Genomic DNA, 56,599 nt, shown 5'->3' with positions numbered 1-56,599 from the left:
ACGCGCACGGCGAGTCCCGGCACCGGCATCGTGATCGGCAACGATCTCACCAACTTCAACAACGAGACGATCTCTGGCGGCGCGGTCACGGCCTACAACTCGTCGGGCACGCCGGTGAACGTGCAGTTGCGCTGGGGCAAGGTCGACAGCGCGACGCTCGGCACCGGCCACAAGGACACCTGGAACCTGTTCTACCAGACCGACTCGAACGCGACCGGCTCGACCGTGGCGTGGCAGAACGTCGGCACCAACTTCCAGTTCGCCTCCGACGGCTCGCTGGTGTCGCCGACGACCTCCAACATCTCCATCCCCAACGTCGTGGTCGACGGCACCACGCTCGGTACCGTCAGCCTCAACATCTCCTCGGGCGCGCTGACGCAATATGCGAGCACGATCGGCTCGGCGACCATCAACCAGATCAATCAGAACGGCTTCGCCGCCGGTCAGTTGCAGTCGGTCGCCGTAAACAACAGCGGCGTCGTCACCGGCACCTTCTCCAACGGCCAGACCATCAACCTGGCGCAGGTGACGCTGTCGCATTTCAACGGCACCAATTACCTGAAGGCGCTCGACGGCGGCGCCTATGAGGCGACCGATCAGTCCGGCCAGGCCATCATCGGCGCGACCGGCAAGATCTCGGGCGGCTCGCTGGAAGGCTCGAACACCGACATCGCCGACGAGTTCACCAAGCTGATCGTGACCCAGCAGGCCTATTCGGCCAACACCAAGGTGATCACGACGGCCAATTCGATGGTGCAGGATCTTCTGAACGTGCTGCGCTGATCGCGCTGAGACGTGGCAGTTGAATTGACATAAGGCTACCGCACATGGGTTTGAGTTCTGCCCTCGCCACCGCGATGTCCGGCCTGCGTTCGACGCAGGCCGCGCTCTCGATCATCTCGTCGAACGTCGCCAACGCGAACACCCCCGGCTACGTCGCGCAGAACCCGAACCAGATCGAGGTCGCCAGCGGCGGCTTCGGCTCGACGGTGACGACGACCGGCGTCAACCGTCAGCTCGATCTGTTCGTCCAGAACCAGCTCCGCACCGAGACCTCGGGCGGGACCTATGCCAATCAGATGGCCAACATTCTGAGCCAGCTGCAGACCGTGTACGGTACGCCCGGCGGCAGCGGCACGCTCGAGACGGCGCTGAACAATTTCACCACGGCGCTGCAGTCGCTGTCGAACAATCCGAGCAACCAGTCGGCGCAGTCGGTGGCGCTGTCGGCGGCGCAGGGCGTGGCGCTGCAGCTCAACGCGACCACCAAGGGCATCCAGACCCTGCGCAGCAATGTCGAGCAGGACATCGGCAATTCGGTCACGCAGGCCAACGCGGCGATCAAGCAGATTGCGACGCTCAACACGCAGCTGCAGGGCCTCGACAGCTCCGACCCGCTGGCGGCGACCCTGCAGGATCAGCGCGACAACGCGATCAACACGCTCGCCAAATATGTCGATATCCGCGTCGTGTCCGACCCGACCAACGGCACGAGCATATTCACCAATTCGGGCATCCAGCTGGTCGGCGCGGGCCTCAGCTCGGAGTTCACCTTCTCTTCGCCGGGGACGCTCGACGCCACCTCGCTCTACAACAGCGATCCGACCAAGACCGGCGTCGGCCAGCTCAACATCAAGCTGTCGAACGGCGTGTCGCTCGACGTCGTGTCGAACAATCTGCTGAACTCGGGCCAGATCGCAGCCGACCTCAAGCTGCGCGACCAGACCCTGGTGCAGGCCCAGACCCAGGTCGACCAGCTCGCGGCGACGATGGCTTCGGCACTGTCCGACAAGACCACGGCGGGCACCGCGGTGGCTGGGCCGCCGGCGGGCTTCGACGTCTCGACCACCGGACTGCTGGCGGGCAACACAATCAACCTGACCTATACGGATTCGAGCAACGTCCAGCGTCAGATCAAGGTCGTCAACGTCAACGATCCCGCGGCGCTGCCGCTGCAGAATGCGACCGGGGCCAACCCGTCCTATGTCGGCGTCGACTTCTCGCTCGGCATGGCCTCGGTGGTCTCGCAGCTCAACAGCGCGCTCGGGTCGGCGCATCTGCAGTTCTCCAATCCCTCCGGCAGCACGCTGCGGATCACCGACGACGGCAGCAGCCAGGCGACCGTCAAGGCGGCCTCGGCCACCACCACGACGCAGACGCTTGCCAGCGGCAATGCGCAGCTCCCGGTGTTCACCGACGGCGGCGCGCTCTACACCGGCGCGATCACCTCGACCGGCTCGCAGATGACGGGGCTCGCCGGGCGGCTCAACGTCAACCCGGCGCTGCTCAACGATCCGACCAAGCTGTCGACCTATTCGACCTCGCCGCAGACGGCGGCCGGCGACTCGACGCGGCCGGACTTCCTGTTCGCGCAGCTCACCTCGGCGACCTTCAGCTACTCGCCGACCACCGGCCTCGGCTCGGCGGCGCAGCCGTTCCAGGGCACGGTGTCCGGCTATCTGCAGCAATTCGTCAGCCAGCAGGGCAGTGCGTCGACGTTGGCGACCCAGCTCAGCCAGGGCCAGGCCGTCGTGGTCAGCACGCTGAAGGAGAAGTTCCAGGGCACCGCGGGGGTCAACATGGACAGCGAGATGTCCAACCTGATCCAGGTCCAGAACACCTATGCGGCAAACGCCCATATCATGTCGGTCGTGCAAAGCATGATGCAGAGCCTGCTCCAGGCGTTTTAGTGAGGCGCGTGTAAGATGACGATCAGCAGTGTCAATTACGGAAGCTCTCTGCTCGGCCTGTCCGTGCGGAACATCACGAGCCAGCTCGCGGACCTTTCCACGCAGCTCTCGAGCGGCGTCAAGGCGAACAACTACGCCGGCATGGGGCCCGACGAGGGGTTCGCGATCGCGGCGCGGGCGCAGCTGTCGAACATCTCGGCGTTCACGCTGACGATGACCCACGTCAATACCGTGATCGGCGCGGTCAATACCTCGCTGCAATCGCTGTCCAAGATTCATGACCAGGTCCAGAGTGGCGCCTCGGCGACACCGCAGAACCTGACCAGCACTGGCCAGACCACGGGACAATTGACGGCGCTGTCCAACCTGTCGGCGATCACCGGCATCCTCAACACGCAGGTCGGCGACCGCTACATTTTCTCCGGCAGCGCCACCGACCGGCCGGCGATCGCATCGGCCGACGACATCCTGAACGGCACCACAACGCAGGCCGGGCTCAAGCAGGTCATCGCCGAGCGGCAGCAGGCGGATCTCGGGCTCAACGGTCTCGGGCGTCTCAACCTGTCGGCGTCGGCCACCATGCCGATCACGCTGGCGGAGGACGTCGCCGGCTCGCCGTTCGGCTTCAAGCTGAGCGGGGTGACGTCGTCGCTGACCAACGCCACGGTGACCGGACCGTCCGGCTCGCCCGCGGGCATCTCGGTCGATCTCACCGCCGGCAATCCGAATGCGGGCGACCAGATCAGCTTCACCTTCAAGCTGCCCGACGGCACCTCGGAATCGATCAAGCTGACGGCGTCCACCACGACGCCGGCGCCGACCAATACGTTCGCCATCGGTGCCACGCCCGCGGCCACCTCCGCCAATCTCAACGCGGCGCTCAACACGGCGCTGTCGACGCTGGCCAACACTTCGCTGACCGCCGCCTCGGCGGTCGTCGCCGGTGACAACTTCTTCAACACGGCGAGCTCCGTGTCGGGCACCGTGGTCAACAACAAGCTCGCAACACCGGCGCCGATCACCGGAGCGACGCTGCTGTCGGGCGGTGCGGGCTCCGACTCGATCGCGACCAGCTTTGCAACCGGCGACACCATCACCGTCAACGGACAGACGCTGACCTTCGTCGCCTCCGGCGCCAACGGCAACAACCAGATCAATGTCGGCGACAGCGTGCAGACGCTGCTGTCGAAAATCGATACGCTCAGCGGCACGTCGACGCCGTCGACGGTCAGCGGCGGCGTGATCACCTTGCGCACCGACGCCGCCGCCAGCTTCTCTGTGTCGAGTTCGAACGCGGGTGCGTTCGGGGCGCTCGGCTTCTCCGGCACCGTGACGGCGCCGACGCCGCCGTTGCGCGTCTCCGGCTCGCCGCTGGGATCGGCGACCAGCCTCGTCAACGGTTCGGCCAACACCGTCGCCTGGTACACCGGCAACAGCGGTCCCGGCTCGGCGCGGTCGAGCGCGACCATCCGGATCGACACGGCGCAGAGCATTCAGTTCGGCGCCCAGGGCAACGAGTTTGCGATCCGCAACCTCGTGCAGCAGACCGCGGTCTATGCCGCCGTCAACACGCCGCCGGCGGGTGCGAATGCCCCGCAGCAGATCGGCGCGCTCAGCCAGCGCATCGCCGCCAACCTGACGCCGCAGCTCGGCCAGCAGGCGATCTCGGACATCCAGACCGAGTTTGCCAACGCCCAGACCACGATGAAGGACGCCACGGCGCGCCAGACCCAGGCCAAGGCGGCAATGCAGGCCATGGTCGACCAGACCGAGGGCATCTCGCAGCAGGAGGTGGCGAGCCAGATCCTGCAGCTCCAGACCAACCTCCAGGCGTCCTACCAGACGACGGCGATGCTCGCCCAGCTGACGCTGGTGAAATATCTGTAGCGCCCCGGGGACGGCGGTTAGGTTTTCGTTAACCACGTCTCTTTAGCTTTTGTTCAGATCTGGGGCGAGAGCCTCTTTGTCTGGAGGCGGAACGTGAGTGACGGAACCGACGAGCGCATTCATCTGGTGGTCGCGACACCATGCTTCGGCGGCCAGGTGTCGAGCATCTATGCGAGCTCGATCTTCGCCCTGCAGCGCGAGTTGCGCGCCACCTCCAACGTCGGCCTCACCGTCCACATGCGCGACGGTGATGCGCTGATCACCCGGGCGAGGGCCAATCTCGTCACCCTGTTCCTCAATGATCCCACAGCAACCCATCTGCTGTTCGTCGATGCCGACATCGGCTTTACGCCCAGGCAGGTCTTCCGGCTGATCGAGTCCGGCGGCGACATGGTCGCCGGTGTCTATCCGGTCAAGAAGGTCAACTGGAGCAAGGCGCGCCGCGCCATCAACGACAACCGGATGGACGTGCCGGCGGCGTCGCTCGACTACGTGCTGGAGATTGACAATCCGGACCACGTCGCGGTGGTCAACGGCTTTACCCGCGTGCGCTATGCCGGCACCGGCTTCCTGATGATCCGCCGCCGCGTCATCGAGGCGATGATCGCGCATCCGGCCTACGCGCCGCTGCAGTTCTTCCGCGAGCATTCGCAGGATGCGCTGGCCGGCAGCCCGAACCGCTTCGCGCTGTTCGAATGCATGATCGATCCGGCGACCGGCACCTATCTCAGCGAGGATTTCGCGTTCTGCAGGCGATGGACCGATCTCGGCGGCGAGATCTGGGCCGATCTCGACAGCCGGCTCGATCACGTCGGTCCGTCCGTCTTCCATGGCAATGTCGCCTCGCAATTCGCCTCGGCGGTGGCGGTTCCGACCGCTGCTGCGGCTGACGCAGCCTGACGATCCGTACCATGACCCCGGCGGCAACCCGGTCGCAGATCTCCCAGCCATCCCGCATCGACCGGCGCGAGCAGGGCGTCGCGGCCGGACTGCGTGATCTGTTTGCCCTGCTCGGCGATCTCCTGATCGATGGCGGCGACGCCCGCCTGGCGCTCGATCGCCCCTGGGGCCGCAACGTCTATGGCTGCGGGCCGTCGCCCGAACCCGATGTGCTGTGCTTCGCATCGAGCACGGCGTCGCCGATTTCGGAACGCGCCTATGCGCGCGTCGAGCTGGCGCGCGAGCAACTGATGCATGCGGCGATCTCGCTCGGCCTCGACGCCGCGCTCGACCGGCGCACCGAGGAGATGCGCTGCGAACTGCGCGGACATCTCGGCCTTGCCGACGACATCGACATCGTGTTCTCGCCGTCCGGCACCGACTCGCAACTGCATGCGCTGGCGCTGGTGCGGGCGATGCTCGGCGAGAGCGTCACGAGCATCGTCGTCGGCAGCGACCAGACCGGAAGCGGCACTGCCGCGAGCGCCCGGGGACACCATTTCAGCACGCGGACGGCGAACGGCCTGGCGGTGCGGACGAACACGCCGATCGAGGGGCTCTCGGGCGATGCCGTGTTGCTGCCGCTGCTCGACGGCGCATCGATGCAGCCGCGCGGCGATATCGATGCCGAGGTGCTCGACAGCGTCGAGGCGCTGGTGCGGAAGGGCCGTAGCGTTCTGCTGCAGGTCATGGAGTCCTCCAAGCTCGGCTGGCGCGCGCCGGGCATGGGCTGCCTTGACGAGGTGGCGCGGCGCTGGCCGGGGCGCGTGCAGGTCGTCGTCGATGCCTGCCAGATGCGGCTCGGCGCGGCCCGGCTGCGCGATCATCTCGAACGCGGCCATCTGATGCTCGTCACCGGCGCGAAGTTCTTCGGCGGCCCCGCCTTCAGCGGCGCGCTGCTGGTGCCCGCGGCCGCATCGGCTGCGCTGCGCTGCGGACATCCGATCGCGCCCGGCCTGTTCGACTATGTCAATCGCAGCGATTGGCCGCTCGCCTGGACGGATCTGCGCGCGCGCACGGTGCCGCGCGCCAATATCGGCCAATGGCTGCGCTGGGAAGCCGCGCTGGCGGAGATCGCCGCATATCACGCCGTGCCCGAGCCGTTCCGCCGGATGGCGATCCGGCAGCTCGGCGAGTCCATCGAAAGCCTGCTGATGCTGTCGCCGGCGCTGCGTCCGATCGCCGCCCGCGCGCCTGCGCCGGATGCGAGCGATGGCGAGTTCGGCTTTCCCACCATCTTCCCGTTCGCGCTCCAGCGTGACGGCGGCCCGCTCGGCCTCGGTGAGACGCAGGCGGTGTATCGCGCGCTGCAACGCGATCTCGGCAGCCGCTTCACCGGGCGAGCAGCCGAGGTTGCCGCGCGCCAGTGCCTGATCGGCCAGCCGGTGCGGATCGAACGCGCGGGCGAGGCGCCGTCGGCCGCGCTGCGGCTGTGCATCGGCGCGCGCCAGGTGACGGACGCATGGTGCGACGACATCACCGCCGCCCGGGTCAATCTCGAATCCGACATCGACCGCGTCGCCGACATCGTTGCCAAAACAGAGCTGCTCGTATCGGATCTGAGCAGCCAGGATCTCAGGGACATCTGCAATGCCGACTGATTTGCTCGCGCTGGCCGACGCCGGCGCAGGATGTGCCGACCGGGTCGGCATGGCCAAGCTCGCCAAGGCCGCCTTCGACGGCCAGGACCTGAAACCGTTGTGGGCCGCCTTGCTCGCCAAGCTGCTCGACGGCCGCGCGGAGCCGGGCGAGGGGCTCGACCTGGCGCTGATCGCGCAGCTCATCGGCGAGAAATCGTCCGGGCTTGCAATCCAGCACGACGTGCTGCAGTCGCAGCAGCTCTATCGCGTGCGCTGCAAGAGCGAGACGCCGCGCCTGCGCGTGCTCGCGCTCGCTGCGGCCACCGACATGGGCAGCAACACGCCGATCGAGTTCCTGCTCGAGGATACCGACTTCGAGCTGCTGCTGCTCTACGTCGTTCCAGGCGCGAACCTGCTGGCACCGCTGCCGGCCCATGACGTCGCCATCGTCATCGCCTCCGATTCCGAGGATTGCCAGCACGCGCTGCGCGAGATCGATGCTGTCGCGGCGCGCTGGCCGCGTCCGCTGCTCAATCCGCCGGAGCGGATCTGGCATCTCGACCGCGACAAGCTGCATGCGCTGCTGGCCTGCATCGACGGACTCACCATTCCGGCGACCATCCCCGTCGACCGCGAGCGCCTGATCGAGATCGCCGACGAGCGCGAATGGATCACCGACGTCGACCACTCGCTCGCCTTCCCGGTCATCGTGCGGCCGCGCGGCTCGCATGCCGGCGTCGGCCTCGAGAAGATCGACGAGCCGCTCGAGCTGTCGCTCTATCTCGACGAGCGCGACGAGCAGGAGTTCTTCGTCTCGCGCTTCGTCGACTATGCCAGCGAGGACGGCCAGTTCCGCAAGTACCGCATCGTGTTCGTCGACGGCACGGCCTACGCCTGCCACATGGCGATCGCGCGGCGCTGGGACATCTGGTACCTCAACGCCAACATGGCCGGCAGCGAGAGCAAGCGCCTCGAAGAGGCGACCTTCATGCAGACCTTCGACATCGGCTTCGGCCGCCGTCATCGCAGCGTGCTCGATGCGATCGCCGCGCGCGTCGGCCTCGACTATTTCATCATCGATTGCGCGGAGACCAGGGACGGCGCGCTGCTGGTGTTCGAGGCCGACAATACAGCCGTCGTCCACAACATGGATTCGCCGGAGATCTTCCCCTACAAGCCGCCGCAGATGCAGAAGATCTTCGCGGCCTTCGCGGCCATGATCGAGAAGCGCGCCGCGTCTCGGGCGGAGCAGGCGGCGTGACCGCCGGGCTGCGCATCGATCCCGCGTCGCGGACGGCGGAGACGCTCGATCCGCAACATTGGGACCAGATGCGCGCGCTCGGTCATCGCATGCTCGACGACATGATCGACTATGTCGCCGATATCCGCGACCGGCCGGTGTGGCAGCCGATGTCGCCGGCGACACGGCAGAGCTTCCGCAGCGCGCTGCCGCATGCGCCGACCGATCTCGCCGAGGTCTATCGCGATTTCAGCGAGCTCGTCGTTCCCTACGCGACCGGCAACGTGCATCCCGGATTCATGGGCTGGGTGCACGGCGGCGGCACCGTGGTCGGCATGCTTGCCGAGATGCTGGCTGCCGGACTGAACGCCAATCTCGGCGGCCGCGACCATGCGCCGATCGAGATCGAGCGGCAGGTCGTCGACTGGACGCGCCAGTTGTTCGGCTTTCCGGTATGCGCCAGCGGCATCTTCGTCACCGGCACCTCGATGGCGAACCTGATGGCGGTGCTGGTGGCGCGCCGCGCCGAGCTCGGCGCGTCGGTTCGCTCGGCGGGTCTCGGTGAGGAGGGGCGGCGCTTGCGCGCCTACACGTCGAAGGCGGCGCATGGCTGCATCGCCAAGGCGATGGACATCTGCGGACTGGGCAGCGACGCGCTCGGCTGCATCGCGGTGGATGCCGCACATCGCGTCGACGTCGGCGAGCTGCGGACCGCGATCGCGCGCGATCGCGCCGCGGGCCTGCATCCGTTTCTCGTCGTCGCCTCCGCTGGCACCGTCGATATCGGCGCCATCGACGACCTCGCGGCTGTTGCCGAGCTCTGCCGTGCCGAGGGGCTCTGGTTTCACGTCGACGGCGCCTTCGGTGCGCTCGCGATGCTGTCAGCGGAGCTCGCACCGAAGCTCGCCGGCATCGAGCTGGCGGATTCGATTGCGCTGGATTTTCACAAATGGGGGCAGGTGCCCTACGATGCGGGCTTCCTGCTGGTGCGCGATGGCACCAAGCATCGTGACGCCTTCGCCTCGCCGGCCGCCTATCTGCGCCGGGAAACCCGCGGTCTCGCGGCGGGCGCCGAATGGCCCTGCGATCTCGGTCCTGATCTGTCGCGCGGCTTCCGGGCGCTGAAGACCTGGTTCACGCTGAGAACGTTCGGCACGGACGCGCTCGGTGCCGTGATCGCGCGAAGCTGCGAGCTCGCGCGCCATCTGGAGTCGCGGGTGCGCGCCGAGCCCGAGCTCGAGCTGCTGGCGCCGGTCAATCTCAACATCGTCTGCTTCCGCTATCGCGCAGACGATGCCGATGCGCTCAACGGCGAGATCGTCGCCGACATCCACGAATCCGGCCTCGCCGCACCGTCGACCACGATGCTCGACGGACGGCTGGCGATCCGTGCCGCGATCGTCAATCATCGCACCGGGACGAGCGACATCGACCGGCTGATTGCGGCGGTCCTCATGTTCGGCCGCCGGCGCGCGGCCGGTCTCACGCCGTTGATCGAGATCGAAGCTCCGCCGCTGGCGCTCTGATCGCAAACCGCATCTAGGCGTCGTCCGCTGGTCGATGACGACCGCCGACGGAATGTAGCCGCGCGTGTCGAAACCTTTCCAAAGGTGGTTGACGCGTTGTGAATGACGGGTGCGGTTGTTGAATCAATGAGCCTTTTCAAGGGGCGTTCCTGCGTGATGACGCGGCAATGAGCCGCGCCGATGCGCCTGTTCTGCTGATTGAGGCGGCTGCGCCCCACAACTCTTCAGCGTTTGTTAGCCACTGCCGTTCACCGTGACGCCCGTCGTCCGGGTCGCTCAAGTCGACCTGGGCTTCACCCTGATCTCGAAGGGATCGGGGCTTATTTCACACCAGAAGGGTATGAAAATGTCAGGTATCGTCCTCTCGGCGTCGGTACGCCAGAATCTGCTATCGCTCCAGTCGACAGCTCAGCTCCTCGCCACCACCCAGAACAATCTCTCCACGGGCAAGAAGGTCAACTCGGCGCTCGACAATCCGACCAACTTCTTCACCGCCCAGGGTCTCGACAACCGCGCTTCCGACATCTCCAATCTGCTCGACGGCATCGGCAACGGCGTGCAGGTGCTGCAGGCCGCCAACACCGGCATCACCTCGCTGCAGAAGCTCGTCGACAGTGCCAAGTCGATCGCTAACCAGGTGCTGCAGAGCGCGGTGGGCTATTCCACCAAGTCGAACGTGACCTCGACGGCCCTGACCGGTGCGACCGCCACCGACCTGCTCGGCTCCAGCTCGACCGCTGTGACCGGTTCGGTCGTCCAGAACGACAATACGACTCCGGCGGCGATCACCGGCTCGACCAAGCTGTCGGGTACGTCGGGCACCTCGTCGAACGACCTCGCCACCGGCATCACGTCGGGTGAGACGCTGGTCGTCAACGGCACCACCTTCACCTTCGTCACCGGCACGTCCTCGACCGGCACCAACATCGGCATCGGCGACAGCGTCAGCAACCTGCTGTCGGCGATCCAGACCCAGACCGGCGTGACCGCGTCGATCACCGCGGGTGCGATCACCCTGACGCCGCCGGCGTCCGGACTGACGCTCTCGGGCAGCACCGGCACCTTGGCCAAGCTCGGACTGAGTGCGGTCGGCGACGGCTTGTCGGGTCAGACCTTGACGGTCGGCGCCACAGGAGGTGGCACGGCGACCAGCATCACGTTCGGCCTGGGGACAGGGCAGGTCAAGTCGCTGAACGATCTCAACGCCAAGCTCGCAGCCAATAACCTGCAGGCCTCGATCGATTCGTCGACCGGCAAGATCACCCTCACCACGACCAACGACGCGGCGTCGGCCACGATCGGCGCGATCGGCGGTACGGCGGCGGCTTCCAGCCAGTCCTTCAACGGTCTGACGGCGGCGGCTCCGGTGGCGGATGTGACCGCGCAGACGCAGCGCGCGAGCCTGGTTTCCCAGTACAACAACGTGCTGGCGCAGATCAACACGACCGCGAGCGATGCGTCGTTCAACGGTGTCAACCTGCTCAACGGCGACACGCTGAAGCTGACCTTCAACGAGAACGGCAAGTCGACGCTGTCGATCACCGGCGTGACCTTCAACTCCGCGGGCCTCGGCCTCTCGACGTTGACCTCGGGCACCGACTTCCTCGACAACAACTCGGCGAACAAGGTGATCGGCGTGCTCACCACGGCGAGCTCCACGCTGCGCAACGAGGCCTCGACGCTGGGTTCGAACCTGTCGGTCGTGCAGGTTCGTCAGGACTTCAACAAGAACCTGATCAACGTGCTGCAGACCGGCTCGTCGAACCTGACCTTGGCCGACACCAACGAGGAAGCGGCCAACAGCCAGGCGCTGTCGACCCGCCAGTCGATCGCGGTGTCCGCGCTGTCGCTCGCCAACCAGTCGCAGGCGAGCGTGCTGCAGCTGCTGCGCTGATCCGAAGGCATCGTCATCTCTCGAAAACCAAGGCGGCGGGGGAAACCCCGCCGCTTTTTCATCGGACGACATGGAAGGTCCGACGTTGCTGGCGGCGGAGCCTGGCGGGCGCGCAATAAATCGGAAGGCCCGGCCTCGCGACTGGCGAGCCGGGCCTTCCGATGTGAGGACGCGAAAGCTCAGGCCGCCGAGCTCACCGGCTTGTCCTGCTGTTCGGCTTCAGCCTGCTCGATCAGCTTCTTCTCGTAGGCGACGAGCTTCTTGGCTTCCTTCAGGGCCTGATAGAGATCGCCGTTCAGGATATGGCCGTTGATCGCCTCGATGATCGGCCAGGCGCTCGGCACCGTCGTGATGATGTCGCGCAGCAGGTTGAAATAGGTGCCGTGATCCGCATCTGCGCCCGGGGAGATGTACATCAGCTGGACCGCAAGATAGACGAGCTTGGCCGGCGTGTCGGCCGTCTCCGGCGTCAGGATGTCCTTCTCGCGCAGGATCGGAATGTTCTCGCCGTCGATCAGGAGGCGCGCGCGCTGATCGGTATTGGTGATCACGCAGGAGCCGATGATGATGCGCTCATGCGGCTTCAGTTCGACTTTCAGGGCCATTCTCATTCTCCGTTGCCGCAATCGGCGTGGCGCCGAACCTGCTGCGTCGAGGCCGATGACTGGTCCAGCTGCCAGTCTCAATCGCGCGGGAATTCTGCGCGCTCGATCGGTCGGCGCGCAGCAATCCTTTCCGATCATGGTTAACGGACGGTAAATGGCCGCGCGTGCCCGGCGAATATGCGGTGTTTTCAATGTGATCCGCGGCGAATCACCTCGGCGCGGCCGTGCCGGTGCGGCGCGTGGGGCAACGCGAGCGGTCGTGACTTCACTGTTTGTTAGCCGCTCGCATTTACCTTAACGCACGTCGCCCGGTGGTGCAGTCACCCGCGGGCTTCGCCTCGATCCTGAATGGATCGGGCAGTTTGTTTCACACCAGAAGGGTATGAAAATGTCAGGTATTGTTCTCTCGGCGTCGGTGCGTCAGAATCTGCTCTCGCTCCAGTCGACGGCTCAGCTCCTCGCCACCACCCAGAACAACCTCTCCACGGGCAAGAAGGTCAACTCGGCGCTCGACAATCCGACCAACTTCTTCACCGCCCAGGGTCTCGACAACCGCGCTTCCGACATCTCCAATCTGCTCGATGGTATCGGCAACGGCGTGCAGGTGCTGCAGGCCGCCAACACCGGCATCACCTCGCTGCAGAAGCTCGTCGACAGCGCCAAGTCGATCGCCAACCAGGTGCTGCAGAGCTCCGTGGGCTACTCGACCAAGTCCAGCGTGACCTCGGCGGCTCTGACCGGTGCGACCGCGACCGACCTGCTCGGCTCCAGCTCGACCGCTGTGACCGGTTCGGTCGTCCAGAACGACAACACGACTCCGGCGGCGATCACCGGCTCGACGAAGCTGTCGGGTACGTCGGGCAGTTCGTCGAACGACCTCGCCACCGGCATCACGTCGGGTGAGACGCTGGTCGTCAACGGCACCACCTTCACCTTCGTCACCGGCACGTCCTCGACCGGCACCAACATCGGCATCGGCGACAGCGTCAGCAACCTGCTGTCGGCGATCCAGACCCAGACCGGCGTGACCGCGTCGATCACCGCGGGTGCGATCACCCTGACGCCGCCGGCGTCCGGACTGACGCTCTCGGGCAGCACCGGCACCTTGGGCAAGCTCGGGCTGACTGCCGTCGGCGATGGCTTGTCGGGACAGACCTTGACGATCGGCGCCACAGGAGGTGGCACGGCGACGAGTGTCACGTTCGGCCTCGGGACAGGGCAGGTCAAGTCGCTGAACGATCTCAACGCCAAGCTCGCAGCCAACAACCTGCAGGCCTCGATCGATACGACCGGCAAGATCTCGATCACGACGACCAACGACGCGGCTTCGGCCACGATCGGCGCGATCGGTGGTACGGCGGCGGCCTCCAGCCAGTCCTTCAACGGCCTGACGGCGGCGGCTCCGGTGGCGGATGCGACCGCGCAGACGCAGCGCGCGAGCCTGGTCTCGCAGTACAACAACGTGCTGGCGCAGATCAACACGACCGCGGCCGACGCCTCGTTCAACGGTGTCAACCTGCTGAACGGCGACACGCTGAAGCTGACCTTCAACGAGAACGGCAAGTCGACGCTCTCGATCACCGGCGTGACCTTCAACACCGGCGGTCTCGGCTTGTCGAACCTCACCTCGGGCACCGACTTCCTCGACAACAACTCGGCGAACAAGGTGATCACCCTGCTGAACTCGGCGAGCTCGACGCTGCGGTCGGAAGCCTCGACGCTGGGTTCGAACCTGTCGGTCGTGCAGATCCGTCAGGACTTCAACAAGAACCTGATCAACGTGCTGCAGACCGGCTCGTCGAACCTGACCTTGGCCGACACCAACGAGGAAGCGGCCAACAGCCAGGCGCTGTCGACCCGCCAGTCGATCGCGGTGTCCGCGCTGTCGCTCGCCAACCAGTCGCAGGCGAGCGTGCTGCAGCTGCTGCGCTGATCCGCAAGGCATCGCATCTCGACGACCAAGGCGGCGGGGGAAACCCCGCCGCTTTTTTTCGCCTGGTTTGGCCGTCCGGCCCGTATCAATACTGGTCTGGAACCGGACGCGAGTGGAGCTGAGGGATCGCAACCAATCGTTAAGCAAGAAATTTAAAGCGCCATTAACCATGTTTTAAAAGTGGATGGACTAGAACCTCCTGGTGAATAACTAGGAAGGTTTCACACACATGTCCGGTATCGTTCTCTCGGCTTCGGTTCGCCAAAACCTGCTGGCGCTGCAAAACACCGCATCGCTGCTGGCCACCACTCAAAACAACCTGGCCACCGGCAACAAGGTCAACACGGCGCTCGACAACCCCACCGAATTCTTCACCGCGCAATCGCTCAACAACCGCGCGAGCGACATTGCGAACCTGCTCGACAGCATCGGTAACGGTGTCCAGGTTCTCCAGGCTGCGAATACCGGTCTCACCTCGCTGCAGAAGCTGGTCGACAGCGCCAAGTCGATCGCAAGCCAGGTGCTCCAGGCTCCCACGGGCTACACGACCAAGTCGAGCGTGACCTCCGCGGTCATTCCGGGGGCGACGGCCAACAACCTGCTCGGCAGCTCCTCGAACAAGTTCGTGACCGGCTCCGCGGTCAACAACGACAACACCAGCACGGCGGTCGCGATCACTGGCTCCACCAGGCTGTCCGGCACGGCGAGCTCTACCTCGAACGACCTGGCGAGCAGCGTCACGACCGGCGACACGCTCGTGGTCAACGGCGTGGTGTTCACCTTCGTAGCCGGTTCGGTCTCGGCCGGCACCAATATCGGCGTCGGCGACACCGTCAGCAACCTCCTCGCCGCGATCGACTCGGTCACCGGCGCAACCGCTACGCCATCCTCGGTGACGGGAGGCCAGATAACTCTCGCGACAGGCACGGCGCAGGATCTGACAGTCTCGGGCACGGCCCTGGCCAAGCTCGGATTGACGGCCGCAACCACGACACGCAATCCGCCAGCATTGTCAGGACAGACACTGACCATAGCTTCGACAGGAGGCGGTGTCGCAACCAACATAACGTTCGGCACCGGCGCCTCGCAGATATCGACTCTGGCGCAGCTCAATACTGCGCTCGCGGCCAACAATCTGCAGGCAAGCCTCAGCACGAACGGCCAGCTCACGATCCTGACCACCAACGAATCGGCGTCCTCGACGATCGGCGCGGTGGCCGGCTCCTCCACGGCGGCAAGCCAGGCCTTCAACGGTGTGACGGCATCCACGCCGGTGGCCGACACCAACTCGCAGACCACACGCGCCGGATTGATCGCCCAGTACAACAACGTGCTGGCGCAGATCGACACCACGGCGCAGGACGCCTCGTTCAACGGCATCAACCTGCTGAACGGCGATACGCTCAAGCTGGTATTCAACGAGACCGGACGGTCCACGCTGAACATCACCGGCGTGACCTTCAACAGCACCGGTCTCGGGCTGTCGGCGCTGGTCGTCGGAACCGACTTCCTCGACAGCAACTCGGCCAACAAGGTGCTGTCGACGTTGAACAGCGCATCGACGGCGATCCGCTCCGAGGCGTCATCGCTCGGCTCGAACCTGTCGATCGTGCAGGTCCGTCAGGACTTCAACAAGAACCTGATCAACGTGCTGCAGACCGGCTCGTCGAACCTGACCTTGGCAGACACCAACGAGGAGGCGGCCAACAGCCAGGCGCTGTCGACCCGCCAGTCGATCGCGGTCTCCGCGCTCGCGCTGGCCAACCAGTCGCAGGCGAGCGTGCTGCAGCTCCTGCGCTGAGCGCGAACGCGCTGGAATAATATCTCATCGAAGCGGCGGGCCTTGCCCGCCGCTTCTGCGTTTGGCCATGCCGAGCGTGCCGGCACTGGTCTCCGTTCGATGTCGGGGAGCGGTGGTCTCGCTCTGCGAGAACACCGTTATTCGTGTAGTTCGCGCCGCCGGGTTGGATGAACAACGTACGATCTTCGTCCGGACATTTTGAATCAGCGCATTCGCAAGAAATTAAGAGGTGCACCAAACAAAGCGATTTGCGGTGCTCCGTGACGCTACGAAACAAATTCCGCTAACGGCCGCTAACCATATTTTAAAGGCACACAAAGTACAAAACCTGAGCAGTTTGGTCGTGTCCCTGCGTCAGTCCGGAGTAGTTGATGTCATATGCCGCTCAAGCCTATGCCCGCACGTCGCAGACGACGGCATCACCACGGGAGATCGAAGCCCAGGCTCTGTTGAAGGCGGCACGGCAGCTGCAGGAAGTCCAGGCCAATTGGAATGGCCCCGATCGCAACATGTACAAGGCTCTGCTCTTCAATCGCCGCTTGTGGACGATCTTCATGAGCGCGATGGAGGCGGACGACAATCCGAATCCGCTCGACATCCGCCAGAACATCGCAAACATCGGCGTGTTCGTGATGAAGCAGACGATCGAGATGCAGATGGATCCGGATCCGGCGAAGCTCAAGTCGCTGATCGACATCAACTGCCACATCGCCGCGGGATTGTCCGGGCGGAGCTGACCACAGGGGCAGGGGCGGGAGGCGCGTCATCGCGACCGATATCGCCAGCATCCCGTCTGCGTCCGACAAGTCGAACCTGTTCAATACGGCGCGAAGCAACAGCAGATACGTGGCCGTCGATCCGAGCTCCATCAGGGCGGCTGGCGCGGAAGATATGCCAACGGGACGTCGTTCACGGTCTCGATCGCCAACGTCGAGGGCTTTCACGCCAAGCTTCGCTACCAGCGCGACGGCGTGAACAAGTATCAGGACATGCTGATCAAGGACAATGCGTTCAGGATCGGCGATACGAAGTTCACGCTGGCCGGCAACGGCAAGGCCCAGATCGAGAACGTGGTCACCCACCTGGCCTCGGGCCAGACCGATCTCGACGCCGCCTACGCGATACGGAGCAGTTGATCCGCCAGAGCTGCGCCGCTCGATACGGCAACGCCGCCCGGTGGGGCGGCGTGCAGGCGGCGGAATGAAGCGGCTCGATCCCGCGGGGGCTCAGGCTGTGCGATCGGTCGCCACGACGCGCGGCACGTCCGCCTTCTGCAGATCCTTCTGCAGGTCGAGCGTGTTGAAGTAGGCCCGGCGGCGCAGCACGGCCTCATCTGGATATTGGGTCACGACCTGGTCGGTCTTGCGGTTGACCACCTGGAACACCAGAGCGGCAGCGGCGCGATCGTAATAGGCCTGGCGCGAGACCGAAAGATCGTTTGCGATGTTGACCGGGACGTCGTTGCGCACGGGGGCGCCGGGCTCGGCCGCGGTCACGGTCTGGCTGGGAGGAAGGTCCGTTGGAACAGCGCTTACCACCGCCTGGCTCGACGGTGGAATTATCGGAACGGACGCTGGCGTCCCTACCGGTCTTACGCTGAAATCGGAACTCATGGCAGCCTCCTCATGGCCATCGAGTCAATTCCCAACCCATCCCGCTTGCAACTATGCCGATGACCAATCAACGTTATGTTAGGAAATAGGATGAACGGCGCGTTGTGATTCGCCCGGGCCTTTTAAGCTTATCCGAGCGTTAAGCGGCGATGGCCGCGCGGCCCGTGAGGCGGCGCGGCGCTGCGATGCAGATGGGGGTCTGGCGGTGAGGCTCAGAGCGTCCGGCTGACGGCGAGCGGGGTGAGGTGCCGCGCCCCCGGGGCGGCGCGGCGGCCGCCGGCGGTATAGGTGCTGGGGATGTTCTTGCGCTGAACCTCGGCATTGACGCCGCGCACGATCTTTTCCGAGATCGCGTGCGCAGTGGCCAGCACGGTCAGGTTCACCTGCAGCATGGCGCGGAAGGTGTCGTGGTGACGGTGCAGGGTGGCGAGCAGCTCCGGCGCGGTCTGCTTCATGAAAGTCTGGCTCGCCTTGAGGCGGCCCACGGTCGTGACGTAGTGGCGGGACAGCTCGGTCTTCTTGGGGCCGAACGCCATGCCTTCGCGCAGCTTGCCGGCGCGGACCAGTTCGGTCTCCTGCTCGATGACCGCGATGAGCTCGCTCATGACGCTCACCATCTCGTCGGCGAGCGCGCGTGCCTCTGCGGCGCTGGTGGCGGCGGTGTAGGTCGTCTTCTTCGCCTGGCCCTGTGCGGTCATTTCATAACTCCCTTCGGCGTGAGCGTTTGCCGCCCACGCGCTTGTCACGCGAACATCTACGCTTTGCCGTTGGCGCCGGAGCTGCTGGCGGCCTGTTGCAGGATGAGGGTCCGGAAGACGTCGTTGGAGATGCCGACGCCTCCGGCCTTGGCGAAGTTCTTGGAATATTGCTCCGTCAGCATCGAGCGCCAGACGCCGGTGCCGGGCGTATCGCCGAACGGGCCGTCGCCCTTCACGCCGCTGGTCATCTGCGAGAACATGCTGTTGAGGAACATCGCTTCGAAGTCGGTTGCCGTCGCCTTGGCCCTGGCCTGTGCCTTGGGCGAGACCTTGGTCAGCGCCTGGGCGAGATCGAGATCGGTGCGCGGCACGGTGACGGCCGCAGCCGTCGGCATGCTCAGAGCGACGCGGCCATGATAGGAGTCGATGAAGGACGTCGCCATCACATCACCTCGATGTCGGCTTCGATCGCGCCGGCCGCCTTGATGGCCTGCAGGATGCTGATCAGGTCGCGGGGACCGATGCCGAGGCCGTTGAGGCCGTCGACCAGTTGCTGCAAGGAAACCCCGTCCTTGACGACCGCGAACTTCTTGCCTTCCTCGGTGACGCCGACGCTGGTGCGCGGCGTGACCACGGTGCGGCCGCGGGACAGCGGGTTGGGCTGGCTGACCTGCGGACTTTCGGAGATCGTGACGGTGAGGTTGCCCTGCGCCACGGCGACGGTCGCCACGCGCACGTCGCGGCCCATCACGATGATGCCGGAGCGCTCGTCGATGACGATCTTGGCGGCGAGATCCGGGTCGACCTGCAACTGCTCGATCTCGGTCAGCAGGGCGACGACGTTGCCCTTGAACTCCGGCGGGATGCTCAGCTGTACCGTCGACGGATCGATCGGCTCGGCAGTCTTGACGCCGAGGAAATCATTGACCGCAGCCGCGATGCGCTTGGCGGTCGTGAAATCGGCGTTGCGCAGCGCGAGCCGCACGTTCGGCAGCCGGTTCAGCGCGAACTCGATCTCGCGCTCGATGATGGCGCCGTTGGCGATGCGGCCGACGGTCGGCACGCCGCGTACGATCTTGGCGGCCTCGCCTTCGGCCTGGAAGCCGGAGATCGCGAGGGAGCCCTGCGCCACCGCATAGACGTTTCCGTCGGCGCCGAGCAGCGGGGTGACGAGAAGGGTGCCGCCCTGCAGGTTCTTGGCGTCGCCGAGCGCGGAGACCGTCACATCCATACGCGTGCCTTGTGTGGCGAATGGCGGCAGGTTTCCGGTGACCATGACAGCGGCGACGTTGCCGGTGCGGATGGTGGCGCCGCGGATGTTGACGCCCATGCGCTCGAGCATCGCCTGCAGCGACTGCTTGGTGAACGGGATGTTGTTCAGCGTATCGCCGGTGCCGTTGAGGCCGACCACGAGGCCGTAGCCGATCAGCTGGTTCTGTCGCACGCCCTCGATATTGGCGAGATCCTTGATCCGCGAGGTCGCATTCGCAGACATGACGGTAGATGCCAGCGCCAGCACGGCGGCGCAGGCGACCTGAAACAGGCGCGTAGTTCGGACGCGTCGCATCCTATGCTCCCCTCGAACACTTCAAGTGATCACTCGGCCACTCCCATGACCGCATGATCGGCATCAACTATGCGAGCACCGTGCCAGGGCGATGCTCCGGGCTAACTCATTGAAAGAGTGTAAAATCAATCGCGAGCCTTGTTGCGATCCCGGGGTTCGCCGGGGGAACGAAGCTGCCGCCCCGGCAGAATTTGCCGGGCCGTTTACGCACCGTTAACCACGGCGGAGCCAATCTCCCGCTCGACACGCGAAGCTTGCGGGAGCCATCGATGCGCATCTACGGACCGAACGGCACGACCCTGGGCTCGTCGACCAGCTCCACACGGAAGACCTCGTCCAGCGGCTTCAAGCTGCCCGACGTCGGCACCACGCAGGACACGCGCGCGACCCTTGCGCCGAAGCAGACCGCGAACATCGATGCGCTGCTGGCGCTGCAGGGCATCGAGGAAGAGCCGGCGGAGCGCCGCAAGCGCTCGGTCCAGCGCGGCAAGCGTGCGCTCGATGTGCTCGATGATCTCAAGCTGACGCTGCTGTCCGGCAAGCTCGACACCGCGATGGCGCTGCGGCTGCGCGATGCCGCGGCCGACCTGAAGCAGACCTCGGGCGACCCGGGACTGGATGCGATCCTCTCCGAGATCGAGCTGCGCGTCGAGGTCGAGCTCGCCAAGGCCGGGCGGGGCTGAGACGCATCGCGCGCGTTCAAGCCGCCTTCGACGGCTGCTGCGCGTCGTAGCGGCGCTGCGCCGCGGTGACCTCCTTGAGATGGCGCTCGGCCCAGTCGCGCAGCGGATCGACCGCAGCGGCGAGCGTCAGCCCAAGCGGCGTGATCGAATATTCGACCGTGACCGGAACGGTCGCGATCGCGCGCCGCCGCACCAGGCCGTCGCGCTCCAGGCTCTTCAGAACCTGGGACAGCATCTTCTGCGAAATGCCTTCGATCGTCCGCCGCAACTGATTGAAGCGCAACGGTTCGTTGCGCAGCAGGATCAGGATCAGCACGGCCCATTTGTCGCCGACGCGATCCAGGATCTGGCGGGTCGGGCAGTCGGCGGCGTAGACGTTCGCGGCTCTCATCGGTTACTCCGGCGTGACCAGGTGATCTTAAAGTACGCTCTTAACACCAGCATTCGTTCGGCTATCTAGTCACTATCGGATACCGAGGTGGCTGCGTCCAGTCTCGGATCCGACCTCGTGATCTCGAACATAGGAGCTGCCCCATGAAGATCGCCGTCGCCGGCGCGTCCGGCCGTGCCGGATCCCGTATCACCGCCGAGCTGGCCAGCCGCGGCCACCAGGTCACCGGCATCGCCCGCAACCCGGACAAGATCGAGAAGCGCGCCAACGTCACGGCGGTGCAGGGCGATGCCAACGACCGCGCCGCGCTGGCGAAACTCTGGGCCGGCCATGATGTCGCGATCAGCGCGATCCATTTCCTGGTCAGCGATGTCGAGACCCTGATCGGAGCCGCCAAGGACTCCGGCGTATCGCGTTACCTCGTTGTCGGTGGTGCCGGCTCGCTCGAGGTCGCGCCGGGTGTGCGGCTGGTGACGACGCCCGGCTTTCCGGCCGCCTACAAGGCCGAAGCGGAGAAGGGCGCCGCGTTCCTCGACCGTCTGCGCCAGGAGAGGGAGCTCGACTGGACCTTCCTGTCGCCCTCGGCAATGATCGATTTCGGCGCCCGGACCGGCAAGTTCCGGCTCGGAACGGACCAGCTGCTGGTCGATGCCGACGGCAAGAGTTTCGTCACCTTCGAGGACTTCGCGGTCGCGATGGCCGACGAAATCGAGCGTCCGGCGCACCGGCGGGCCCGTTTCACGGTCGGTTACTGAGGCCATCCACGGCGTCCCGCCGGCCGGGGTCGAATTTGCCTGTGCAACGGCCCGAACGGCGGGGCGCCCGTGCCGATGGAAATATTGTCTGTCACATGAGGCCGCTATATAACGCGGCCGCGAACGGGCGTATTCCGTCCGCCGGTGCCGAAACCGGCGCCAGCACGTACAGATGGGCTGACCTTGGAAAAGTTGAAGAACTACAAACCTTCCGAAAAAGAGCCTTTCATGAACGAACGCCAGCGCGACTATTTCCGCGCCAAGCTGCTGGCATGGAAGGAGGAGATCCTGCGCGAATCGAAGCTCACCCTGCAGGCTCTGCAGGAGGAGAACGTGAACCATCCGGACCTCGCCGACCGCGCGTCGTCGGAGACCGACCGGGCGATCGAGCTTCGCGCCCGTGACCGCCAGCGCAAGCTGATCTCCAAGATCGACGCGGCGCTCCAGCGTATCGAGGACAACACCTACGGCTATTGCGAGGAGACCGGCGAGCCGATTTCGCTGAAGCGGCTCGAGGCCCGTCCCATCGCGACGCTGTCGGTGGAGGCGCAGGAACGCCACGAGAAGCGTGAAAAGGTCTATCGCGACGAGTAGATCGCGACGCTGACCTGAACGAGCAGGGATTGCGGCCGCTTGCCGGGTGCGGCCGCAGTGTTGACGGCCGAGACGTGTTCGTGCGGTCCGCACAGGCTGTGCGGGAGCGAACGCAAGCGCCTTTGTTCTCCCGGAACTTTTCGGCGTCTGCTGAATTATCTGCGGTTCCATCTCGGAACGCCGCGGGGAATCATGGGCGAGCCGAACATAGCCAGAGGCGCGCTGGCAACGATGCAGCGTTCCTACGGCGTCCTGAGCATCAAGGGACGCCTCCTTCTGCTGGCCGGCATTCTGTTCCTGCCCTGCGTCGGGCTGATCGCCTATGTCATCGTGTCGATGGCGCAATCTGCCGACGCCTCGATCCGGCGCGGCCTGTCCTATGCCGCGCAAACGATCTCCGGTGCCGTCGACGCCGAACTGCGGCGCTACATCGCGCTCGCGGAGGTGCTGGCGAAGTCGCCTGATCTCAGCGCTGCCGATCTCAGCAGCTTCGAGGCAGAGGCGCGCCGTGTCGGTGCGGTCAGCGGCGAAGGCTGGATCATCGTGTCCGACGCCAGCGGCCGGCTGCTGCTCAACACCATCGCAACGCCGGGCAAGCCGCTCGGCGAGCGCACTCCCGAGGGCCGGCGCTCGCAGGAGCGGGCGTTTCAGTCGGGGCGGCCGTCGATCTCGGACATCTTTACCGGCCCCAACTCCGGCGCGTGGGTGGCGACCGTCGATGTCCCCGTCTTCAAGGACGGCAAGCCGTTCCGCTGCCTTTCGATTGCCATGCCGGCCGCGAGCTACACCCGGCTGCTGGCCCAGCAGCAGCTGCCGGCCGACTGGCTGGTCGGCATCATGGACGGCCAGGGCCGCTACGTTTCGCGCATCCCGAAGAACGCGACCACGACCGGGCAGCCGGCGTCGGCCGGCTGGCGGGCGACGGCCAAGACCGAGGGGATTGCGGAGTTTCCGTCGATCGAGGGCGATCGGGTCATCAACGCCAATGCGCGTCCCCAACTGAGCGACTGGACGGTCGGGGTCGGCATCAAGCAGGCGGCCTTCGCCCAGGCGATCTCCTCGACGGTCCAGACCGCAACCATCGCGGCGACGACGATCTGCGCCCTGGCGCTGCTGCTCGCGGCCGGCATCGGCCGAAGCATCGCCCGGCCGCTCGAAAGCATTGCCGTCAAGAGCGCCATCCCCGGCGAGGCCGCGCCCGCCGATCCCCCGGAGGTCCGGGCGCTCAACGCCCGACTGGCTGCGGCCGAAAGGGCGCAGGCGGAGAGTGCACGCGTCATCCAGGAGAATTTCGGGATGCTCGCCCAGGCCAGGGACGATGCGTCGCGCACGGCCGGGCAGCTCAAGCTCGCCGCGAAATACGGACGGCTTGGCACCTTTACCTGGGACGGCAGATCCGGCGCCAGCCACTGGTCCGATGAGATCGAAGAGCTCTATGGTCTTGCGCCGGGCACGTTCCCCGGGACCTATGACGCTTGGCTGGCGCTGGTGCATCCCGAGGATCAGGCGCGTGCCGACCGGGACAACAAGCAGGCGCTGATCACCGGGGAGCTCGATTCGGAATGGCGGGTGCCGCTGCCCGACGGCTCGATCCGGTGGATCGAGGCGCGCGCCCGCATGCTGGGCGGCGAGGGCGGCGGCGATCCGTACATGATCGGCGTGAACATCGACGTCACGGCCGCGAAGGAAGCCGACCGCAAGCGCGAGCTGCTGGTGCATGAGCTCGCCCATCGCGTCAAGAACAGCCTCGCCGTGGTGCAGTCGCTGGCGCATCAGCTGCTGCCGCGCCACGACGCCAAGGTCCGCGATTTCACCTCGCGCCTGCATGCGCTGGCGACGGTGCACACCAGCCTCGCCGAGAACGACTGGCAGGGCGCCGATCTCGCCGCGCTCATCAGGAGCCAGGTCGCGCCGTTCGCCGGCACACCGGATCAGCTCGCGACCAGCGGCCCCGCCGTCCTGGTCCCGGTCGAGCTGACGACGCAGCTGGCGCTCGTCATCCACGAGATGGCCTGCAACGCCAGCAAATACGGCGCGCTTACCACGCCCAACGGTCACGTCGATGTCAGCTGGTCGCTGGCGCAGGACGCGCTGCATGTCCGTTGGCAGGAGAGCGGCGGCCCGCCGGCAACAGAGCCGCCGGTGGTCGGCTTCGGCAGCCGGCTGCTGACCCGCACCGTCAGGCATCTGCAGCGGACGTTTGCCGAGAGCGGGCTGACCTGCCAGTTCGAGCTGCCCTGGCTCAGGACGCCTGGCGAGAGTTCGGTGGCCGCAACGGAAGCGAGCTGAGCGCCGGCGCGCGAAGCGCAGCGGGTCCCGACATGGCCTTGCCATCGCGCACTGCCATCCTTGCGCCCAGGAGTCCTGCCCGGAGAACGCAATTCTGATGAGCGAGGTTCTGGTTACCGGCGGCTCCGGCTTCATCGGGGCGCATGCGATCCTGCAGCTGCTGGCCGCGGGTCACCGTGTCCGCGCGACCTTGCGCAGTCCCGATCGGCAAAGCGAGGTTTTGACAATGCTCCGGCGCGGCGGGGCGACCGACACCGGGCCGCTGTCGTTTCATGCCGCAGATCTCACCTCGGACGAGGGCTGGGCGGCGGCGGTCGATGGGTGCAACTATGTTCTGCACGTCGCCTCGCCACTGCCGGCCGCCGTGCCCAAGGAAGAGGATGAGCTCATCGTGCCGGCCCGCGAGGGCACCTTGCGGGTGCTGCGGGCGGCGCGCGATGCCGGTGTCAGGCGCGTGGTGGTGACCTCATCCTTCGCCGCGGTCGGCTACGGCCACGAGGGGCGGCGCCGGCCGTTCGACGAGACCGACTGGAGCCGGCTCGATGGTCCGGGCATTCAACCCTATCCGAAGTCCAAGACCCTCGCCGAGCGCGCGGCCTGGGAGTTCATCGCCCGCGAGGGCGGCGCGCTGGAGCTTGCAACGATCAATCCGGTCGCCGTGCTCGGCCCTGTCCTGGGCCCGGATTTCTCGACCTCCATCGCGATGGTGCAGGCGCTGCTGGCCGGCCAGGCCCCCGCCGTGCCCCGCATCAGCTTTGGCCTCGTCGACGTGCGCGATGTCGCCGACCTGCATCTGCGGGCGATGACAGACCCGGCCGCCAAGGGCGAGCGCTTCCTGGCGATGGCGGGCCGGAGCGTCTCGCTGCTGGAAATCGCGCAAGTCCTGCGCGCGCGGATGGGCGTCGGCGGGCGACGGGTGCCACGGCATGAGCTGCCTGACTGGCTGGCGCGCCTGCTCGGCGTGGTGGTGCCGCAGCTACGCGCCGTGCAGCCGCTGCTTGGGCGTTATTGCGAGGCGAGCGCCGACAAGGCGCGGCGTCTGCTCGGCTGGAGTCCACGCTCCAACGAGGACGCGATCGTCGCCACTGCGGAAAGTCTGCTCGAACTCGGTATCGTGAAACGTGAAATCGGTTGAACGAGCCGCTTGCGCCGCGGCCGCGCCGTCTCAAATTGTTGAGGAAGCTGAGATGGGAGTCCAAAACTCGTTTATAAACAATCCGTTCACCATAGATCCTGCGATGCCGGTTCGGGCCGCGGGCCAGGGGAGTTGAAGGGCCATGGGAGCAGACGAGATCCTTGCCGCTGCGCGACTGATCGTGGATGCCCGCAAGCAGCGGGCGCCCCTGGGGGCTCTGCCGCCTCAGCTTCAGCCGAAGGATGAAGCGGCCGGCTATGAGATCCAGCGCGAAGTCCATTGGCTGCTCGCCGAGCAGGCCGGTGACTTCGCCGGCTACAAGATCGGCTGCACCAGCAAGGTGATGCAGGACTATCTTGGCATTCCGCATCCCTGTTCCGGCGGAGTGTTCGCGTCCGGTATTCACCAGACAGGTGTCGAACTGCGCACGGCCGACTTCGTCCGCGTGGGCGTCGAATGCGAGATCGCCGTGCGACTCGAGCACGACCTGCCGCCGTTGGACGCGCCGTTCACCATGGATCGGGTCATCGAGGCGATCGGCGACTGTCATGCGGCGATCGAGATCGTCGACGACCGTTATGTGCAATGGCAGACGCTGGGAGCGCCGACGCTGGTCGCCGACGATTTCTTTGCTGCCGGCTGTGTCCTCGGCCCGGCGCTCCCACGCGCTGCCGTGGCGGACCTGGCCGCTGTGCAGGGCCGTGCCATCGTCAACGGCACCCTGGTCGGCGAGGGCACAGGCGCGGATGTGCTGGGACATCCGGTCCATGCGCTGGCCTGGCTTGCTAATCATCTCGCCGCGGGTGGTGACGGGCTCGAGGCCGGGCAGCTCGTCCTGACCGGCAGCCTGGTCAAGACGATCTGGCTGGGCGCGGGCGACCGGGTACAGATGGAGCTGGACGGCCTCGGCGTGGTCGAGGCCGCGTTCGTGTGAGCCGAGGTGGCGCTGGAACGCTTTGAGCTGGCGTCCATCAGCTCGGGTGTGACAACTAAAACGAACACGGCCTCCGGCAGGGGAGCTACCGGAGGCCGCGTATACATCACCCGCCGCGCCTAGGTTCGCATAGGGCAATGTGGGAGCTGGTTTTCAGAGAAGGGCGGCGGCTGCGGGGTCATGCGCCATGACCCATATCGCGCTCGGCCAATCCCTTGTCCGACCCTCCCGCCTGGGGAGGGATTTCGGTCGTGTGTCCTGGTCCTCGTTTCGATTCGCGCCTTGCGAGGTCATCGCATGGGCGGCTTCCAGTGCGACCGGGCGGCGCTCCGCCCGGTCCTTGATGCTGAGGTTTGCCTCAGAACGGCAGCAGGATGTCCATCACCTGCTGGCCGTAGCGCGGCTGCTGGATGTCGGTGATCTGGCCGCGGCCGCCGTAGGAGATGCGAGCCTGGGCGATCTTGGTGGAGTCGATGGTGTTGTCGCTCTGGATGTCCTCGGGGCGGACGATGCCGGCCACGATCAGCTCGCGGATCTCGTAGTTGACCCGGATCTCCTGCTTGCCTTCGACGACGAGGTTGCCGTTTGGCAGCACCTGGGTCACGACCGCGGCGACGCTGGTGGTCAGGGACTCCGACCGCTGGATGGTGCCCTTGCCGTCGGAGGACGAGGTGCCGTCGGCGGTCAGGATGCGGCCGGGCAGCACCTTCTGCGCCTGCACGCCGAGCGTCTTCGCGCCGATGAAGTCGGTGATGCCCGAATCCTCCTTGTTGGTGCGGCTGCGCTGGGTTTCGTTGGCGAAATTGGCCTTGTCGGAGATGCTGACCGTGACGGTCAGGAGGTCGCCGACCTGACGGGCGCGCTGGTCCTTGAAGAAGGCGCGCGAGCCGTTCCGCCACAGCGAGTTCGGCGCGTAGGACACGGTCTCGGGCTTCGGCATCGGCATCTGCACCGGCTTGTAGCCCGGCTGCGTGGTCGGATTGTCGATCTCCGTCAGCTTCGGCCGCTCGCCGATCTGGCTGAGACGGTCGATCGAGGAGCATCCGCCGGCGATCGACAGCACCGCGAAGGAGACCGAGATCAGCGCGACCCGGCGCAGGCTCGATGCGCCCCGATCATCAAACTTGAACTTCGACATGAAACTTACTCGGCTTTCGGGGTGGCGGAGGTGGGAAGGCGGCTGGCGACGGCCACGGGCGCGGCGATGTCCGCTTCGGAGGTCTGCGCCGGCTTGGCGACGGCGATGTCGACGGAGACCTGGCCGCGACCCGAGACGCGGCCGGTCACGGTGCGCTTGGACTGCAGATTGAGCACGCTGACGACATCGCCTTCGGTGCCCGACTCCAGCGCCTTGCCGCGCGTGGTGAGATAGATGCCGGCGGTCTGAAAGATCAGCGTGACCGCCTGGTCGCGCTGCACGAGGTCGGGCTTGGCGAGGTCGGTGGTCTTGAGCGCCTGGCCCGCGCGCGCCGGGCGGCGCATCTGCATGCCCACCGCGAGCTCGCGCGAGGCGGGTTCGCCGCCGCCGAGCTCGGCACGCGGCCGTCGCTCGGTCTGCAGGTCGCCGGAGCGGATCATCTCGTTGCGATCGATGTTGCGGGTCAGCACCACGGCCTCGACGGTCTCGATCGCCGTGCCGGTGTAGCGCAGCTTGGTCGTACCAGCGCCATTGGCCTGGCCGAGCTCCAAGGTGATGTCGAAGCGGCCGCTGCGTGGGTCGAACCGGACGCTGGTCGGCGCCAGCGTGCCCGACATCGACGCCTCGAATTTGAGGTCCTGCACCGGCTGGTCGAAGCTGATGCTGAGGTTCGCGGCATCGCCAAGGCCGTTGCGGTGATCGAGCGCCTGGGCCACCGCCGCGCCGATCTCCTTGGCATCGACGGCGCGCGCCAGCCGCGTGACCGCGACCTCCTTGATGTCGCGGACCTCGACGCCGATCACCTGGTGGGTGCGCAGGGTCGCGATCACCTGCGCGGCCGGCAGCACGCCGGTGGTGCCGAGGTCGGGCGCGCGGTAGACGGCGATGTTGGCCGCGACGCCCGCATTGTCGATCAGGTCGCCGACGCGAACGATGTCGCCGGTGACGTTCACGGTGGAGCGCAGCACGGGCGCCTTGATCTGGTCGTCGGCCTCGCCGGCCAGCGCCGACAGCGCAGTCGAGGCGAGCAGGGCAGCCGCAAGAAGCAAGGGACGGACGGTACGGGTCATGACGGTGATCTCCCTTCGAACCTCAGCGGAACAGCGCCGTGGTCGACTGCAGCATCTGGTCGGCGGCCGAGATGACCTTCGCGTTCATCTCGTAGGCGCGCTGCGCGGCGATCAGCTCGCTCATCTCGCTGACGACGTCGACATTGGCCTGCTCCAGGCTGCCCTGGGTGATGCTGCCGAGACCGTCCTGGTTGGCGACGCCGTCCTGCGGCGGCCCGGAGGAGGGGGTGTCGGTGAACTGGTTGTTGCCGACCGGCTGCAGGCCGGCCTTGTTGATGAAGCGCGTGATCTGGAGCTGGCCGATGATGTTCGAGGTGGTCGAGCCCGGCAGCGTCACCGAGACCTGGCCCTGCGCGTTGACCGTGATGCCCGAGGCGTTCTGCGGGATCGTGATGGTCGGCTGCACCGGGTTGCCCTGGGCGGTGACGATGCGGCCCTGATTGTCCATCTGGAAGGTGCCGTCGCGGGTGTACTGGAAGGTGCCGTCGGGCATCAGCACCTTGAAGAAGCCCTCGCCCGAGATCGCGAGGTCGAGGTCGTTGCCGGTCTGCGACAGCGTGCCCTGGGTCATCGAGCGCGGCGTGCCGACGGTCTTGACGCCGCCGCCGATGTCGATGCCGACGGGCAGGATCGTGCCCTGGTCCGACGACTGCGCGCCGACGCGGCGCATGTGCTCGTAGATCAGATCCTGGAACGCCACCGTCTGCTTCTTGAAGCCGGTGGTGCGGAGGTTGGCGATGTTGTTGGAGATCACCTGAACGTTGAGTTCCTGTGCCGCCATTCCGGTCGCAGCGGTGTGAAGCGCCTGCATGTCACGTCTCCTTCAAGGTCTGTCAGGCCGGAACGTCGGCGAGCTTCTCGATCGCGTTCTTGCGCAGGTCGCTCTGGACCTGCAGCATGTTGGCGACCTGGGTGTAGGCGCGCATCACTTCGACCATCTTGCTCATCTCGCCGACCGCGCTGACGTTCGACTTCTCGATGTAGCCCTGCTGGATGGTCGACTTGGTGTCCTGCTGCGGGGTGGCGCCGCCGGCCGCGGCGTAGAGGTTGTTGCCCTGCTTCTGCGCGGCCTGCGGATCGGCGAAGTTGACGATGCGCAGCTTGCCGCGGATCGAGTCGGTGCGGTTGAGGCCCTCGACCACCGTCACGGTGCCGTCGGGCGAGATGTTGATGTCGTGGTCGGTCTGCTGGAACACGATCGGACCGCCGGTGCCGAGCACCAGGTCACCGGCGGCGGTGACGAGCTGGCCGAGGTTGTTCATGTGCAGATTGCCATCGCGGGTGTAGCGCTCGCCGGCCGCGGTCTGCACCGTCAGGAAGCCGTCGCCCGTGACGGCGACGTCGAGCGCGTTGCCGGTGCGCTGCATCGAGCCCTGCGAGAAGTCGCGATAGGTGCCGCGGTCCTGGACATAGGACACCCTGCGGCCGGCTACCGGAAAATTGTCCTCATGCGCGCCGGAGGAGAGATACTCCTCGAACAGCTGCTGATCGGCCTTGAAGCCGTTGGTGTTGACGTTGGCGACGTTGTTGGCAACGACGTCGAGTTGTCGCTCCAGCACCATCTGCCGCGACAATCCGATGAGAAGCGCATTCTCCACCGGTCGATCTCCCCTCTTAACGAATCCCGTTCGCGGCACCTCTCCCAAGGCGGTCTCGACCGGGTCTTCCAGAACCGTTCAGCTCTCCCAAGCCGGCGGGTTCGCAAGGGGTACAGCGAAAGCCGTGCCAACTCTGAAACTATCAATAAATCAATGGTTTGGATTTCAGTGCGGGTTCCGAACACCCGGCAATAACGTCTCGCTAACCATAATTGCCCGGCAAGTTTTTCCCACCGCCTCGGCAAAAGAAAGCTTCCGTTAACCATTGTTACCGTAGCGTTCCCTCAACAAAGCGCAGATGCGCTGGGAGCGTTGGTTTCGCGTCATTAAGCTTTCTGGCGGCATCGGCTCGATTTTCCGGAAGGATCCGAAAGCTATGGCCGAGAACGAAGCCGGAGCAGGCGAAGGCGAGGAGCAAGCAGGCTCGCCGAAGAGCAAGCTCAAGCTGATCATCATGGTCGTCGGCGCGCTGGCGCTGCTCGGCGTCGGCGGCGCGGCCTATTTCTTCTTCTTCAGCCACAAGAACGACGAGCATCACGCCGAGGCGGCGCCGCCGCCGAAGCCGCCGGCCTTCGTCGAGGTGCCGGACCTTCTCGTCAACCTGGTCGGCAATCCCGGTGACCGCGTCCAATATCTGAAGGTGAAGATCGTGCTCGAGGTGAAGGAGGAGAAGCAGGTCGAGACGATCAAGCCGACGCTTCCGCGCGTCACCGACATCTTCCAGACGTATTTGCGCGAGCTCCGGCCGAGCGACCTCAACGGCTCGGCGGGCCTGTTCCGGCTCAAGGAGGAGCTCACCAAGCGGGTCAACGTCGCGCTGGCGCCCAACCAGGTCAACGCGGTGTTGTTCAAGGAAATCGTGGTCCAGTAAGGCAAAGAAGCGCAACGATCATGGCTGGCAACGATCAAGTCGACCAAGATGCGATAGCCGCGCAATGGGAAGCCTCGCTCGACTCGGAGGATCCCACAGAGGCCGCGGAAGCCGCAGCAGCCAACGAACTCACCGAATCGATGGCCCTGCAATGGGCCGCGATGGTCGAGGACGGCAGCCGCGATTTCGGCGCCACCAAGAACGGCGGCGAGCGGGTGCTGTCGCAGGAGGAGATCGACAACCTCCTCGGCTTCACCGCCGGCGAGGTCAGTCTCGACGACCATTCCGGCATTCGCGCGATCATCGATTCGGCGATGGTCTCCTACGAGCGTCTGCCGATGCTCGAAATCGTCTTCGACCGCCTGGTGCGGCTGATGACGACGTCCTTGCGCAACTTCACCTCCGACAACGTCGAGGTCTCGCTCGACCGCATCACCTCGGTGCGCTTCGGCGACTACATGAACTCGATCCCGCTGCCCGCCGTGCTCAGCGTGTTCAAGGCGGAGGAGTGGGAGAATTTCGGGCTCGCCACCGTCGACTCGACCCTGATCTATTCGATCATCGACGTGCTGCTCGGCGGCCGCCGCGGCAACACCCAGCTCCGCGTCGAGGGCCGCCCCTACACGACGATCGAGACCAACCTGGTCAAGCGCCTGATCGAGGTGGTGCTGAGCGATGCCGAGCAGGCGTTCCGGCCGCTGTCGCCGGTGCGCTTCACCATCGACCGGCTCGAGACCAACCCGCGCTTCGCCGCGATCAGCCGGCCCGCCAACGCCGCGATCCTGGTGAAGCTGCGGATCGACATGGAAGACCGCGGCGGCAACATCGAGCTGCTGCTGCCCTACGCGACCATCGAGCCGATCCGGCCGGTGCTGTTGCAGATGTTCATGGGTGAGAAGTTCGGCCGCGATCCCGTCTGGGAAGGCCACTTCGCCACCGAGATCACCAAGGCCGAGATCGCCGTCGACGCCGTGCTCTACGAGGCCGACGTGCCGCTGAAGCAGCTCATGAAGCTGAAGGTCGGCGACACCCTGCCGCTCGACATCCGTCCCGATGCGCTGGTCGCGGTCCGCTGCGGCAGCACCATGCTGACGGAGGGGCGGATGGGTCGGGTCGGAGACCGCGTCGCGATCCGTGTCACCAAGAATTTGCGCAAGCCGAATACGACGCTTGCGATGTTCGAAGGCGCCGAAGGCCAGAACAAGTTGATGGAGGCCCAATGAACCACTCCCTCGGATTGATCATCGAAAGCCTGGTGGCGGTCCTATTGGTGCTGACCATCGGCTATTGCATGCTGCTGAATTCCAGGCTGAAGCGGCTGAAGGCCGACGAGCATTCGCTCAAGGCCGTGATCGCTGAGCTGATCACCGCGACCGAGATCGCCGAGCGCGCGATCGGCGGCCTCAAGCTCGCGGTGCGCGACGTCAACGACAATCTCGGCAATCAGCTCGCCGCCGCGACGCAGATGTCCGACCAGTTGCGCAAGCAGCTCGCCGAGAGCGACGGCGTGGTGCGCCGTCTCTCGCGCATCGCCAGCGCCGCGCGACCCATCACCTCGCCTGACGCCGCGCCCGAGCCGGCGCCGGCGCCTGTGCCGGCGATCACGACCGAGCCGGTGCGCGTCTCCGGTGCCAAGGCGGTTGCCGCCGCGGCCCAGGCATTCTCCGAACGTCGAAGGACTGGTGGCCTTGCCGCATGAATGCGTTTCGTAACATCCGCGTCATTCCCGTCGTCCTGATCGCGGTGGCCTGCCTCGCGGTCCTGAAGGTGGCCGGCCTGGTGATCGATGGCGGCTACGTTTTCGACTACGACCCTCACCCGACCAAGCGGTCCTGGGCTCAGGAGAACCTCGGCTATCCAGGCCGCGAGGACAATGACATCGTCACCGGCTCCACGCACGGCGCGCCGAAGGAGAAGAAGGAGGAGGCGCCCAAGCCCGCCGCTCCGGACACCAAGCCCGAGGGTGTCGTGATCAAGCCCGAGGAGAACCAGCAGCAGGTGTCGCCGGCGGAGAAGGCGATCCTCGAGCGGCTGCAGTCGCGCCGCCAGGAGCTCGACGCGCGCGCGAGAGAGATCGACATCCGCGAGAGTCTTTTGCGCGCCGCCGAGCAGCGCATCCAGTCCAAGACCGAGGAGATGAAGGCGATCGAGGGCCGCATCTCCGGCGCGCAGGCCGCCAAGACCGAGGCCGACAACGCCCGCTTCAAGAGCATCGTCACGATGTACGAGGGCATGAAGCCGAAGGACGCCGCCAAGGTGTTCGACCGGCTCGAGATGTCGGTGCTGATCGAGATCGCCTCGCAGATCGCGCCACGCAAGATGTCCGACATTCTCGGCCTGATGACGCCGGAGGCGGCCGAACGGCTCACGGTCGAGCTCGCCCGCCGGGCCGGCGCCGAACGGCCCGAGGCGAGCGCCGAGCTGCCGAAGATCGAAGGCAAGATCGTGCCCGTGAAGAGCAATTGAGCCGTATGTTTAATGCGCCCTTAAACGCCGGCACCTAGATTTCCGGCGTGGCGGGGCAGGCGTATCCGTCAAGTTGCGGATGTCGAACCGGAAGCTTGTGACCATGGCGCGCACGACTCCCATTGGATTGCGGTCGAAGGCCCGCGCACGGGCGCGCGCCGGCCTCGCGCTGCTGTCGGCCATCGTCATCGGCCTGGTGCTGTCCACGGTCGCGGCGGGCGCTGCACCGGTGCCGGGCGAGGCGAGCCTGTCGGCTCAGGACGGCTATGCGCGGCTGGTGCTGAAATTCGCCGAGGACGTCAGCGCCGACGTCACCACCGCCGGCTCGATTCTGCTGATCAGGTTCGATCGCCCCGCCACCGTTCCGATCGACCGCTGGGTCGATGCGGCGCCCGACTACATCTCGTCGGCCCGCGGCGACCCCGACGGCTCGGCGCTGCGGCTGTCGCTGTCGCGCAAGGTCCGCGTCAACACCATGACCGCGGGCGAGCGCGTCTTCATCGACCTGTTGCCCGACAGCTGGACCGGGCCGCCGCCGCCGCTGCCGGCCGAGGTCGTGCGCGAGCTCGCCGAGCGCGCGCGCGCCGCCGAGAAGGCGCTGCGGCTGCAGCGCGCCGAGGCGGAATCGAAGAAGCGGCCGCCGATCCGGGTGCGCGCGCTGGTGCAGCCGACCTTCGTGCGCTTCGTGTTCGAGATCCCCGACGGCGTCGGCATCTCCTCGGTGCTCAACGACCAGAAGCTGTCGCTGTTCTTCACCGCGCCGCTGTCCTTCGATCTCGCCGACGCCAAGATCGTTTCGCCGCCCAACGTCGCCGCGATCAACCAGCGCATCGACGGCAGCAGGACCGTCGTCGAGATCGGCCTGATCGGCGAGGTCGACGTTCGCGCCTTCCGCGAGGAGAAGAACTACAACATCGACGTCGCCTATCAGCAGCCGGACAAGAAGGTTTCCGCAGTCTCCTCGGACACGCTGCCGGGCGCCAAGGCGGCCGCGGCCGAGAAACCCAACGGCAGCAAGCCCAATGGTGACAAGCCGAAGCAGGCTGCGCAGCCGGAGATCGTGCCGCCGACCTCCGACACCATCGCCAAGGAGATGAAGACGGAGGCCAAGCCGGCGCCTGCGGTCGCGGCGCCAGCCACGGAGCCCGCGGCCGAGCCTGCGCCGTCGGCAGCTGCTGCTGCCGCGCCGGCCGAAGCCGCGCCCGAGCTCCCCAAGCCTGAAGCTGCTGCGCCTGAAGCTGTCAAATCCGAGGCGGCCAAATCCGAACCAGCGAAGCCCGAGGCGATGAAGCCGGAGGCCGGCAAAGCCGAAGCCGCCAAGCCCGTCGAGAGCAAGTCGGCCGAAGCCAAGGCTGTAGCGGCCAAGTCGGCCGAAACCAAGTCGGCCGAAACCAAGCCTGCCGAAACCAAGCCTGCCGAAACCAAGCCGGCCGAGAAGGCAGCCAATGGAGCCGCCACCCTGGAGGCCTTGCGCGACAGCGAGGGCCTGCGGCTCACCTTCGGCTTCGGCCAGGTCACGCCGGCGGCGCTGTTCCGCCGCGGCGATACGGTATGGATGGTGTTCGATTCGACCAAGCCCGTCGACGTCGAGCCCATCCGCGCCAAGGGCGGCGCCATCATCGGCGAGGTCAACAGGATGCCGCTCGATAACGGGCAGGCGATCCGGATCCGGCTCAACCGCCCGCAGATGCATTCGCTCGGCAGCGATGATGGCGGGCGCAGCTGGACGCTGTCGTTCGCCGACAAGGGCCAGGCCAATCAGCAGCCGCTGATGGTGATGCGCAACGTCACCGATCCCGCGCTTGCCAATGTGATGGTGCCGCTCGCCAATCCCGGAGCCGGCATGCTGCACCGCCTGACCGACCCGGATGCCGGCGACACGCTGCTGGTCGTGACGGCGCCGCCGCCGATCCGGGGCTTCATCAAGCGCCAGGATTTCGTCGATCTGTCGCTGCTCGATTCCATCCACGGCATCGCCGTGCGTCCGAATTCGGATGACATCGCCGTCGAGATCGCGCCTGACAAGGTGATCCTGGGCCGGCCGGGCGGGCTGACGCTGTCGTCGATCGGCTTTTCGCCGGAACGGGCGCCGACCGCTGTCAGGCCGATGTTCGACATCGACGAATGGCAGCAGAACCAGACCCAGCCGTTCGTGCCGCGCGAGGATCTCCTGATCAAGGCCGCGGCCAACGCCGAGCCGGAGCGGCGGGCGCAGACGCGGCTGGCGCTGGCGCGCTTCTACATGGCGCGAGCGATGTATCCGGAAGCGCGCGGTGTCACCAATCTGATGATCTCCGACGCCGATCCGCGCACCGACGAGACCGCCATGCTGATGATCCACGCGGTGGCAAGCATCCTGATGGGCCGGCCGGACCAGGGCCTCAAGGATCTCGCCACGCCGTCGATCGGCAACAATTTCGACTCCCAGATGTGGAAGGGCCTCGCTTTCGCCCGGCAGGGCAAGTTTGCGGACGCGCGCGAGAAGCTGAAGAACGTCGAGTTCGCCATCGCCTCGCTGCCGCTCGACCTGCAGCGCATCGTGATCGCGGATGCGATGAAGTCGGCGCTCGAGATCAAGGATTTCGCCGGTGCCGCCAAGCGGCGCGCCGAGATCGACGTGATCGGCGTGCCCGCGGACATGAAGCCCGACATCGCCGTGCTGCGCGGCCGGCTCGCCGAGGCGATGGCGCAGGAGAAGGACGCGCTCGACGACTATCGCTTCGCCGTGAACTCCGACGACCGCCCGGCAGCCGCCGAGGCCAAGCTGCTGGAGATCAAGCTCCTGCAGAAGCGCGGCGAGATCAAGCCGTCCGACGCGCTGAAGGAGCTGGAGACCTTGCAGGCGATCTGGCGCGGCGATGCGATCGAGGTGCAGACGTTGCAGATGATGGCGCAGCTCTATGAGGAGGCCGGGCGCTACGCGGACTCGCTCGAGGCCGCGCGCCAGGCCACCCGCCTGATGCCCAACTCCGACTTGGCGCGGCAGGCCCAGGATGCAGCCTCCCGCCTGTTCTCGCAGCTGTTCCTGAGCGGCAAGGCCGACGAGCTTCCGCCGGTCGATGCGCTCAGCATCTTCTACGGGTTTCGCGAGCTGACTCCGATCGGCCGCCGCGGCGACGAGATGATCCGCAAGCTCGCCGACCGCCTGGTCGGCATCGACCTGCTCGACCAGGCCGCCGAGCTTCTGCAATACCAGGTCGACCATCGCCTCGAAGGTGCGGCGCGCGCCCAGGTCGCCGCGCGTCTCGCCATGGTCTACCTCACCAACCGCAAGCCGGACCGTGCCATCGAGGCGCTGCGCACCACCCGCATCGCCGATCTCGCGGGCGAGCTGCGCCAGCAGCGGCTGCTCTTGGAGGCGCGCGCCAACAGCGACATCGGTCGTTACGACCTCGGGCTGGATATCATCAGCAACATCGGCGGCCGCGAGGCGATCCGGCTGCGCTCCGACATCTACTGGGCGTCGCGGCGCTGGCGCGAGGCGTCCGAGCAGATCGAGCTCTACTACGGCGATCGCTGGCGCGATTTCCGCCCGCTCAATCCGGCCGAGCGCGGCGACATCCTGCGCGCCGTGGTCGGCTATGCGCTCGCCGACGACGCCATCGGCCTCGCCCGCTTCCGCGAGAAATATGCGCCGCTGATGACCGGCGAGGCGGACAAGATCGCGTTCGACGTCGCCAGCAAGCCGGCGAGCGGCTCCAGCGCCGAATTCGCCCAGATCGCGAAGATGGCGGCGAGCGTCGATACGCTGGACGGCTTCCTTCGCGACATGCGCGCGCGCTTCCCGGATGCCACCGGCAAAGGACCGGACGGCGGCAAGGATGCTGCGAAGGCCCCGTCGGAGGCGACCGGCGCCCTGCCGCGCATCCAGGGTGTCAAGCAGGCGATCGCCGGCCGTTGATCTCAGCGCAGAGCGGGAGATCCAATCAGATGACCAAGCCGGCCAGGGAAAGCTACTTCCCCTCACCCTGAGGGCCTGCCGTCGGCGGGCGTCTCGAAGGGCGGGGCCCGGATCGTGGCCTCATGGTTCGAGACGCGCCGCTATTCTAACTATTCGTCATGGCCCGATTGGTGATGCGGCGCTCCTCTCCATGAGGAGCCAGCTCCGATGCCGGAGCTGGCACGCCGGCCATGAGCGGCGTGCTCGTGGAGAGGATCAAGCGCCGAGAACGGCTCTGCACACGACCATGAGGGTCGCTGTGGACTCCGACAGCCCCCCTGAGAGGGTGGAGAGCGGTTGCTGCGGTCGATCTCGAGGCAGGAGGGAGCTACTTCCCCTCACACTGAGGGCCCGCCATAGGCGGGCGTCTCGAAGGGCGAGGCCCGGATCGGGCGCCATGGTTCTTCTTACCCGCCATAGCTCTGCACCAGGCTGCCTGCCACCAGCGACCAGCCGTCGACCAGCACGAAGAAGATCAGCTTGAACGGCAGCGACACCACGACCGGCGGCAGCATCATCATGCCCATCGACATCAAGACCGAGGCGACCACGAGGTCGATGATCAGGAACGGCAGGAACAGCAGGAAGCCGATCTCGAAGGCGCGCTTCAGCTCGGAGATCATGAAGGCCGGCACCAGGATGCGCAGCGACAGCTCGTCGGGCGTCGCCGGCGGCGGCTCGCCGGAGAGGTCCATGAACAGCTTCAGGTCCTTCTCTCGCACGTTCTTCTGCATGAAGCCGCGCAGCGGCACCGAGGCGCGCTGCAGCGCGTCCTCGACGCCGATCTGGTTCTCGACCAGCGGCCGGATGCCGTCATCATAGGATTTTTGCAGCACCGGGCCCATCACGAACGCCGTGAGGAACATCGCGAGCGCGATGATGACCGAGTTGGGCGGCGCGGTCGCTGTGCCCATCGCCGTGCGCAGCAGCGACAGCACGACCACGATGCGCGTGAACGACGTCATCATGATCAGGATCGACGGCGCGATCGACAGCACCGTGAGCAGCGCGATCAGTTGGACCGCGCGTTCAGTGACGCCGCCGCCGCCACCGCCGCCGAGATTGATGCTGATGTCCTGCGCAGCAGCAGGTCCCGTCAGTAAACCGGCGGCAGTCAGGACAGCGATGAAGACAACTCTACGCGAGGGAAGCAGCGATCTCACTGCGACGACTTCGGACGTCCGAGCAGCGAGGCCATCTCGTCCTCCAGGTTCTCGAAGCTGGTCTTGACCGGCGCGGCTTGCGCCGGAGCCGGCTCGTTGCGCGCGGCCGCCCGGAGCGCCGGGGGACCCGAGGCCGGAGCAGCCGACGGATCGGCTGATGGACGCCGCAGCGCGGCCTCGAGCCGTTGCGCCATCTCGGCCAGATTGGCTTCGGCGCTCGAATCGGCCGCTGCGGGCGGCGGGGCAGCCGGGGGCGGTGGCGGCGGCATCTGGGCCACCGGCGGCAGCGGCGGCGCCGCCACGCGTTCGACGCGCTCGGCTGCGCGCTCAGCATTCCGCACCGGCGGCAGCCGGGGCCCCTCGGAAGCGCGCGGCGCCTCGGCCTGGCGTTGCGGCTCGGCGGGGCGCAGCGGGCGTGGCATTCCCGGCTCGCCGCGGATCACCCGCTCAGGGCGGGGCTCCAGGCGGGCTTCGTCTCCGCCGCGCGGTTCTCCACGGACGTCCGCCCGGAGGTCCTGGCGGGGATCGGGACGGCGCGGAGGGAGCGGTGGTTCCGGCGGGAATGCCGGTGCCGGCTCACGCCGCTCTGCGGCAGCCGGCGCCGTGCGGCGAACCTCATCGATGAACGACGGCCGCATCGGGCGCTGCGGCGGCTCCGGCATCTGCAGCTCGGCAGGCTCGGCGGCCTCGGTCTTCGGCTCGTTGTCGGCCCAGGACGGCGCATCCGGCAGTGGCGCGATGCGCGCCGCCGGCGGCTCGGCATTGATGCCCGGCCGCTGCGGCAATTGCTCGCGCGCCGGCATGGCGCGCACGATATTGGACTCGACCACGATGTCGGTGGGCCCGCCGATCATCAGAAGATGCTCTATGTTGTCACGGCGCACGAGCACGAGACGGCGGCGGCCATCGACGGCGGCGGCATCGATCACGGCGAGCCGGGGCATGCGGCCGCGATTCGGGTTGGTGCCGAGACGATTCCCCGCGAATCGACGAACCAGCCACGCGGCGAGGCCGATCAGCGCCAGCACCGCTACGAATGCAAAAAAGAACGTCAGTGCCTGCATCTCTGTCCCCGGCAAATACCGCGTCCTTTCGAAGTCTCTCGTCTGTCCAACGCATCGCCGGCAGCGAACGGAGCTTCAGAACCGGAACCAACCTGTTAACGCATGACGGCAGGAACTGCCGCTCGGCCTCTTAATAACCCATGAATCGGCCGGGCCAAAACGACTTCTTGGCGAGCCGTGCCGTCCCGGAATGATGCATCGGTCGGCCGGGAGCCCGGCACTTTCCTAAGAAATCGTCAAAACACCGGGATCATCCCGGGGGTCACCGCACCGTTTCTTAACTCCCTGTTAACCATATGCACGGCAATTTCTACCTACCCAAACCGTCCGGTAGTCGGACACAACCGAGCAGCGCCATGTCCATCAACGATATCCCCGTGTTGTCGGCGTTGCGGACCAAGATGCAATGGCATCAGGAGCGCCAGCGCGTGCTGTCCGAGAACGTGTCCAATTCGGATACGCCCAACTTCAAGCCGAAGGATCTGGTTGAGCCGAAGTTCGATTCAACCGGCCAGGCGGTCGGCGGCTTTGCGCCGCTGTCGCTGACCCGGACCAGCACCGCGCACATCGCACCGTCGTCGGGCGAGAGCGCGAGCTTCGACCAGAACCGCAAGGTCGGATTTCAGACGAGGCCCGCCGGCAACGCGGTGAGCCTCGAAGAGGAGATGCTGAAGGTCTCCGCCAACCAGATGGACTACGCCGCGGCGACCTCGCTGTACGGCAAGAGCCTGCATCTGTTGAAGACGGCGATCGGCAAGGGCTGAGCTCGGGTTTAAGGACGGAGACCGACAAGCATGGCAAACGACTCCAGCGATTTCCTGCGCTCGATGAGCATCGCGACCTCCGGCCTGCGTGCGCAGGCGGGACGTATGCGCGTCATTTCCGAGAACATCGCCAATGCCGATTCGACCGCCGCCAAGGCGGGTGGCGATCCGTATCGCCGCAAGGTCCCGACATTCACCTCGGCGCTCGACCGTGCGCTCGATGCCAAGGTGGTGGCGCTCGGCAAGGTGGTGCCCGATCAATCGTCGTTCCGCGTCAAATACGACCCCAGTAACCCGGCCGCGGACGCGTCCGGCAATGTCAAGTACCCCAACGTCAATCCGCTCATCGAGATGACCGACATGCGTGATGCACAGCGGTCCTACGAGGCGAATTTGAACATCATCGGCGCCACGCGCCGCATGATCCAGCGCACACTCGACATTCTGAAGACCTAGGACAGGAACGAAAGTCATGGCCTCCCCAATCTCCGCAGCGAATGCCTATGCGAATTCCGCCCGCGTGCTCGACGCCGGCGGCTCGAGCGGTGCCTTCGGCAGCCTTGGGCGCGTGCGCGACGTGCTCGGTAGCGGCAACGGCGCCGACAAGGGTGGTCCGTCATTCAGCGCGGTGCTGAAGGACGCGATCGGCAGCGTGATGGAGGCCGGACGCAAGTCCGACAGTCAGGCGGTCGCGATGGCCGCGGGCAAGGCAAACGTCATGGATGTCGTCACGGCGGTCGCCGAAACCGACGTCGCGGTGTCGACGCTGGTGTCGGTGCGCGACCGTGTGATCCAGGCCTATGAAGACGTGATGAAGATGACGATCTAGGCGCAGCTCGTAACGCTTCAGGCCGCCACGTGCCTGATGCGCCCAGGGGATTTGCCGTCTGCCGCGACTGCGCGCGATGCGCGCTGAGGCGGGGGCCGGACCGGAGCCGATCGACAGTGAGGAACGACAGGACATGACGGGAGCTGAAACGCTCGATGTGGCGCGCGATGCGATCTGGACCATCGTGCTGGTGTCGTCGCCGCTGATGGTGGTCGGCCTCGTGGTCGGCGTGGTCGTCTCGCTGTTCCAGGCGCTCACGCAGATCCAGGAGCAGACGCTGGTGTTCGTGCCGAAGATCATCGCGATCTTCGTGACGCTGCTGCTGGCGCTGCCGTTCATGGCCGATGCGCTGCATTCGCACATGATGCGGATCTCGTCGCGAATCATCGGCGGATGAGGCAATGTCCGGGGCGGCAGGGCAGGCCTGCGTGAGGGCGCTGCGAGCGGTCGTAAGGAGCAGTGCGGGGGGCGCTGCTGCTTTCGGCCGTGCGCGGGCAGCCTTTCGGGCGAGCTCTTCGCAGGCTGACTCGTCTGAGGCTGTCTATTCGCAGGTTGTCTCTTCAAAGACCGCCGTGCCGCACCAGCATGCGGTCGAAAGGGCCGTGACGGCGGACGATGCGCATCGATATTTCCTTCCTTCCGGCGCTGGCCGCCGTGTTCATGCTGGCCTTCGCGCGCGTGGGCGCGATGGTGATGCTGTTGCCGGGCCTCGGCGAGGTCAACATCCCCGTCCGCATCAAGCTCGCGACCGCGCTGCTGCTCACGATGATCGTGCTGCCGCTGCACCGTCAGGCCTATCAGGTCGATTTGCAGGCGTTGTCGCCGCTGCTGGTGATGATGGTGCACGAGATCGTGATTGGCATCGTGCTCGGCGCGACGGCGCGGGTGACGCTGTCGGCGCTGCAGGTCGCGGGCTCCGTGATCGCGCAGCAGATGGGGCTCGGCTTCGTCACCGCGGTGGATCCGACGCAGGGACAGCAGGGCGTCCTGATCGGCAACTTCCTCACCATGCTCGGCGTGACCCTGCTGTTCTCGACCGACAGCCATCACCTGGTGATCGCCGCGCTCAGCGACAGCTACAAGATCTTCGCGCCCGGCGAATTGATCCCGAGCGGCGACGTCGCCTCGCTGGCGACCAAGGCGTTTGCCGCGGCCTTCAAGATCGGCCTGCAATTGTCGGCGCCGTTCCTGGTGTTCGGTCTGGTCTTCAACATCGGGCTCGGCGTCTTGGCGCGGCTGATGCCGCAGATGCAGGTCTATTTCGTCGGCGCGCCGCTCTCGATCCTGATCGGCTTCCTGATCTTCGCGCTGGTCCTGACCGCGATGATGGGAACGTTTCTCGGCTATTTCGAAGGCGTCATGCACGAGATGATGCCGCGGTGAGGGGCCTGACCGATGGCCGATGAAGCCGATTCCGAAGACAAAACAGAAGACCCGACGCAAAAACGGCTCGATCAGGCGCTCGAACGCGGCGACGTCGTCAAGAGCCAGGAGCTCAACACCTGGTTCGTGATCGCCTCCGCGACCCTGGTGATGTCGACCTTCTCGGGCTCGATCGGCACCGCGGTGCTGGTGCCGATGCGCAACCTGATCGCCAATTCCTGGATGATCCAGACCGACGGCGCCGGCCTGCTGTCGCTGGCGCGCGGCCTGTCGTTCGCCGTGATCGCGGCGATCGGCGTGCCGATCCTGATGGTGATGCTGGCGGCGATCGCCGGCAACATGATGCAGCATCGCCTGGTCTGGTCGGGCGAGCCGATGAAGCCGAGCCTGAGCAAGATCTCTCCGCTGGCCGGCGCCAAGCGCCTGTTCGGCAAGCAGGCCGCGGCCAATTTCGCCAAGGGTCTCTTCAAGCTCGTGCTGCTCGGCACGGTCATGGTCATGATCCTGTGGCCGGAGCGGCTGCGCCTGGAATCGCTGCTGCATATGGACGTCGGCGAGCTGCTCGGCGTCACGATCTCGCTGACGACGCATCTGATGGGCTCGGTGGTCGCGCTGCTCGCCCTGGTCGCGATCGGCGACTACCTGTTCCAGTACCGGCAATGGTACGAGCGCCAGAAGATGTCGGTGCAGGAGATGAAGGAGGAGTTCAAGCAGTCGGAAGGCGACCCGCACGTCAAGGGACGCATCCGGCAGATCCGCCAGCAGCGCATGAAGAAGCGGATGATGGCCGCGGTTCCCAAGGCGTCCGTGATCATCACCAACCCGACGCACTACTCGGTCGCGCTGTCCTACGAGCGCGGCATGTCGGCACCGGTCTGCGTCGCCAAGGGCGTCGACAACATCGCCTTCAAGATCCGGGAGGTCGCCAAGGCGCACGACATCCCGATCGTCGAGAACGTGCCGCTGGCGCGCGCGCTCTATGCCACGGTCGAGATCGACGAGGAGATCCCGGTGGAACATTATCACGCGGTCGCTGAGATCATCGGCTACGTGATGGGGCTGCGGCGCAACCTCTCGGGGCGCCCGCAATGACAACCGAGCAGGTCCCCGGACGGACCGCAAAATACGGATAAATCATGGAATATCGGCTTGACGGGCTTGCGCTTGACCCGTCGATTCAGGCAGGTGGAAGGGGGAGCCGCGCGAACGGGCTGGGGCTCCCAGCCGACAGGTCGCGTCCCCGAGCCATGAGCGCCGATTCCGACAATGATGGGTTACAGGATCAGGCGGGCCTGCCGGAGCGGCCGCGCCGCAGCGGCAGCATTCTGCTGATCCTTCTGGTGGCGTTCGGCCTCGTCGCGGTCGCGATCGCGCTGATGACGATCGGCCGCGCCCAGGCGCAGCCCTACATTCTCGGCCTGCTGTCGCTGCTCGCCACCGTCGGCCTGTTCAATCTGTTCGCGTTCGCCGCCGGCATCGTCCGCTTCGCCGACAAGTCGACCGACGATCCGGTGTTGGGCGCGATCGCCGATCACGCCTTCGATGGCCTCGCGGTGACCGATCCGCGCGGCCATGTCGTCTACGCCAACGCCGCCTATCTCAACATGACGGGAGCAGCGACCGCGCAGGAGGCGCGTCCCGTCGAGCGCGTCTTCATCGGCAATCCCGATGTGTCCGAAGCGGTGTTCCGCCTGCTCAAGGCGGCGCGCGAGGGCAAGCGGCAGCAGGAGGAGGTCCGCATCACCGCGGCCGAAGGCGCGCAGGGGCGCTGGCTGCGGATGCGCGTGCGCCCGCTCGGCCAGACCAAGCGCCATGCCCGCTACGCGGTGTGGTCGATCGCCGACATCACCAGGGATCGCGAGCGCCAGGAGGACGTGTTCCAGGAGCTGCAGCACGCGATCGAATATCTCGACCATGCGCCGTGCGGCTTCTTCTCGGTCAATCCGGAAGGCAGCCTCGTCTACGTCAATGCCACGCTCGCCAACTGGCTCGACTATGATCTCGCCGAGATCGGCTCGGGCGGGCTGAAGCTCGCCGACGTCGTCTCGGGCGACGGTGCCTCGCTGCTCAGCTCGATCGTCGCGGTGCCCGGCGAGGTCCGCACCGAGGTGTTCGACATCGACCTGAAGATGCGCGGTGGCAAGACCATGCCGGCGCGGCTCTACCATAAGCTCGCCTTCGGCGCCGACGGCAAGCCAGGCGCCTCGCGCACGCTCGTCATCAGCCGCGCCCGCGACGAGCGCTCCGATCCGGAGCGCGCCGCCGAGGTGCGCTTCATGCGCTTCTTCGACCATACGCCGATGGCGATCGCGACCGTCGACCGCGGCGGCGCCGTGGTGCGCGCCAACGCCCGCTTCGCCAAGCTCGCGCAGAGCGTCAGCGGCGATGCGGCGGCGGCGAAGTCGATCTTCCGCGCCGTCAGCCAGCGCGACCGGCATCTGCTGATCGCCGCGATCAACCAAGCGGCCGAGGGGCAGGCGGACATTCCGCCGGTCGAGGTGATGCTGGACGGGCCGAAGGAGCGCTTCGGCCAGTTCTTCGTCACCGCGGTCGACGAGGACGAGCGCGAGACGGAAGCTGCGATCGTCTACATGCTGGAGACCACCGAGCGCCGCGCGCTCGAGAACCAGATCAACCAGTCGCAGAAGATGGAGATGGTCGGCCAGCTCGCCGGCGGCATCGCCCACGACTTCAACAACGTGCTCTCGGCCATCATGATGGCCAATGATTTCCTGCTGAACGCGCACAAGCCGACCGACCCGTCGTTCCAGGACATCATGCAGATCAAGCAGAACGCGACCCGCGCCGCGACCTTGGTGCGGCAGCTGCTCGCCTTCTCGCGCCGGCAGACATTGCGGCCGCAGGTGCTCGATCTCGGCGATGCACTGTCCGACCTGACGATGCTGCTGCGCCGGCTGATCGGCGAGAAGGTCAAGCTCGACCTGGTTCACGGCCGCGACCTCTGGCCGGTCAAGGTCGACGTCTCGCAGTTCGAGCAGGTGGTCGTGAACCTCGCGGTCAACGCCCGCGACGCGATGCCCGATGGCGGCAAGCTGTCGGTGCGCACCGCCAACGTCTCGGCCGACGAGGTCGCGCAGGCCGCCTACAAGGGCATGCCGGTGGCCGACTACGTCCGCATCGAGATCAGCGATACCGGCACCGGCATTCCGGCAGAGATCCGCGAGAAGATCTTCGAGCCGTTCTTCTCGACCAAGGAGGTCGGCAAGGGCACCGGTCTCGGGCTGTCGACCGTCTACGGCATCATCAAGCAGACCGGCGGCTTCATCTATGTCGACAGCGAGGTCGGCAAGGGGACCTCGTTCCAGATCTTCCTGCCGCGCCACATCGTCGTGCCGGAGGTCCAGGTCGAGCCGCAGGCCGTCAACGGCGCCGCCAAGGAGCCGGCTGCCGCCGATGCGCCGAAGCCGCGCGCCGACCTGACCGGGCAGGGGACGATCCTGCTGGTGGAGGACGAGGAGGGCCTGCGGGCGCTGAACGCGCGCGGCCTGCGCTCGCGGGGCTACAGCGTCATCGAGGCGTCGAACGGCGTCGAGGCGATGGAGGCGCTGGAGGAGTGCGACGGCGTGCTCGATCTCGTGGTGTCCGATGTCGTGATGCCGGAGATGGACGGGCCGACGCTGCTCAAGGCGATGCGCGAGCGCAATCCGGAGATCAAGATCATCTTCGTCTCCGGCTATGCCGAGGATGCGTTCGAGAAGAGCCTGCCGGAGAACCAGCAATTCGCCTTCCTGCCAAAACCCTTCACGCTCAGCCAGCTCGTGGCGGCGGTCAAGGAAACCATGGCGCCACAATAGGTTACCGGAGTTCCTTCGCCAGCCGGCCGAGCGCGTTCATCCCGCGACCCAGCGCCGCAGCCGCGCGGCCTCGTGCCGCCTTCCTTTTTCGTGGGTTGTGCCCATCTTACGGGCATCCCCATTCCGGGGATTATGGGAAACACAGATGAGCTTCATGCAGCGCAAAAGCGGCCTCCTCAAGGCGATGGCCGTGGCCCTTTCACTGGCGCTGCCGACGGTGCTCGCCGTCTCGGCGGCCGACGCCCGGATCGGCGGCGGCTCCAGCTCGGGCTCCCGCGGCACGCGCACCTTCTCCGCGCCGCCTTCGACCACGACCGCGCCGGGATCGGCGTCGCAGTTCAATAGGACGATCACCCAGCCGGGCCAGCCTGGCGGCTTCAACACGGCTGCGCCCTCGCGTGGCGGCCTGTTCGGCGGTCGCGCCGGTGGCCTGCTCGGCGGCCTCGCCGCCGGCTTTCTCGGCGCCGGCCTGTTCGGCATGCTGTTCGGCGGCGGCCTGTTCTCCGGCCTCGGCGGCTTTGCCTCGATCATCGGCCTGATCCTCCAGGTCCTGCTGGTGGTGTTCCTGGTGCGCATGGCGATGGCCTGGTGGCAGCGCCGCAACCAGCCGGCCTATGCCGCCGGCCCGGCGCGGGCCGACGGCCAGCAGAGCTTCCGCTCTGGCTTCGGTGGTCTCGGCGGCTTCGGCGGCCTGGGCGGCGGCAACACTGTGCCGCCGCTGCAGATCCAGCCGGCCGACTATGAGGCGTTCGAGCGGCTGCTCGGCGAGATCCAGTCCGCCTGGTCGAACGAGGATGTCGGCCGCCTGCGCCTGCTCTCGACGCCCGAGATGGCCTCGTATTTCGAGCGCGATCTCGAGCAGAACCAGGCCCGCGGCGTGGTCAACAAGGTCAGCGCCGTGAAGCTGCTGCAGGGCGACCTCGCCGAGGCCTGGCGCGAGAATGGCGCCGACTACGCCACCGTCGCGATGCGCTTCACCCTGGCCGACAAGACCATCGAGCGCGCCTCGGGCCGCGTTGTCGACGGCTCCGACCAGCCGCAGGAGGTCACGGAGATCTGGACCTTCCTGCGTCACCCCGGCGCCGACTGGCAGTTGTCGGCGATCCAGCAGGTCGGCTGAGCCCGGCTTGAGATCCTCATCAGGCGCCGCGGAGCAATCCGCGGCGCTTTTGCTTGTGAACAATTCCCATCTCTCGCGCGAGCCCGATGGCGGCTGTTTCCGGTCGATCTGAAGAGCACCGGCGGTGGCGGGCTGCTATACTGCTTCGCGGCGAACTAACACCGCGTCCGTTACGTGTCCGAGCCGAACGTGTGGGCGCATCACTGCGAGGATGGCCCATGCGATACGAGCTCTACTACTGGCCCATGATCCAGGGCCGCGGCGAATATGTGCGTCTCGCGCTGGAGGAGGCGGGCGCCGCCTATCGCGATGTCGCGCGCGAGGACGGCATCGGTACGATGACGGCGATGATGGCGGCGGACAGCGACACGCCGCCCTTCGCGCCGCCGTTCCTGAGAGCGGGCCGCCGCGTCATCGGCCAGACCGCCAACATCCTGCTGTTTCTCGGCAGCCGCCATGGCCTCGCACCGAAGACCGAAGCCGGCCAACTCTGGGTGCATCAGCTGCAGCTCACCGTGACCGACTTCGTCGTCGAGATCCATGACACGCATCATCCGCTGGGGCCGACGCTGTACTACGAGGACCAGCGCGCGCCGGCCAAAAAGCGCACCGCCGAGTTCTGGAGCGAGCGGGTGCCGAAATTCCTCGGCTATTTCGAGCAGCTCCTATCGAAAAGCGGTGGCGCCTACGTCACCGGGCGCCGGCTCACCTATGTGGACCTGTCGCTGTTCCAGATCGTCGCCGGCCTGCGCTACGCCTTTCCCCATCGCATGACGGCATTCGAGCGCAACATTCCAGGCCTCGTCGCGCTGCACGACCGCGTCGCCGCCAGGCCGAACATTTCGGCCTATCTGGCCAGCGACCGCCGCATCCCCTTCAACGAAGACGGCATCTTCCGCCACTACAAGGCGCTGGATGCCTGAGGGCTGAGGGCGTGCAGTCATGCTGGAGTGAGCGTGCTCCTCTGAGAGCCTCGCTGGTGCCTCGCCGGCGCTGCGCTCCCTCTCCCCGTTCTTACGGGGAGAGGGGTGGGGTGAGGGGCAGCCGCACGGGAAGTCGGTAGACCTGTAACGCCTCACCCGAGCGAGCCGCGCGCGTGCTCCAAAACCACGTGGATCGCCGCGCCGCCACGGCCCAGCTCACACGTATAGCGGCAGGCGCCTGAGGCGCCGCCGCTATACGAAGTTGGCCTGAGGGTGTGGGATCGTCAGGCGAGAATGTCGACGCGGGTGCCCTGGCCGGGCGGCAGCGGCGGACGCGAGGCCTGCTTCTCCGCGGCCGCCTCGTCGCCGGTCTTGGCGGGATTCACGGCCTGGCTCTGCTGCGTCTGGTTCCGCGCCTGGGTGTCTTGGGTCTGCGGCTTGGTCGTCTCGGTCGAGACCGGCGGCGGTGAGGGCGGCGGCGATGACGACGAAACGCTCGAAACGGACATGGTCCAGCTCCTCGCTTGGTGTTGCGACGAGCGTGGCCATCCCTGACGAAAACTTCGTCAAGCAGATCGTTCGAATTGTCTGCAACTGTCGGTGGCGCGGCGAATAGTGAACGGGTCGCTGCCGCCGGCGCAGAAACCGCAAGGCTCTCGCGTCACCCCCGGCCTATTGGTCCTTGCTGCGGCTGATCGTGATCGAGGACTCGGTCTTGGTTCGGGCGCAACGCATGTCGAGCCGGCGGTAGCGGCTGGCGACGTCGTCGCCGCGGAAAATCCCGAGTCGGCGGTAACAGCGTGTGACGCCGCGCTGCATGTCGTCCTTCGGCAAGGTGAACACGATCGCCGCCGCGCTCGCCATCAGCTCGATGAAGGCCGGCGTCGGCTTGCGTTCGGATTTACCGAACATCTGGTTGCTGACATTCTTCGATGAGCAGCCGAGCGTGATCTCGCGTGCCTTGGGATGGGCGAGATAGACCGTGCCGGCCGCGGTCTGGCCGATCTTGATGCCGTCGATGCCGTTCTTCAGTTCCTTGGCAACGTCATCACAACGATCGGCCCGTGCCGCCTGCGGCAGCAGCGCGCTGCTCAACGCAACGAGAAAAACAAATCCGGCCAAGCGGCCAAATGAGCAAGGCGATGACTGCATTCCAAATACCCCCGCGCCATTGAAGCCTGCGCGAGGGGGGCATGCAAGCGCGATGCGCCGCAGCCGCACAAGATCATCAGCGGGTGTGGCCGCGTGTTGACGGGACGGCGGTCACATGCCGGCGGCAGCGGCGCGATCGCTTGCTCAGAACCAGCAGCGGCCCGGATGTGCGAGCGAGACGCCGGCTGCGCGGCGCTCGCAGTCGTTGCCGTAGGTCTGGAAGTTGCAGCCGCAGACCGGCATGTAGATGCGTGGGCAGAGCGTCGGCTTTCGGCGGCAGACGCCCATCATGTCGAACCGGCCGCACTGGCCGGCTGGGAATTCGCAATAGAGACCGGCATTGCAGCGAATGCCGGCGAAGCCGCCGCACGCGCGGCCGGGACCGACGGCACCAGCGGAGCTCGGGAGCAGGGTGATCAGGGCAAGGACGAATGCGATGATGGAAACGAGACCTCGTGTCATGACGCCTCCAGGAAGAAAATGAATATGTCAACAATCTAAGGTTACATAACTCGGCGACCGATCGCAATCGATCTCGCCGTGCGACGTTGCCCTGGTCGCGGCGTCATGTTGCGGCGACCTCGCGGGCCGTCTCGATCAGCAGGGCGAACGTCTCGTCGGGGGCGTGCTGCACGACATCGTGCCCGCACGCAAATGCCTGCACGCGCCACGCGGGATCGCTGCGCAGCCGCTCATATTGCGCGGTGAACGGTGTCGCGCTCCATCCGCTGGCGTAGACGAAGGTGCGGCGCAGAGTAGGCGGCGCCGGACTGCGGAGGTTCAGGGCCTGGATGAAGGTCCCGAGCGGATGCGGCCGGCGGCGCGGATCGGAGCCTTCGCGCGGCAGCGCCGTCAGCCCGTCATGCCCGGCGCGTTCGATCACGAACCGGCGATACGCGTCACCGGCGAGATCCCACCATGACTGACCGTTCTCGGGTGCGAAGGCATCGAGATAGATCAGTGCGGCGAGCCGTTCCGGCACGCGGTCGGCGACGCCGGTCGCGACCATGCCGCCATAGCTGTGCGCGCACAGGATGACCTCGGACAGATCTTCGATCGTCAGCAGCTCGACGACGTCGGTGATGTGGGTCTCGAGATTGACGGCCTGGGTGCGGGCGGGCGTTTCCTCCAATCCGCTCAGGGTCAGGGCATAGGCGTCATGACCGGCCTGCCGGAGCCTGGCCGAGAGCGCGGCGTACATCCAGCCGCCGTGCCAACCTCCTGGAATCAGGACAAAAGTCGCCATGATCTTACTCCTCGGCTGCTGTACGGAGACATGTCTTGCAAGGCTTCCGACGGGTAGCGTATCAGACCTGTCAAGACCGCTTTGGGCGGCCATCTTTAGAACCCCACGAGCTCGCCATGAACGCGCCGACCGCCTTCCCCGACCAGTCCAAGCCCGTCCCGCCCTACAAGCACACGCCGCTGTTTCCGCTGGGGCCGGACACCACGCCCTACAAGAAGATCACCACCGACGGCGTGCGGGTCGAGAAGGTCTTGGGCCGCGACATGCTGGTGGTGTCGCGGGAGGCGCTGCGGACCTTGTCGGAGGCCGCGTTCGGCGAGATCAACCACTTTCTGCGCCCCGGCCATCTGAAGCAGCTGCGCAGCATCCTGGAGGATCCGGAGGCCAGCCCGAACGACAAGTTCGTCGCGCTCGACTTCCTGAAGAACGCCAACATCTCCGCCGGCGGCGTGCTGCCGATGTGCCAGGATACCGGCACCGCGATCATCATGGGCAAGAAGGGCTGCAACGTCATCACCGACGGCGACGACGAGGCGGCGCTCAGCCAAGGCGCGCGCGACGCGTATCTGCGTCGCAACCTGCGCTACTCGCAGGTCGCGCCGCTGTCGATGTACGAGGAGAAGAACACCGCCAACAACATGCCGGCGCAGACCGAGATCTACGCGGAAGGCGAGGACGCCTACAAGTTCATGTTCATGGCCAAGGGCGGCGGCTCGGCCAACAAGAGCTTCCTGTTCCAGGCGACGCCCTCGGTGCTGACCAAGGATCGGCTGCTGGCGTTCCTGAAGGAGAAGATCCTGACGCTGGGCACCGCGGCGTGCCCGCCTTATCATTTGGCCATCGTCATCGGCGGCACCTCGGCCGAGCTGTGCATGAAGACGGTGAAGCTGGCGTCTGCGCGCTATCTCGACGCGCTGCCGACCCAGGGCTCCCCGGATGGCAATGCCTTCCGCGACTTGGAGATGGAGCAGGAAATCCACAAGATGACGCAGTCGCTCGGCGTCGGCGCGCAGTTCGGCGGCAAGTATTTCTGCCATGACGTCCGCGTCATCCGCATGCCGCGCCACGGCGCGTCGCTGCCGATCGGTCTCGGCGTATCCTGCTCGGCCGACCGCCAGGTGCTCGGCAAGATCACCAGGGACGGCGTCTATCTCGAGGAGCTAGAGCACCATCCGGCGCAGTATCTGCCGGAGGTCGAGCAGGCGCTTGGCGGCGAGGTCGTGAAGATCGATCTCAATCAGCCGATGAAGGACATCCTCGCCACCCTGTCGAAGAACCCGATCAAGACCCGGCTGTCGCTGACCGGCACCATGATCGTCGCCCGCGACGCCGCGCACGCCAAGCTGCGCGAGCGTCTCGATCGCGGCGAGCCGCTGCCGGACTACTTCAAGAACCATCCGGTCTACTACGCCGGTCCCGCCAAGACCCCGGACGGCTACGCCTCCGGCGCGTTCGGTCCGACCACCGCGGGACGCATGGATTCCTTCGTCGATCAGTTCCAGGCGGCCGGCGGCTCGATGGTCATGGTCGCCAAGGGCAACCGCGCGCCGGCGGTGCGCGAAGCCTGCAAGAAGCACGGCGGCTTCTATCTCGGCTCGATCGGCGGCGCCGCGGCGAACCTCGCCGAGCACTGCATCAAGAAGGTCGAGGTCGTCGAATATCCCGAGCTCGGCATGGAAGCGATCTGGCGCATCGAAGTGGTGGACTTCCCGGCCTTCATCATCATCGACGACAAGGGCAACGACTTCTTCAAGGAGCTGAACCTCGGCTAGATCATGCACTTGTGGCGATACGTCATCACAGTGGATCACGGTAGCGCACCGAACTATGGTCCGCCCTCCGTAACGCTCGCCATATGCAAGCCGGAAATACGCAGGCTGGCTGAGGTGGGCGACCTCGTGATGGCATTCGCGGGGCGCTCGCTGCTAAGAGGAAAGGATGGAAAGTGGCATCCTGATGCAGTCATTTGGGCTGGAGAGGTCGGCGAAATCTTGAGCTTCGATCAATATTGGCGGGATTCGCGCTTTCAGACAAAAAAGCCCGACCGGAGTTCGCGTCCTGACAATATCTATCGCCCTAGAGCCGGCGGATATATTCAGGTTCGGAACTCTGTCCATCAGCTGGGAGACCAGTCTCGGGATATCGGTGGGCGCAATGTTTTGGTCATGAAGGCCGCATGGCATTTCGGCCGGAACGGCGTTGTATTGCCCGCGAAATTTCTGAAATTTCGCATCGAGATCGGTGCTCGACGTGGTCATCGCCGAAGCGAAATAGGTGATACATCAAAAAGGGCGCTTCTCGCGTGGTTTAGAGAAAGTGGCGTCCAAGTACCTAACAAGCGCACATATCCCGAGCCGCGGCTGCAGTCTTGTGGCTGCTCTCCGCGTCACAAGCTTATGCGAACGTGCTAGGCGGGAATTTCCACTCGCGGCCCTTGGTCGTCGGGCTCGACGGATTCCGCAACGGTTGGGTCGCTGTCTCGATCGATGGCGATGATCACGCGATCAGCTTCCCGGCTGATATCTCGACCGCGCTTGCAGCCCCCTTCGCCCGTGCCGCCATCGATATGCCGATTGGCATGACCGACGACGGCAATCGCGACTGCGACCAGCTCGCCCGCGACAAGCTGACGCCGCATCGCTCCCGCGTCTTCACTGGCGCGCGGCGCTGGCTGTGGGAGGAGTACACGGATCCCGATGAGGCGAATATCGAGGCCTCGCGCCGCCGCCAGCCGCGCGCCTCGCGCCAGCTCTGGCATCTCGGCCGCAAGATCATGGAGGTCGATGCCTTCGTGCGCGCGCATCGCGAGCTCGACATCCGCGAGGTGCATCCGGAGCTCGTGTTCCTGCGCCTCCACGGCGCGCCGCTGCCGTCGAAGAAGACGGAGCAGGGCGCCGCGCTGCGGCGCGCCTTGCTGATCGCCGCGGGCTTTGCCGAGATCGATGACTGGATCGGCATCGCGCGTCGCGGCACCGGCGCCAAGAAAGACGACGTGCTCGACGCCTGTGCCGTCGCACTCGCCGCTTGCGACTGTGTCGGCAGCGTCCCTGAGGGCGAGCCGCCGCGCGACGCGCATGGCGTGCCGATGCAGATCTGGTTTTGAACGCGGCATATGGGCACGACGGCCGCGACAAACTCAGCCGTCATTCCGGGCGGCGCGCGCAGCGCGAGCCCGGAATCCATTTTGCCGCGCGCATTGCCGCACGATGGAGTCCGGGCTCGATGACAAAAGAGAGAGTGTTGCGTGATGCCCGGCCGGGGAGGCGAGATGGCGGCTCCTATTTCCGAAAAAAATAAATCACTTGCCAAATTTCGGAAATCGTGGTTCTCTCTCGCCATCCCGCCTCACTGCGGAGGGGCGTTGCGCGCGATCGTCACGACACGCGAGGCGGGGAGGCGATGGCCGCGGATTGCCGCAGCATGCCCTCGGGGTGTGCCGACGAACGGCGATATGCGGACGCGAAGTCGCGTGGTCCTGGCGCCCCGAAGCTGGCGCCAAGTCCGGAGGATGATGATCCTTCGGGCGACGGTGGCTAACAAGCCGGACACCGGGGAGATCGCGTATAAGCGTGAAGACCATCGCGCAGGGAAGGCCGGGTGTTCTCGGCTGCACCTGTGGTACCTGCCGCCTGCATTTCTTTCGCAGGCGGGCCGCAGGCGTCAGCCGACGCCTGGCCTTCCCTGCGCCCTCTGCATTTGGAGAGGGACATGCCGATGTATCCCTCGGGCGATGTTCGCCGCGAGTGCGCGCGCGCTTGTCCATGCTGTTTGAGATGTGAAGCGGAACAAGCCCGAGCGGCGCGGCGGTAGGGTGGGCAAAGCGGCCGCCCGCAAGGCGGTCGCGTGCCCACCGTCAGTCGGAGCATTGCGGAGCGAATGGTGGGCACGGCGCGGGAGAGCACATCGCCATCGAGTGGCGGCGTGGGCGCGCCTTTGCCCACCTTACGGATTCAGCCCCGCGCGCCGGTGAACGGGAAGCTGCCCATGAAGCCGATGCCCATCTCGCCCGAGATGGTGTCGCCGGCGACCTTGCCCTTGAAGTCGAGCGTCAGCGGCATCGGGCTGGTGATGGAGACCTTCCAGGCGACGTCGTCGCCGTTGACGGTGCCGTCGAAGATCTCGGCGGAATCGCCCTCGGCGGCCTGGGTGCCGGTCAGCGTCGCGCCCGAACTCTTCACGCTCAGGGTCGCGCTGCGCTCGCCCATCGGCGTGTTCAAGGTCAGATTCCAGTTGCCGTCCACAGCCATCGATCGTTCTCCTGGCGTTGCGCTTTGCGGACCTCGAGGCGGCGGCCTCGAGGATGCGTTCGGCCGCCCCTATAGCGCATCTTTGCGCGTAAGCCCATTGCGGCGATCGGATGCAGCGGTCAGGCCCGCGCCGCCCTGAGGCGGTTGGCGACCACGAAGCGGAAGGCGATGAACTGCAGCGCGAAGGCCGCGACCTTGGCGCCGCCCGCGACCACGGTGATGTAGAGCACCCACAGCTTGATGTCGCCGGTCATGGCGACCGCGATGGTGCCGAGGCCGAGCGCGAACATCAGCGCCGCCCAGGCATAGCCGGCGATGGTGACGTATTCCGGGATGGTCTCCGACACGATCGGCGGCACGTAGCGCAGCATCCAGCCGCGCTTCAGCATGATCAGCCCGATGGCGAAATGCCCGATCGCGGGCTTGGCGAACATGAAGCGGGGATCGTTGGTCAGGAGCGTCACGCCGCCGAGCACGATCACAAGGCCGACGCTGGCATAGGCCATGAAGCTGAGGTGCACGCCCTTGATGCGCGCCCAGACCACCTGCACCACGGCGACGGCCACCGCGACGGCGGTCGCCAGCACCACGTCGTCGGTCGCGATGTAAAGGAGGAAGAACACTGCGGCCGACAGGAAGTCGGCAATCAGCTTGGCAAACACGACTTTCACGCACGTCTCCTGCAGCAGACCCCGGTCACGAATCTTGGCCGGACATTGCGGCGGCAGTCTGCGCTGCCACGTCCTTTGTTCGGCGGTAGTCAGGATACCAGCGCGTGAAATAAAGTGCACTGTTGCGGGCGGCAAAGGCGATGGCGAGGCCGGTCCAATAGGGCAGGCCGGGCACGTAGAGCGTCATCAGGTTGCCGACGATCATCAGCAGCGCGGAAACAGTCCAGGCGCCGGTGATGACGTAATTGGCGCGCAGGAAGCCCGGAATCGCCGCGGTTTCCGGAGGGACGGCCTCGAGCGCATATTGCAGCGTGAACGGCATGCGCAGCAGCATCGAGCCCAGCGACAGCGCGAAAATGCCGCAGTCGACCGCAAGACGCACCAT

At 66.1% G+C, this 56,599-nt stretch carries 54 protein-coding genes and 1 pseudogene (2 of these 55 only partly in view); 36 read left to right on the top strand and 19 right to left on the bottom strand.

Going from position 1 to position 56,599, the window contains the following annotated elements; all coding sequences use genetic code 11:
- From QW845_RS25765 to QW845_RS25730, 8 genes are all read left to right on the top strand, one after another.
- A protein-coding gene (locus QW845_RS25765; RefSeq protein ID WP_315804317.1) for a flagellar hook-basal body complex protein crosses the window boundary here: on the top strand, positions 1 to 783 show its final stretch. 1,023 nt of this gene lie to the left of the window's left edge; only the last 783 of its 1,806 coding nucleotides appear in the window; its start codon lies beyond the left edge, outside the window; it ends in the stop codon at positions 781 to 783.
- A 44-nt stretch (positions 784 to 827) separates the two neighbouring features.
- On the top strand, positions 828 to 2,690 hold the full coding sequence (flgK, locus tag QW845_RS25760) for a flagellar hook-associated protein FlgK (RefSeq protein WP_315804316.1): 1,863 nt from the start codon (positions 828 to 830) through the stop codon (positions 2,688 to 2,690).
- A gap of 15 nt (positions 2,691 to 2,705) precedes the next feature.
- Positions 2,706 to 4,577 carry a flagellar protein gene (locus QW845_RS25755; RefSeq protein WP_315804315.1) on the top strand — a complete coding sequence of 624 codons (1,872 nt, stop codon included), beginning with the start codon at positions 2,706 to 2,708 and terminating at the stop codon, positions 4,575 to 4,577.
- Positions 4,578 to 4,670: 93 nt separating this feature from the next.
- A complete protein-coding gene (locus tag QW845_RS25750; protein WP_315804314.1) occupies positions 4,671 to 5,477 on the top strand; it encodes a hypothetical protein in 807 nt (268 codons plus the stop codon).
- An 11-nt stretch (positions 5,478 to 5,488) separates the two neighbouring features.
- Positions 5,489 to 7,117 carry a hypothetical protein gene (locus QW845_RS25745; RefSeq protein WP_315804313.1) on the top strand — a complete coding sequence of 543 codons (1,629 nt, stop codon included), beginning with the start codon at positions 5,489 to 5,491 and terminating at the stop codon, positions 7,115 to 7,117.
- Positions 7,118 to 7,166: 49 nt separating this feature from the next.
- A complete protein-coding gene (locus QW845_RS25740) occupies positions 7,167 to 8,357 on the top strand; it encodes a hypothetical protein (protein ID WP_315804351.1) in 1,191 nt (396 codons plus the stop codon).
- A 68-nt stretch (positions 8,358 to 8,425) separates the two neighbouring features.
- Positions 8,426 to 9,862 (top strand): aspartate aminotransferase family protein, encoded by a 1,437-nt coding sequence (locus QW845_RS25735; protein ID WP_315804350.1) that lies wholly within the window; start codon positions 8,426 to 8,428, stop codon positions 9,860 to 9,862.
- Positions 9,863 to 10,208: 346 nt separating this feature from the next.
- Positions 10,209 to 11,756: a flagellin gene (locus QW845_RS25730; RefSeq protein ID WP_315804312.1), complete on the top strand. Its 1,548-nt coding sequence runs from the start codon at positions 10,209 to 10,211 to the stop codon at positions 11,754 to 11,756.
- Positions 11,757 to 11,935: 179 nt separating this feature from the next.
- Here the strand turns inward: QW845_RS25730 and flbT are convergent, their stop codons facing one another.
- Positions 11,936 to 12,361 carry a flagellar biosynthesis repressor FlbT gene (gene flbT, locus QW845_RS25725; protein WP_315715996.1) on the bottom strand — a complete coding sequence of 142 codons (426 nt, stop codon included), beginning with the start codon at positions 12,359 to 12,361 and terminating at the stop codon, positions 11,936 to 11,938.
- Between the two features lie 388 nt (positions 12,362 to 12,749).
- Between flbT and QW845_RS25720 the strand changes: the two genes are divergently transcribed.
- From QW845_RS25720 to QW845_RS25705, 4 genes are all read left to right on the top strand, one after another.
- Positions 12,750 to 14,294: a flagellin gene (locus QW845_RS25720; protein WP_315804311.1), complete on the top strand. Its 1,545-nt coding sequence runs from the start codon at positions 12,750 to 12,752 to the stop codon at positions 14,292 to 14,294.
- A gap of 229 nt (positions 14,295 to 14,523) precedes the next feature.
- Positions 14,524 to 16,095: a flagellin gene (locus tag QW845_RS25715; RefSeq protein WP_315804310.1), complete on the top strand. Its 1,572-nt coding sequence runs from the start codon at positions 14,524 to 14,526 to the stop codon at positions 16,093 to 16,095.
- 371 nt (positions 16,096 to 16,466) lie between these two features.
- On the top strand, positions 16,467 to 16,832 hold the full coding sequence (gene flaF, locus QW845_RS25710) for a flagellar biosynthesis regulator FlaF (RefSeq protein WP_315715999.1): 366 nt from the start codon (positions 16,467 to 16,469) through the stop codon (positions 16,830 to 16,832).
- A 234-nt stretch (positions 16,833 to 17,066) separates the two neighbouring features.
- Entirely contained in the window at positions 17,067 to 17,231 is a 165-nt protein-coding gene (locus tag QW845_RS25705; RefSeq protein WP_315804309.1) for a hypothetical protein, read from the top strand.
- A gap of 90 nt (positions 17,232 to 17,321) precedes the next feature.
- Here QW845_RS25705 and QW845_RS25700 read toward each other — a convergent pair whose 3' ends face one another.
- The 4 genes from QW845_RS25700 to QW845_RS25685 form a co-directional block, all read right to left on the bottom strand.
- Positions 17,322 to 17,708: a hypothetical protein gene (locus tag QW845_RS25700; protein WP_315804308.1), complete on the bottom strand. Its 387-nt coding sequence runs from the start codon at positions 17,706 to 17,708 to the stop codon at positions 17,322 to 17,324.
- Between the two features lie 212 nt (positions 17,709 to 17,920).
- Entirely contained in the window at positions 17,921 to 18,406 is a 486-nt protein-coding gene (locus QW845_RS25695; RefSeq protein WP_315804307.1) for a hypothetical protein, read from the bottom strand.
- Positions 18,407 to 18,462: 56 nt separating this feature from the next.
- Positions 18,463 to 18,849 (bottom strand): flagellar assembly peptidoglycan hydrolase FlgJ, encoded by a 387-nt coding sequence (flgJ, locus tag QW845_RS25690; protein WP_315804306.1) that lies wholly within the window; start codon positions 18,847 to 18,849, stop codon positions 18,463 to 18,465.
- Positions 18,849 to 19,973 carry a flagellar basal body P-ring protein FlgI gene (locus QW845_RS25685; protein WP_315804305.1) on the bottom strand — a complete coding sequence of 375 codons (1,125 nt, stop codon included), beginning with the start codon at positions 19,971 to 19,973 and terminating at the stop codon, positions 18,849 to 18,851. The genes flgJ and QW845_RS25685 overlap by 1 nt, the downstream gene beginning before the upstream one ends.
- Positions 19,974 to 20,242: 269 nt before the next feature.
- Between QW845_RS25685 and QW845_RS25680 the strand changes: the two genes are divergently transcribed.
- Positions 20,243 to 20,656 (top strand): flagellar assembly protein FliX, encoded by a 414-nt coding sequence (locus QW845_RS25680; RefSeq protein WP_315804304.1) that lies wholly within the window; start codon positions 20,243 to 20,245, stop codon positions 20,654 to 20,656.
- Between the two features lie 16 nt (positions 20,657 to 20,672).
- On the opposite strand, the gene QW845_RS25675 is transcribed toward QW845_RS25680, so the two are convergent.
- A complete protein-coding gene (locus QW845_RS25675; RefSeq protein WP_315804303.1) occupies positions 20,673 to 21,047 on the bottom strand; it encodes a helix-turn-helix domain-containing protein in 375 nt (124 codons plus the stop codon).
- Between the two features lie 143 nt (positions 21,048 to 21,190).
- Between QW845_RS25675 and QW845_RS25670 the strand changes: the two genes are divergently transcribed.
- The 5 genes from QW845_RS25670 to QW845_RS25650 all read left to right on the top strand — a co-directional run bounded on the left by QW845_RS25670 (position 21,191) and on the right by QW845_RS25650 (position 26,754).
- Positions 21,191 to 21,802, top strand: coding sequence for an NAD(P)-dependent oxidoreductase (locus QW845_RS25670; RefSeq protein ID WP_315804302.1), 612 nt, complete (start codon positions 21,191 to 21,193; stop codon positions 21,800 to 21,802).
- 228 nt (positions 21,803 to 22,030) lie between these two features.
- Complete coding sequence (dksA, locus tag QW845_RS25665) at positions 22,031 to 22,396, top strand: RNA polymerase-binding protein DksA (RefSeq protein WP_170323279.1); 366 nt, start codon at positions 22,031 to 22,033, stop codon at positions 22,394 to 22,396.
- Positions 22,397 to 22,627: 231 nt separating this feature from the next.
- Entirely contained in the window at positions 22,628 to 24,685 is a 2,058-nt protein-coding gene (locus tag QW845_RS25660) for a sensor histidine kinase (RefSeq protein WP_315804301.1), read from the top strand.
- A gap of 97 nt (positions 24,686 to 24,782) precedes the next feature.
- Positions 24,783 to 25,820, top strand: coding sequence for an aldehyde reductase (locus tag QW845_RS25655; protein WP_315804300.1), 1,038 nt, complete (start codon positions 24,783 to 24,785; stop codon positions 25,818 to 25,820).
- A 142-nt stretch (positions 25,821 to 25,962) separates the two neighbouring features.
- Positions 25,963 to 26,754 (top strand): 2-keto-4-pentenoate hydratase, encoded by a 792-nt coding sequence (locus QW845_RS25650; protein ID WP_315804299.1) that lies wholly within the window; start codon positions 25,963 to 25,965, stop codon positions 26,752 to 26,754.
- Between the two features lie 358 nt (positions 26,755 to 27,112).
- Here the strand turns inward: QW845_RS25650 and flgH are convergent, their stop codons facing one another.
- The 4 genes from flgH to flgF are packed head-to-tail and all read right to left on the bottom strand — an operon-like array spanning position 27,113 to position 30,560.
- Positions 27,113 to 27,892 carry a flagellar basal body L-ring protein FlgH gene (gene flgH / locus QW845_RS25645; RefSeq protein ID WP_315804298.1) on the bottom strand — a complete coding sequence of 260 codons (780 nt, stop codon included), beginning with the start codon at positions 27,890 to 27,892 and terminating at the stop codon, positions 27,113 to 27,115.
- A gap of 5 nt (positions 27,893 to 27,897) precedes the next feature.
- Positions 27,898 to 28,962: a flagellar basal body P-ring formation chaperone FlgA gene (flgA, locus tag QW845_RS25640; RefSeq protein WP_315804297.1), complete on the bottom strand. Its 1,065-nt coding sequence runs from the start codon at positions 28,960 to 28,962 to the stop codon at positions 27,898 to 27,900.
- A gap of 22 nt (positions 28,963 to 28,984) precedes the next feature.
- The gene (gene flgG / locus QW845_RS25635; protein ID WP_315804296.1) at positions 28,985 to 29,773 is read right to left on the bottom strand and encodes a flagellar basal-body rod protein FlgG; all 789 of its coding nucleotides are present in this window, start codon (positions 29,771 to 29,773) and stop codon (positions 28,985 to 28,987) included.
- A gap of 22 nt (positions 29,774 to 29,795) precedes the next feature.
- Positions 29,796 to 30,560: a flagellar basal-body rod protein FlgF gene (gene flgF / locus QW845_RS25630; RefSeq protein ID WP_315804295.1), complete on the bottom strand. Its 765-nt coding sequence runs from the start codon at positions 30,558 to 30,560 to the stop codon at positions 29,796 to 29,798.
- A 376-nt stretch (positions 30,561 to 30,936) separates the two neighbouring features.
- Between flgF and fliL the strand changes: the two genes are divergently transcribed.
- The 5 genes from fliL to QW845_RS25605 all read left to right on the top strand — a co-directional run bounded on the left by fliL (position 30,937) and on the right by QW845_RS25605 (position 37,798).
- Positions 30,937 to 31,431, top strand: a complete 495-nt coding sequence (gene fliL / locus QW845_RS25625) for a flagellar basal body-associated protein FliL (RefSeq protein ID WP_315804294.1) — start codon at positions 30,937 to 30,939, stop codon at positions 31,429 to 31,431.
- A 20-nt stretch (positions 31,432 to 31,451) separates the two neighbouring features.
- Positions 31,452 to 32,654: a flagellar motor switch protein FliM gene (fliM, locus tag QW845_RS25620; protein ID WP_315804293.1), complete on the top strand. Its 1,203-nt coding sequence runs from the start codon at positions 31,452 to 31,454 to the stop codon at positions 32,652 to 32,654.
- Positions 32,651 to 33,130, top strand: a complete 480-nt coding sequence (locus QW845_RS25615; protein WP_315804292.1) for a DUF6468 domain-containing protein — start codon at positions 32,651 to 32,653, stop codon at positions 33,128 to 33,130. Before fliM ends, QW845_RS25615 begins: the two co-directional genes overlap by 4 nt.
- A complete protein-coding gene (locus QW845_RS25610; protein WP_315804291.1) occupies positions 33,127 to 33,897 on the top strand; it encodes a flagellar protein FlbB in 771 nt (256 codons plus the stop codon). The genes QW845_RS25615 and QW845_RS25610 overlap by 4 nt, the downstream gene beginning before the upstream one ends.
- 103 nt (positions 33,898 to 34,000) lie before the next feature.
- A complete protein-coding gene (locus QW845_RS25605; protein ID WP_315804290.1) occupies positions 34,001 to 37,798 on the top strand; it encodes a tetratricopeptide repeat protein in 3,798 nt (1,265 codons plus the stop codon).
- 446 nt (positions 37,799 to 38,244) lie between these two features.
- Here QW845_RS25605 and fliP read toward each other — a convergent pair whose 3' ends face one another.
- The gene (gene fliP, locus QW845_RS25600) at positions 38,245 to 39,000 is read right to left on the bottom strand and encodes a flagellar type III secretion system pore protein FliP (protein ID WP_315804289.1); all 756 of its coding nucleotides are present in this window, start codon (positions 38,998 to 39,000) and stop codon (positions 38,245 to 38,247) included.
- The gene (locus QW845_RS25595) at positions 38,997 to 40,064 is read right to left on the bottom strand and encodes a flagellar biosynthetic protein FliO (RefSeq protein WP_315804288.1); all 1,068 of its coding nucleotides are present in this window, start codon (positions 40,062 to 40,064) and stop codon (positions 38,997 to 38,999) included. The genes fliP and QW845_RS25595 overlap by 4 nt, the downstream gene beginning before the upstream one ends.
- 356 nt (positions 40,065 to 40,420) lie before the next feature.
- Here QW845_RS25595 and flgB point away from each other — a divergent pair, with 356 nt between their 5' ends.
- From flgB to QW845_RS25545, 10 genes and pseudogenes are all read left to right on the top strand, one after another.
- The gene (gene flgB, locus QW845_RS25590; protein WP_315804287.1) at positions 40,421 to 40,828 is read left to right on the top strand and encodes a flagellar basal body rod protein FlgB; all 408 of its coding nucleotides are present in this window, start codon (positions 40,421 to 40,423) and stop codon (positions 40,826 to 40,828) included.
- 30 nt (positions 40,829 to 40,858) lie between these two features.
- On the top strand, positions 40,859 to 41,284 hold the full coding sequence (gene flgC / locus QW845_RS25585; protein WP_315716023.1) for a flagellar basal body rod protein FlgC: 426 nt from the start codon (positions 40,859 to 40,861) through the stop codon (positions 41,282 to 41,284).
- Positions 41,285 to 41,300: 16 nt separating this feature from the next.
- Positions 41,301 to 41,657, top strand: a complete 357-nt coding sequence (fliE, locus tag QW845_RS25580) for a flagellar hook-basal body complex protein FliE (RefSeq protein WP_315738761.1) — start codon at positions 41,301 to 41,303, stop codon at positions 41,655 to 41,657.
- 133 nt (positions 41,658 to 41,790) lie between these two features.
- A complete protein-coding gene (gene fliQ, locus QW845_RS25575; RefSeq protein WP_008965881.1) occupies positions 41,791 to 42,054 on the top strand; it encodes a flagellar biosynthesis protein FliQ in 264 nt (87 codons plus the stop codon).
- Between the two features lie 218 nt (positions 42,055 to 42,272).
- Positions 42,273 to 43,040 (top strand): flagellar biosynthetic protein FliR, encoded by a 768-nt coding sequence (gene fliR, locus QW845_RS25570; protein ID WP_315716025.1) that lies wholly within the window; start codon positions 42,273 to 42,275, stop codon positions 43,038 to 43,040.
- A 12-nt stretch (positions 43,041 to 43,052) separates the two neighbouring features.
- Complete coding sequence (gene flhB, locus QW845_RS25565; protein ID WP_315804286.1) at positions 43,053 to 44,132, top strand: flagellar biosynthesis protein FlhB; 1,080 nt, start codon at positions 43,053 to 43,055, stop codon at positions 44,130 to 44,132.
- 155 nt (positions 44,133 to 44,287) lie between these two features.
- Positions 44,288 to 46,855, top strand: coding sequence for a cell cycle histidine kinase CckA (cckA, locus tag QW845_RS25560; protein ID WP_315804285.1), 2,568 nt, complete (start codon positions 44,288 to 44,290; stop codon positions 46,853 to 46,855).
- A 154-nt stretch (positions 46,856 to 47,009) separates the two neighbouring features.
- Positions 47,010 to 47,975: a Tim44 domain-containing protein gene (locus QW845_RS25555; protein ID WP_315804349.1), complete on the top strand. Its 966-nt coding sequence runs from the start codon at positions 47,010 to 47,012 to the stop codon at positions 47,973 to 47,975.
- A 58-nt stretch (positions 47,976 to 48,033) separates the two neighbouring features.
- A pseudogene (locus tag QW845_RS25550) lies at positions 48,034 to 48,134 on the top strand (lectin); the annotation flags it as partial.
- 59 nt (positions 48,135 to 48,193) lie between these two features.
- Positions 48,194 to 48,898, top strand: a complete 705-nt coding sequence (locus QW845_RS25545) for a glutathione S-transferase (RefSeq protein WP_315804284.1) — start codon at positions 48,194 to 48,196, stop codon at positions 48,896 to 48,898.
- 284 nt (positions 48,899 to 49,182) lie between these two features.
- Here QW845_RS25545 and QW845_RS25540 read toward each other — a convergent pair whose 3' ends face one another.
- The 4 genes from QW845_RS25540 to QW845_RS25525 all read right to left on the bottom strand — a co-directional run bounded on the left by QW845_RS25540 (position 49,183) and on the right by QW845_RS25525 (position 51,296).
- Complete coding sequence (locus tag QW845_RS25540; RefSeq protein ID WP_315804283.1) at positions 49,183 to 49,407, bottom strand: hypothetical protein; 225 nt, start codon at positions 49,405 to 49,407, stop codon at positions 49,183 to 49,185.
- Positions 49,408 to 49,570: 163 nt separating this feature from the next.
- On the bottom strand, positions 49,571 to 50,050 hold the full coding sequence (locus QW845_RS25535; protein ID WP_315804282.1) for a hypothetical protein: 480 nt from the start codon (positions 50,048 to 50,050) through the stop codon (positions 49,571 to 49,573).
- A gap of 144 nt (positions 50,051 to 50,194) precedes the next feature.
- Positions 50,195 to 50,512, bottom strand: coding sequence for a Kazal-type serine protease inhibitor family protein (locus tag QW845_RS25530; protein ID WP_315804281.1), 318 nt, complete (start codon positions 50,510 to 50,512; stop codon positions 50,195 to 50,197).
- Between the two features lie 103 nt (positions 50,513 to 50,615).
- Positions 50,616 to 51,296 (bottom strand): alpha/beta hydrolase, encoded by a 681-nt coding sequence (locus QW845_RS25525; RefSeq protein WP_315804280.1) that lies wholly within the window; start codon positions 51,294 to 51,296, stop codon positions 50,616 to 50,618.
- Positions 51,297 to 51,412: 116 nt separating this feature from the next.
- Between QW845_RS25525 and QW845_RS25520 the strand changes: the two genes are divergently transcribed.
- From QW845_RS25520 to QW845_RS25515, 3 genes are read left to right on the top strand one after another with little or no spacing between them, the layout of a single operon-like run.
- A complete protein-coding gene (locus QW845_RS25520) occupies positions 51,413 to 53,068 on the top strand; it encodes a fumarate hydratase (RefSeq protein WP_315753126.1) in 1,656 nt (551 codons plus the stop codon).
- Between the two features lie 3 nt (positions 53,069 to 53,071).
- Complete coding sequence (locus tag QW845_RS34190) at positions 53,072 to 53,707, top strand: hypothetical protein (protein WP_409997966.1); 636 nt, start codon at positions 53,072 to 53,074, stop codon at positions 53,705 to 53,707.
- Positions 53,708 to 53,730: 23 nt separating this feature from the next.
- Positions 53,731 to 54,399, top strand: a complete 669-nt coding sequence (locus tag QW845_RS25515) for a DUF429 domain-containing protein (protein WP_315804279.1) — start codon at positions 53,731 to 53,733, stop codon at positions 54,397 to 54,399.
- Between the two features lie 847 nt (positions 54,400 to 55,246).
- Here QW845_RS25515 and QW845_RS25510 read toward each other — a convergent pair.
- The 3 genes from QW845_RS25510 to QW845_RS25500 all read right to left on the bottom strand — a co-directional run.
- Entirely contained in the window at positions 55,247 to 55,543 is a 297-nt protein-coding gene (locus tag QW845_RS25510) for a hypothetical protein (RefSeq protein ID WP_315804278.1), read from the bottom strand.
- 119 nt (positions 55,544 to 55,662) lie between these two features.
- Entirely contained in the window at positions 55,663 to 56,214 is a 552-nt protein-coding gene (locus QW845_RS25505) for a septation protein IspZ (protein ID WP_315804277.1), read from the bottom strand.
- Between the two features lie 25 nt (positions 56,215 to 56,239).
- Positions 56,240 to 56,599 carry the 3' portion of a hypothetical protein gene (locus QW845_RS25500; protein WP_315804276.1) on the bottom strand. It continues 225 nt past the right edge of the window, so the window shows 360 of its 585 coding nt (coding positions 226–585); its start codon lies off the right edge, out of view; it ends in the stop codon at positions 56,240 to 56,242.

The sequence above is a fragment of the Bradyrhizobium sp. SZCCHNS3002 genome, assembly GCF_032377435.1.
Classification (GTDB): domain Bacteria; phylum Pseudomonadota; class Alphaproteobacteria; order Rhizobiales; family Xanthobacteraceae; genus Bradyrhizobium.
This window is presented reverse-complemented; position numbering and strand designations above follow the sequence as displayed.

Bases quoted from the DNA above. Each gene is read 5' to 3' on its own strand.
- QW845_RS25715 (WP_315804310.1), top strand. From the start codon at position 14,524: ATGTCCGGTATCGTTCTCTCGGCTTCGGTTCGCCAAAACCTGCTGGCG.
- flgJ (WP_315804306.1), bottom strand. From the start codon at position 18,849: ATGGCGACGTCCTTCATCGACTCCTATCATGGCCGCGTCGCTCTGAGC.
- QW845_RS25685 (WP_315804305.1), bottom strand. From the start codon at position 19,973: ATGCGACGCGTCCGAACTACGCGCCTGTTTCAGGTCGCCTGCGCCGCC.
- QW845_RS25730 (WP_315804312.1), top strand. From the start codon at position 10,209: ATGTCAGGTATCGTCCTCTCGGCGTCGGTACGCCAGAATCTGCTATCG.
- QW845_RS25735 (WP_315804350.1), top strand. From the start codon at position 8,426: ATGCGCGCGCTCGGTCATCGCATGCTCGACGACATGATCGACTATGTC.
- dksA (WP_170323279.1), top strand. From the start codon at position 22,031: ATGAACGAACGCCAGCGCGACTATTTCCGCGCCAAGCTGCTGGCATGG.
- fliE (WP_315738761.1), top strand. From the start codon at position 41,301: ATGGCCTCCCCAATCTCCGCAGCGAATGCCTATGCGAATTCCGCCCGC.
- QW845_RS25745 (WP_315804313.1), top strand. From the start codon at position 5,489: ATGACCCCGGCGGCAACCCGGTCGCAGATCTCCCAGCCATCCCGCATC.
- QW845_RS25650 (WP_315804299.1), top strand. From the start codon at position 25,963: ATGGGAGCAGACGAGATCCTTGCCGCTGCGCGACTGATCGTGGATGCC.
- flaF (WP_315715999.1), top strand. From the start codon at position 16,467: ATGTCATATGCCGCTCAAGCCTATGCCCGCACGTCGCAGACGACGGCA.
- QW845_RS25545 (WP_315804284.1), top strand. From the start codon at position 48,194: ATGCGATACGAGCTCTACTACTGGCCCATGATCCAGGGCCGCGGCGAA.
- QW845_RS25555 (WP_315804349.1), top strand. From the start codon at position 47,010: ATGCAGCGCAAAAGCGGCCTCCTCAAGGCGATGGCCGTGGCCCTTTCA.
- cckA (WP_315804285.1), top strand. From the start codon at position 44,288: ATGAGCGCCGATTCCGACAATGATGGGTTACAGGATCAGGCGGGCCTG.
- flgC (WP_315716023.1), top strand. From the start codon at position 40,859: ATGGCAAACGACTCCAGCGATTTCCTGCGCTCGATGAGCATCGCGACC.
- QW845_RS34190 (WP_409997966.1), top strand. From the start codon at position 53,072: ATGCACTTGTGGCGATACGTCATCACAGTGGATCACGGTAGCGCACCG.
- QW845_RS25680 (WP_315804304.1), top strand. From the start codon at position 20,243: ATGCGCATCTACGGACCGAACGGCACGACCCTGGGCTCGTCGACCAGC.
- QW845_RS25605 (WP_315804290.1), top strand. From the start codon at position 34,001: ATGGCGCGCACGACTCCCATTGGATTGCGGTCGAAGGCCCGCGCACGG.
- QW845_RS25700 (WP_315804308.1), bottom strand. From the start codon at position 17,708: ATGAGTTCCGATTTCAGCGTAAGACCGGTAGGGACGCCAGCGTCCGTT.
- QW845_RS25655 (WP_315804300.1), top strand. From the start codon at position 24,783: ATGAGCGAGGTTCTGGTTACCGGCGGCTCCGGCTTCATCGGGGCGCAT.
- flgB (WP_315804287.1), top strand. From the start codon at position 40,421: ATGTCCATCAACGATATCCCCGTGTTGTCGGCGTTGCGGACCAAGATG.
- flbT (WP_315715996.1), bottom strand. From the start codon at position 12,361: ATGGCCCTGAAAGTCGAACTGAAGCCGCATGAGCGCATCATCATCGGC.
- QW845_RS25610 (WP_315804291.1), top strand. From the start codon at position 33,127: ATGAATGCGTTTCGTAACATCCGCGTCATTCCCGTCGTCCTGATCGCG.
- QW845_RS25695 (WP_315804307.1), bottom strand. From the start codon at position 18,406: ATGACCGCACAGGGCCAGGCGAAGAAGACGACCTACACCGCCGCCACC.
- QW845_RS25615 (WP_315804292.1), top strand. From the start codon at position 32,651: ATGAACCACTCCCTCGGATTGATCATCGAAAGCCTGGTGGCGGTCCTA.
- fliL (WP_315804294.1), top strand. From the start codon at position 30,937: ATGGCCGAGAACGAAGCCGGAGCAGGCGAAGGCGAGGAGCAAGCAGGC.
- QW845_RS25660 (WP_315804301.1), top strand. From the start codon at position 22,628: ATGCAGCGTTCCTACGGCGTCCTGAGCATCAAGGGACGCCTCCTTCTG.
- flgK (WP_315804316.1), top strand. From the start codon at position 828: ATGGGTTTGAGTTCTGCCCTCGCCACCGCGATGTCCGGCCTGCGTTCG.
- fliM (WP_315804293.1), top strand. From the start codon at position 31,452: ATGGCTGGCAACGATCAAGTCGACCAAGATGCGATAGCCGCGCAATGG.
- flgA (WP_315804297.1), bottom strand. From the start codon at position 28,962: ATGACCCGTACCGTCCGTCCCTTGCTTCTTGCGGCTGCCCTGCTCGCC.
- QW845_RS25720 (WP_315804311.1), top strand. From the start codon at position 12,750: ATGTCAGGTATTGTTCTCTCGGCGTCGGTGCGTCAGAATCTGCTCTCG.
- QW845_RS25535 (WP_315804282.1), bottom strand. From the start codon at position 50,050: ATGCAGTCATCGCCTTGCTCATTTGGCCGCTTGGCCGGATTTGTTTTT.
- QW845_RS25755 (WP_315804315.1), top strand. From the start codon at position 2,706: ATGACGATCAGCAGTGTCAATTACGGAAGCTCTCTGCTCGGCCTGTCC.
- QW845_RS25740 (WP_315804351.1), top strand. From the start codon at position 7,167: ATGGCCAAGCTCGCCAAGGCCGCCTTCGACGGCCAGGACCTGAAACCG.
- fliR (WP_315716025.1), top strand. From the start codon at position 42,273: ATGCGCATCGATATTTCCTTCCTTCCGGCGCTGGCCGCCGTGTTCATG.
- fliQ (WP_008965881.1), top strand. From the start codon at position 41,791: ATGACGGGAGCTGAAACGCTCGATGTGGCGCGCGATGCGATCTGGACC.
- flgH (WP_315804298.1), bottom strand. From the start codon at position 27,892: ATGTCGAAGTTCAAGTTTGATGATCGGGGCGCATCGAGCCTGCGCCGG.
- QW845_RS25530 (WP_315804281.1), bottom strand. From the start codon at position 50,512: ATGACACGAGGTCTCGTTTCCATCATCGCATTCGTCCTTGCCCTGATC.
- flgG (WP_315804296.1), bottom strand. From the start codon at position 29,773: ATGCAGGCGCTTCACACCGCTGCGACCGGAATGGCGGCACAGGAACTC.
- QW845_RS25595 (WP_315804288.1), bottom strand. From the start codon at position 40,064: ATGCAGGCACTGACGTTCTTTTTTGCATTCGTAGCGGTGCTGGCGCTG.
- flhB (WP_315804286.1), top strand. From the start codon at position 43,053: ATGGCCGATGAAGCCGATTCCGAAGACAAAACAGAAGACCCGACGCAA.
- QW845_RS25540 (WP_315804283.1), bottom strand. From the start codon at position 49,407: ATGTCCGTTTCGAGCGTTTCGTCGTCATCGCCGCCGCCCTCACCGCCG.
- QW845_RS25510 (WP_315804278.1), bottom strand. From the start codon at position 55,543: ATGGCTGTGGACGGCAACTGGAATCTGACCTTGAACACGCCGATGGGC.
- QW845_RS25520 (WP_315753126.1), top strand. From the start codon at position 51,413: ATGAACGCGCCGACCGCCTTCCCCGACCAGTCCAAGCCCGTCCCGCCC.
- QW845_RS25525 (WP_315804280.1), bottom strand. From the start codon at position 51,296: ATGGCGACTTTTGTCCTGATTCCAGGAGGTTGGCACGGCGGCTGGATG.
- QW845_RS25675 (WP_315804303.1), bottom strand. From the start codon at position 21,047: ATGAGAGCCGCGAACGTCTACGCCGCCGACTGCCCGACCCGCCAGATC.
- QW845_RS25670 (WP_315804302.1), top strand. From the start codon at position 21,191: ATGAAGATCGCCGTCGCCGGCGCGTCCGGCCGTGCCGGATCCCGTATC.